This window comes from Brevundimonas sp. UBA7507, from assembly GCF_002478355.1.
GTDB lineage: Bacteria > Pseudomonadota > Alphaproteobacteria > Caulobacterales > Caulobacteraceae > Brevundimonas > Brevundimonas diminuta_D.
The window spans coordinates 1-56,831 of the sequence record NZ_DLNP01000023.1; the positions used below are offsets into that span (position 1 = coordinate 1).

The following is a 56,831-nucleotide window of genomic DNA, read 5'->3' on the forward strand; positions in this document are numbered from 1 at the left end:
GCGGTGCCGTGCTGGTCGTCGTGGAAGACGGGGATGTCCAGCAGATCCTGCAGCTGGGCCTCGATCTCGAAGCATTCGGGGGACTTGATGTCCTCCAGGTTGATGCCGCCCCAGGTGTCGCCGATGTTCTTGACCACGGTGACGAACTCATCCGGGTCGGTGGTCTTCACCTCGACGTCGAAGCTGTCGACGTCGGCGAAGCGTTTGAACAGGACCGACTTGCCTTCCATCACCGGCTTGGACGCCATGTGGCCCAGGTTGCCCAGGCCCAGGATGGCGGTGCCGTTCGAGATGACGGCGACCATGTTCCCCTTGGCGGTGTAGTCATAGGCCTTGTCCGCATCGGCGGCGATGGCCAGGACCGGCACGGCCACGCCCGGCGAATAGGCCAGCGACAGGTCGCGCTGGGTCGCCATCGGCTTAGTCGGGGCCATGGAGATCTTGCCCGGCGTCGGATCGCTGTGGAACTCCAGAGCGTCGTCGTCGGAGAAGGTCTGTTTATCGGTCAATTCGGGCATTTCGATCTCGGGAAGGGGCAGGCGCATTTCGTTCCTAGATCGTGGGATGGACGGGGACAACCGCTGACGCTGGGTCAAGGCCGATTGCGTGGTTTCTCCGTCACGCGGCGGGTAGGAAGCCCGTCCCTTCGATCTCGACCGGGCCGGTCATGAAAACGTGGCCGGACGCCTCGTCCCAGTCGATGGTCAGTTCGCCGCCGTCGACCGTCACGGCGGCCTTTCGGTCGGTCAGACCGCGCCGCGCCGAGGCGACCAGGGCCGCGCAGGCGCCGGTGCCGCAGGCCAAAGTCAGGCCCGCTCCGCGCTCCCACACCCGCAACCGAATGTGATCGCGGGCCCGCACGTCAGCGAAGCCGACGTTGACCCCCTCGGGGAACAGGGGGTGGTGCTCGACCAGGGAGCCGGAGCCGCGCACGAAGGCGTCGTCCAGCCGGTCGGTGAAGAAGACGACGTGGGGATTGCCCATCGACACCGCGCCCGGCGTGTGCAGCACGGGGGCGTCGATCGGTCCGATCTGAAGCTCGATGCCGCGCGTGTCCATGTCTTCCGACAGCGGCACCTGGGACCAGTCGAGGCGCGGCGCGCCCATGTCCACGGTGACTTGATGGGTCGCGGCCGTCGATCCTTCGGGGTCGCCCGATCCGACGCGGCCCGCCGCCCGGCGCGCCGTGGTCGGTCCGCCCAGGGTGTCGATGACCACCTCTTCCTTGTCGGTCGCCTGCAGCAGCAGCCAGCCGACGCAGCGCAGGGCGTTGCCGCAGGTCTCGACCATGGAGCCGTCGGCGTTCCAGACCCGCATGAAGGCGTCGGCCGTCTCGGACGGCTCGACGCCGATCAACTGGTCGAAACCGCCCAGACCCGCCGCCGGATCGGCCAGGGCGCGCACCTGATCCGCGGTCGGGTGGAAGGGTTCTTCGAAGGCCTGGACGACGATGAAGGCGTTTCCGGCACCGTTCATGCGGATGTAGGGTCGGGCGGGCTGGCTCATGATCGCCTTCATATAGGATTTTTCGCCGGTTCATGTATCGGTGGCGGCGATGACGTCTGACCAGAGCCAAACCGCCAAATCCGACGGGCTGCGGCTGAGGGCGCGCCTGCGCTACCTCTACCACGGCTCCCAGCCGGCGGCGGTGAAGTTCCGCCTGATGGTCATCGTCATCGACCTGGCCATCATCGGCTTCTTCCTGGCCACGCCGATCCTGAAGGAGGCGGGCTGGGCCTTCTATGTCTTGGACTATCTGATCGCCGCCGTTCTTGGGCTGGACCTGGCGGCGCGGGCCTACGCCTATTCCGACATCCGGTCCTGGCTGAAGCGGCCGATCGTCTGGGTCGATCTGTTCGTCCTGGCGACCCTGTTGTTCCCGGCCTGGCTGGCCAATCTGGGCTTCCTGCGGTTGCTGCGGTTCTGGAGCCTGCTGAACAGCGACCTGTTCTGGCGCACCATCGGCCGCCGCTTCGACGACACGCGGGTCGAGGAGGTCACACGGGCCCTGACCGCCCTGGTCACCTTCGTCTTCGTCGTGACCGGCTTCGTCTACGCCTATTTCAGGGGCAAGGCCGAGCACATCAACGGCTATCTGGACGCCCTCTATTTCACCGTCGCCACCCTGACGACGACGGGCTTTGGGGACATCACCCTGCCGGGCAACTGGGGGCGGGTCATCTCCATCGTCGTCATGCTGGTGGGCATCACCCTGTTCATCCGCCTGGCCCAGACCCTGATCCGGCCGCACAAGGTCAAATTCCCCTGCCCCACCTGCGGGCTTCAGAAGCACGATCCCGACGCCGTTCACTGCAAGGCCTGCGGCCAGATCCTGTGCATCCCCGACGACGGCGATTGAGTCTCGCCCTGCGGCGAAAGATTACAAGCCCGTAAGATTACAGACGCTTGCCCCTCGCCCTCGCCCTCGCCAAGGTGCCGCGCGAAAACACTCGTCCGTTGGGGGACACATAATGACCATCCGCTCGCTGGCGTCCGTCGCCGCCCTTCTTCTCGCCGCCGGAGCCGCACCCGTCGCCATGGCCCAAGCCACCGTTTCCGCAAGCGCCGCCTCGACGGCTCCGGGCTTCGCCGCCAGCGACGCGACCGACCCCTACATCTGGCTGGAGGAGGTCGAGGGCGACCGCGCCATGGCGTGGGTCAAGGCGCACAACGAGACCTCTCTGGGCGTGCTGCAGGGCGATCCGCGCTATGAGGGCCTGCACCAGCAAGCGCTGGACCTGGTGCAGTCGCGCGACCGCATCCCCTCGCCCGGCTTCACCCACGACGGCCACGTCGACAACTTCTGGCAGGACGCCGAGCATGTGCGCGGCATCTGGCGCCGCACGACGCTGGACTCCTATCGCACCGACGCGCCGCAGTGGGAGACCATCCTAGACATCGACGCCCTGTCGGCGGCCGAGGGCGCCAACTGGGTCTATAAAGGCGCGTCCTGCCTGCCGCCCGAGGAACGCTATTGCCTGATCTCCCTGTCGAACGGCGGCAAGGACGCTGTGACGGTCCGCGAGTTCGACAGCGTCACGAAAACCTTCGTGGAGGGCGGCGTCAGCCTGCCGGAATCCAAGGGCGGCGCCAGCTGGATCGACAGGGACACCCTGCTGATCTCGCGCGACTTCGGCGAGGGCTCGCTGACGGACTCGGGCTATCCGCGCACCGTGCGTCTGATGAAGCGCGGCCAGAGCGTCGATCAGGCGGTCGAAGTCTTCGCCGGTCAGCAGACCGACGTCTCGGTTTCGGGCTACACCCTGCGCGACGCCGACGGCGTAGTGCAGGCGGTGCTGCTGAACCGGGGGATCAACTTCTATGAGAGCGAGACCTGGCGCCTGAACGTCGACGGCTCGACGACCAAGCTGGAGCTGCCGCTCAAGTCCAACATCAACGCCCTCGTCGCCGGCCAGCTGGTGGTGACGACGGACCAGGACTGGACCGCGCCTTCGGGCCAGGAATTCAAGACCGGCGACGTCATCGCCTGGAACCTGCAGGCCTGGCTGGCCGATCCCAAGACCCCGGCGCAACTGGTGATCCGTCCCGGCGAGCGCGAGGCGATCGAGGGCGTCAACGCCACCCGCAACAAGCTGGTCGTCGCCCTGTACGAGAACGTGCGCGGCTCGGTCTACGTCTATGATCCGGCTGATTGGAGCCGCACGCGCCTGGACCTGCCGCAGAACGTCTCGGTCGGCGTCGGTTCGGCGTCGGAGCGCGACGACAAGATCTTCGTCAGCGTCACCGGCTATCTGAATCCGTCCAGCCTGTATCTGGCCGATGCGGCGACCGGCGCGGTCGCCCTGACCAAGGCCCTGCCGGACAAGTTCGACGCCAGCGGCATGCGCGTCGATCAGTTCGAGGCGCGCAGCGCTGACGGGACGATGATCCCCTATTTCGTCGTCCACAAGGACGCCATGGCGTTGGACGGCTCGAATCCGACGCTGCTCTACGGCTACGGCGGTTTCCAGTCGTCGCTGCTGCCCGGCTATTCGCCGACGGTCGGCAAGCTGTGGCTGGAGCGCGGCGGCGTCTATGTCATCGCCAACACCCGCGGCGGCGGCGAGTTCGGCCCGAAATGGCACCAGGCGGCACAGCAGGAGAACCGCCAGCGCGCGCATGAGGACTTCCAGGCTGTGGCCCAGGATCTGATCACGCGCGGCGTCACCTCTCAGCCGCACCTGGGGATCATGGGCGGCTCGCAGGGCGGCCTCTTCATGGGCGCCATGCTGACCCAGCGCCCGGACCTGATCAACGCGGCGGTCATCCAGGTGCCCCTGTTCGATATGCTGCGCTTCCACAAGCTGCTGGCCGGCGCCTCGTGGATCGGTGAATACGGCAATCCGGACATCCCCGAACAGCGGGCCTGGATCGAGCAGTATTCGCCCTACCAGAAGCTGGCGGCGGGTCAGCCCTACCCCGAGGTCTTCATCCACACCTCGACCAAGGACGACCGCGTCCACCCCGGCCACGCCCGCAAGGCGGCGGCGCGGATGGAAGAGCTGGGCTACCCGGTCCTCTTCTATGAAAACGTCGACGGCGGTCACGCGGCCGGCGCCAACCTGCGCGAAACGGCCCGCCGCATCGCGCTGGAATACACCTATCTGACCCGTCGGCTGATGGATCAGCCGGCGCAGCGGTAATCGACGGAGCCCGAGATCATGATGAAGTCCCTGTTTCTGTCCGTCGCCCTGCCCGCCCTGATGCTGGCCGCCGCGCCCGCTCTAGCTGAGAGCGTCGCGTCCGATCCCGCCGCCGCCTCGGCGACGACCCTGCCGCCGCACTTCCCGCGCGACCTGTCGCCCGAGGGGGTCAGGGCCGCCGACGATCATCTGGCGCTGGAAGAGGTGGACGGCGCCGAGGCCCGCGCCTTCGTCGCCGCCTCGAATGAAAAGGCCCTGGCGGCCCTGACCGGCGACCGCCGCTATGAGCCCTTCCGCCAGCAGGCCGAGGCCATCCTGACCGCCACCGACCGCATCCCCGGCGTCAGCTTCCTGGGCGAAGGCCTGGGGAATTTCTGGCAGGACGCGGCCAATCCGAAGGGCGTCTGGCGCCGCACGACGCTGGACTCCTATCGCACGGCCCAGCCCCAGTGGGAGACGCTGCTGGACATCGACGCCCTGGCCAAGGCCGAGGGCAAGGACTGGGTGTTCAAGGGCGCCAACTGCCTGGCGCCGGACGAGACCCGCTGCCTGATCAACCTGTCGGACGGCGGCAAGGACGCCGTGACGGTGCGCGAATTCGACCTGACGACCAAGCGGTTCGTGGACGGCGGCTTCGTCATCCCCGAGGGCAAGCACCGCATCAGCTGGCTGGACCGCGACACCCTGCTGATCGCCACCGACTTCGGCCAGCAAGGCGGTCGGGGCAGCCTGACGGAGTCGGGCTATCCCTTCATCGTCAAATCCTTGACGCGCGGCCATCCGCTGGCGCACGCGACAGAGGTCTATCGCGGCCAGCAAGGCGACGGCGGCTACGGCGTCTCTCCCATGGTCTTCCGCGACAAGGCGGGCGCGGTCGAGGCCGTGCTGTTCAGCCGTCCGCTGGACACCTTCCGCTCGGAACTCTGGGCGCTGGGGGCCAATGGAAAGCCGCACAAGCTGAACCTGCCGGAACGTGTTGCGGTTGAAGGCGTCATGGAGGGCAGCCTCATCTTCTCGCCAGACCAAGCGTGGAGCTTCGACGGTCAAGACTACGCCGCCGGTTCGCTTTTGGCCCTGCCGATGGGTGTGCTCGGCGACGTGCGCCAGAGCATCCGCATCGACGCGAAGTCCGCGACCATCTTCACGCCCGGCCCGCGCCAGTCGCTGCAGAACGTCAGCGTGTTCGAAGACAACATCGTCGCCGTCATCGCCGACAACGTCGTCGGCACGCTGAAGCGTTTCACGCCGGGCGCCGACGGCTGGACCGCGACCGACATCGCGGTCCCCGCCAACAGCGCCGTGGGTCTGGGCGACAGCTCCAAGGCCAAGGGCCAGGTCTTCGTCTCGACGCAAGGCTTCCTGACGCCGCCGACGCTCAGCCTGGCCGACGTCTCGACCGGCGCCCTGACCGAACTGAAATCGGCGCCGGCCAAGTTCGACGCCTCGACCCATGTGGTTGAGCAGTTCGAGGCGACCTCGACCGACGGGACGAAAATCCCCTACTTCGTCACCCGGCCCAAGAATCTGGCGATGGACGGGACCGGCCCGACCATTCTGTTCGGCTATGGCGGCTTCCAGGCCAGCTTCCCGCCCGCCTACAAGCCCGAGATGGGCAAGCTGTGGCTCGAGAACGGCGGGGTCTTCGTCCAGGCCAACATCCGCGGCGGCGGCGAGTTCGGCCCCGGCTGGCACCAGGCGGCCCTGCGCGAGAACCGCCAGCGCGCCTTCGACGACTTCGCCGCCGTGGCCCGCGATCTGGAGCAGCGCCGCATCACCAGCCCGCGCCATCTGGGCATCTACGGTCGCTCGAACGGCGGCGTGCTGACCTCGGTGTCCATCACCCAGCATCCGGAGCTGTTCAATGCGGCGGTCATCGAAAGCCCGCTGATCGACATGCTGCGCTATCAGGAGCTGCCGGCGGGCGCCTCGTGGATGGGCGAGTACGGCGATCCGCGCATTCCGGGCGACGCCGAATTCATCGCCCGCTACTCGGCCTATCAGCAGCTGCGGCCCGAGGTGAAGTATCCGCGCGTCTACATCACCACCAACACGCGCGATGATCGGGTCCACCCCGGCCACGCCCGCAAGTTCGCGGCGCGCCTGGGCGACCAGGGCCACGACCACCTCTATTTCGAGGACACGGCGGGCGGTCACTCCAACGACGCCGATCCGGTGGCCAACGCCCGCCGCTGGGCGCGTCACTACGTCTATCTGGCCCAGCAGCTGATGGACTGATTGTAGCGCTCGTCGCGTCCGACGCGCCGCTCACGCATTTATGAGCGGCGTTCTCGGGCCGAAGGGATAGGATCGCCGCCATGATGGCACGGGGCCTGTTCAGGTACGGGATGACGGCGGCGGTCGCGGGGGCGGGCCTGCTGGCCGTCGCCGCCGCGCCGTCGCGCGAGCGCGACGCCCCGGTCCAGCCGGTGGTGGTCGAGCTGTTCACCGCCCAGGGCTGCTCGGGCTGTCCCGACGCCAACCGCATGGTCGAGACGGTGGCCCAGAATCCGGGCGTGATCGTCCTGACCTACGGCGTCGACTACTGGGACTATCTGGGCTGGTCCGACACCTTCGCCCGGCCCGAGTTCGCCGAGCGCCAGCGCGCCTATCGCCAGGCCTTGAAGTTGCGGAACGTCTCGACGCCGCAGGTGGTGATCGACGGACGTCGTCATGTCTCGGGCGCGCGCTCGCCGGAGCTGAAGGCGGCGGTCGAGGCCGAGGCGCAGGGCCGGGGCTGGCCGCCCGAGATCGAGTTCCGCGAGACGGGCGACCGGGTCGGCATCGGCTCGGGCCGCCCGCCGCGCGGCGGGGCTGAAGTCGTCGCCGTTGTCTATCGACCGGGGCAGCAGACGGTCGAGGTCAAGGGCGGCGACAACCGCGGCCGGGCGGTGACCCACGTCAATGTGGTGCGCGAGGTGCGCCGTCTGGGCGATTGGAACGGCCGGCCCGTGCTGTTCCCCCTGCCTCAGGACGCAGGGGTCGATGAAGGGGTGGTGGTGCTGTTGCAGGCCAAGGACGATCGTCGCATCCTGTCGTCCGCTGCGCGTCCGGAACCGGGGCGCGATTGAACCGCTGACGGAAAAGGTCTAAAGGCCCGCCGCTCTTGATGGGCGCGCGCCTCCTCGCGCGACCCGGAGAACATTGCATGGTCGGGGATACGCCCCGCGGCGACGCCGCGCCAACCGCCAACGCCTCCTCTTCTGCGAACGCCCAGACTCCGCCTTCCGGCGGGGCGCACGGCCATGGCGGAGGCAAGGCCAGTCATCGCGCTCTGATCCTGGGCGCCATCGGCGTGGTCTTCGGCGACATCGGCACCAGCCCGATCTACGCCCTGCGCGAGGCGACGGCCCACGCTCAGAAGGGCGTCGGCGGCGATCTGGCGATCATCGGCGTGGTGTCGCTGGCCTTCTGGGCCCTGATGGTCGTCGTGACGTTCAAATACGTCATGTTCCTGATGCGGGCCGACAACAAGGGCGAGGGCGGCACCCTGTCGCTGATGGCCCTGGCCCAGCACGCCATCGGTCGACGCAGCGCCTGGCTGTTCGTGCTGGGCGTCTGCGGCGCGGCCCTGTTCTACTCCGACGGCGTCATCACGCCCGCCATCTCGGTCCTGTCGGCGGTCGAAGGCCTGCAGGAGGCGCCCGGTCTGAACGGCCGTCTGGACCCCTTCATCCTGCCGCTGGCGGCGGGCATCCTGATCGCCCTCTTCCTGGTGCAGTCGCGCGGCACGGCGGGGCTGGCCAAATTCTTCGGCCCGATCACCCTGATCTGGTTCCTGTCGCTGGGCCTGCTGGGTGTGGTCCATATCTTCGACGACCTGTCGATCCTGAAGGCCCTGTCGCCCTACTATGGGATCAAGCTGCTGATCGCCGACGGCTTCCTGGGTTTCGTCATCCTGGGCAGCGTCTTCCTGGCCGTCACCGGGGCCGAGGCGCTGTATGCGGACATGGGCCATTTCGGCAAGGCGCCGATCCGCCAGAGCTGGCTGTTCATTGTCCTGCCGTGCCTGACGCTTTGCTATCTGGGTCAGGGCGCCTTCCTGCTGTCGCACCCCGGCGCGGCGGACAATCCCTTCTGGAACATGGTGCCGCAGCTGGCCTATTGGCCGATGCTGATCCTGGCCACGGCGGCCACGGTGATCGCCAGCCAGGCGATGATCACGGGCGCCTTCTCGGTCACGCAGCAGGCGGTCCAGCTGGGCCTGTTGCCGCGCATCGACATCCGCAACACCTCCGAGACCCAGGCCGGTCAGATCTATGTCCCGGCGATCAACAGCCTGTTGCTGGTCGGGGTGCTGTTCGTCTTGGTCAGCTTCCAGTCGTCCCACAACCTGACGGCGGCCTATGGCGTGGCGGTGACGGGGACCATGATGGTCAACACCCTGATGGCCTTCACCGTCGTGCGTCACAAGTGGAAGTGGTCGTGGTGGGCCATCCTGCTGACTCTGGTGCCGTTCGGCTTCATCGACGCGGTCTTCCTGACCTCGAACCTGCTGAAGATCCCGGCCGGCGCGTGGATGCCTCTGGTGCTGGGCGGGGGCTTGGTCATGCTGATGTGGACCTGGGTGCGCGGCTCCCAGATCCTGGCTGACAAGACGCGTAAGGACAGCCTGCCGCTGAACGACCTGATCGAGATGCTGCGCGCCCGTCCGCCGCACCGGGCGCCGGGCACGGCCATCTTCCTGACCTCCGATCCGGACGTCGCGCCCGTGGCTCTGATGCACAACCTCAAGCACAATAAGGTGCTGCACGAGAAGAACATCATCCTGACGGTTCACACCTCGGACCGGCCGCGCGTGCCGGACCTGCAAAGGGTGGCGGTCGAGCCGATCAGCGATGATTTCAAGCGTCTGACCCTGACCTTCGGCTATATGGAGACGCCGAACGTGCCGCGCGCCCTGGGTCTGTGTCGCAAGCAGGGGCTGAAGTTCGACATCATGTCGACCAGCTTCTTCCTGGGCCGTCGCTCGGTCGTTCCTTCCGCCCGCCAGGGCATGCCTCTGTGGCAAGACAAGCTGTTTATCTTCCTGATGCGTAACGCCGCCAATCCGACCGACTTCTTCCGCATTCCGCCCGGCCGCGTGGTCGAGCTCGGCACCCAGGTGTCGGTGTGAGCGGGGGCGCGCCCAAGGGCACAAGCTCCGCCGCGCGCGGCCGCCGCATCGCCGAAAAGGCGCGCGGCCCGCGTCGTGAAGCGCCCCGGCAGCCCGTCGCGGACGATCCGCACGCCGACATCGGCGTCGAGGCGCGGCTGGTGGCGGGCGTCCTTCTGAACGCGGCGCTGGAGAAGCGCACGGGGCTGGACGAGGCCCTGTCGCAATCGCCCGCGCGCGACCTGCCGCCTCAGGATCGGGCCTTCGCCCGCGCCGTCGCCATGGCGGCTTTGCGTCGTCTGGGCGAGATCGACCAGATCCTCGAGCGTCGTCTGCAGAAGGCGCCGCCGCTGGCCGTCATGACCATCTTGCGCGTCGCCCTGGCCCAGACCCTGGTGCTGGAGACGCCCGCCTTCGCGGCAGTGTCTACGGCGGTGAAGCTGGCCGAGCGCGACGCCAAGACGCGGCCGTACAAGAATCTGGTCAACGCCGTGCTGCGCGGCGTCGGCCGCGACGGCCCCGGCCTGACGACCGCCGAATCCAACCTGCCCGACTGGCTGGCGGCGCGGTGGAAGGCGACTTACGGCGAGGCGGCCCTGATCGGCCTGGCCCTGGCCACGCGCGAAGAACCGGCGACCGACCTGACGGCCAAGCCCGGCGTGGATCCGGCTGAGCTGGCGGCGTCGGTCGAGGGCGAAGCCCTGCCCGGCGGCACGGTCCGCACCGGCAAGCGCGGCGATGTCGCTTCCTGGCCCGGTTTCGAAGCCGGCGACTGGTGGGTCCAGGACGCGGCCGCGGCCGTCCCCGCCCGCCTGCTGGCGGTCAAGGCGGGCGAGACGGCGCTGGACCTGTGCGCCGCGCCGGGCGGCAAGACGCTGCAACTGGCCGCCGCCGGGGCCGAGGTCGTCGCCCTGGACCGCTCCGAAACGCGTCTGAAACGTCTGCGCCAGAATTTCGAGCGCATGAAGCTCAAGGCCGAGGTCGTCGCCGTCCCGGCTGAAGACTGGGAAGACGACCGCATGTTCGACGCGGTTCTGTTGGACGCGCCCTGCACGGCCACCGGCACCTATCGCCGCAACCCCGAGGTTCTGCGCGCCACCCGCCCCGCCGACGTGGCCAAGCTGGCCGACGTGCAGCATCGCCTGCTGGACGCGGCCGCCGAGAAGGTGAAGCCGGGCGGCCGTCTGGTCTATTGCGTCTGCTCGCTGGAACGCGAAGAGGGCGAGACGCAGGTCATCGCCTTCCTGCGCCGCAACCCGGCTTTCCGCACCGTCGCGGCGGTCCCAGCTGAGGTCGGCGCCCCGGACGAGGCGCTGACGCCCGAGGGCTGGCTGCGCATCCTGCCCTCGCAGTGGGCCGAGAAGGGCGGCCTGGACGGCTTCTTCGCCGCCAAGCTGGAGCGGATCGCGGACTAGGCCGATGAGCGCGAATCTTTGCAATCGCTACGCCGGTCTGGCGGCGCGGGTCTATGATCTGGACAAGCCGATCGGCCGATCCTTCGGCGACGTGGAATTCTATACGCGCCGGTTGGAAATCTGCGACGGACCCGTGCTGGAGCCGGCGGTCGGTTCTGGTCGCGTGCTGGTCCCTCTGCTTGAGGCCGGCTTCGACGTCACGGGTTTCGACGCCTCTGCGGCCATGTTGGACCTCTGTCGGGCGGCGTGCGAGGCGCGAGGTCTGAGGGCGGAGCTGTCTGTGGCCCGCTTCGACGACTTCTCCTATGCGACGCCTTTTGGCGCGGTCGTTCTTCCCGCCGGCTCATTCCAGCTGATCGCCACGGCCCAGGAAGGTCTGGCCGCGCTCAAGCGCTTCCATGACCATCTGCAGCCGGGCGGCCGTCTGATCCTCGACCTTGATCCCGTCTCCGCTGTCTTGGCGCCGCCGGGACCAACGCGGCGCTGGACCGATGCGAACGGCGACCTGCTGACCCTGGCCGAGGAGCGTATCGATTCCGATCTGCTGAACCAGACGGTCGTTTCGCATCTTCGCTATGATCTTTGGACGGACGGTCGTCTGAGCGCATCGGAGCTGGAGCTGTTCACCCTACGCTGGTGGAGCGTCGAGGAGATGCGGCTGGCGTTGGGGGCGGCGGGTTTCGTCGACGTCATCGTCTCCGGGGGCTACGAGCACGGGCGGCTCCCGCGACGCGAGGATGACGTCATCACCTTCGAGGCGCGGCGCCCTTCGTAACATCGCAAATCGGACCGACGTCGTCCTCAGTCCTCGTCGTCCTCGATGGCGTGGATCTGGTCGTCGTCCAGGCCCAGGTGGTGGCCGATTTCGTGGATCAGGACGTGGGCTATGATCTCGGCCAGGCCGACGTCGCCGCGCTCGCACCATTCGTCGAGGATGGGCCGGCGGTAGAGGAAGACGCGCGACGGCTCCGGCGCCGGACCCATGGCGTCGCGTTCGCCGATGTGGACGCCGGAATAGAGGCCGGTCAGCTCGAACGGGTCTTCGATCTCCAGATCACGCAGGATGTCCTCGTCGGCGAAGTCGTCGACGCGGATGACGACGTCGCCCGCCGCCTGGCGAAACAGGTCGGGCAGGCCGGCGAAGGCCTCTTCGGCCAGGCGGGCGAAATCGTCGAGCGAGGGGGCGAGCTGGTCGGTCCAGGGCGTTGTCATGTCGGGGATATCGCCCGCGTCGGGCCGGGCCGCAATCGCAGAGGCGGCCGCGCGTGCATGGGCCGCATCGCAATTCGCCCAATCAGAGTATGGTAAACGGCGAATCGGCCTGTCCTGAAGGGCGGCTGGACATGGATCGGATTTTCTGGGGAAGGCATGGCCGAGGCGGATCTCGCGGCCGACATCGCCTTTGCGGCCACGGCGGGGGCGGCGGGGCTGGCGCTGGCGGTCAGCGTCTGGGCCTGGCGCCTGCGCGCCCGGCTGGTCGCGCGCGCGGGCGAGGTCGAGGACGATCTTGCGGGCGCCCGGATGCAGGCGGAGGCGGGAGCGACCGCCCTTATGGCGTTCGACGACGTGCGTCTGGGGCTGGGACCGAACGGCGAGATCGAGAGCGTGTTCGGCGCGTCGGACGTGCTGGCGGCCTTGGCGCCGGGCCTGGACGCGGCAGGCGCCGCCGAGGCCATTCTGTCGGCGCTGAGACAATCGCACACCGGCCGCATGGAGGCCCTGATTGACGCCGGAGAGGCGTTCGAGACCCTGCTGGAGACCTCTGACGGAACCTGGGCCGTCGAAGGGCGGCCGCACGGTGGCGGGGCCTGGCTGCGGCTGTCGCGCCTGGGCGGTCCCGATACGGGCGGCGAAGCCGGGCCGGGCGCCCTGGCCGAGCAATCACCTGCGCCGACCTGGGTGGTCGATGGGGCGGGCCATCTGATCTGGGCCAACAGCGCCTGGCTGCTGGAGACGGGCGCCGAGACGCTGGATGAGGCGCGCAGCCGGACCTTGAGCTTCGACCGAGGGGCAGACGCCGTGGTGGCCGAGGCCCTGCGCCTGAACGCGCGTCAGGAGGGCTTTCGCTGGACCACGGCGGGCGGGCGGCGCAGGGCGTGGAAGATCCTGGCCGAGCCGCTGGCGGGCGGGCGGGGCGCCGTCATCGCCTTCGCCATTGAGATGACCGAGGCCGAGGAGACGCGCGACACCCTGCGCCGCCACGTCGAGGCCCATGACGAGACGCTGAACCATCTGGCCGACGCGGTCGCCATCTTCGGCCCGTCCAAGCGGCTGGCTTTCCACAATACCGCCTTCCAGTCGTTGTTCGGGGTCGACCCGGCGTGGCTGGACGAGCGTCCGACCCACGCCGAACTGCTGGACCGGCTGCGCCAGAAGCGTCTGCTGCCCGAGGTCGTCGACTACGCCGCCTGGAAGGCCGAGGAGCTGGACTTCTACGGCGCCGCCCAGGCCTCGCCGGACGACAGCTGGTCCCTGCCCGACGGGCGGACGCTGCGGGTGGTGCGACAGCCGCACCCGCTGGGCGGCATTCTGCTGATCTTTTCGGACATCACCGGCGAGCTGCAGCTGCGCAGCCGCTACAACGCCCAGATTCAGGTCCAGCGCGCGACCCTGGACAAGCTGAACGACGCCGTGGCCGTGTTCGGCTCGGATGGACGGCTGCGGCTGCACAACGAAGCCTTCGAGACCTTCTGGGGCGTCCCCGGCGAGCGGCTGATGGAGGCGGGCGATTTCGACGCCGTGGCCGCCCTGTGCCGTCCGGTCCTGCCCGACGCCGCCCTGTGGCTGGGGCTGAAGGCGCGGGTGGCCGATCCTGACCCGGAAAGCCGCGTGGCCATTTCCGGCGAGGGCCGCACCGAGGACGGCCGCATCGCCGCCTGGCAGACCCGCCCCCTGCCCGACGGCGCCACCCTGGTCGCCTTCTTCGACGTGACCGCCCGGCGCGAACTGGAGCAGGCCCTGGCCGCCAAGGAGGCCGCCCTGGCCGAAAGCCAGGCCCTGAAGCGCGAGTTCGTCGGCAGCGTCTCCTATGAACTACGCACGCCGCTGACGACCATCGTCGGCTATTCCGAACTGCTGGAGGCGATGGGCGACCTGCCCGAGCGCAGCCGCCAGCACGCGGGCGCCATCCGCGTGGCGGCCAGCCATCTGGCCCGCTCCATCGACGACGTGCTGGACATGGCCCAGATCGACGCGGGCGAGATGGAGCTGACCCTGGGCGACGTGCGGGTCTGCGACCTGCTGGACGAGGCGGCGGAAAAGATCCGCGCCAAGGTCGAGGGCCGCGGCGCCGCGCTGAACCTGGCCTGCCCGACAGGGCTGAAGCCGATCCGCGCCGACGTCCGCCGCATCGCCCAGGCGGTCGATCACCTGCTGGAGAACGCCTGCCGCGCGGTGTCCGAAGGCGGCGCGGTCAGCCTGACCGCCGAGGCGGGGCCGGGCGAGGTCCGCATCCGCGTCGAGGACACCGGCCGGGGCATCCCCTATCACCTGCAGGCCCACGTCTTCGACCGCTTCGTGCGGCGCGAGCGCGGCGGGCCGGGCGTGGCCCTGGCCCTGGTCAAGGCGCTGGTCGAACTGCATGGCGGCTGGGCCGAGGTTCAGTCGGAACCGGGCAAGGGCGCGGCCTTCATCCTGCACCTGCCGGTCGAGGCCACGGCGCCGACCGCTGCGCCGGAATTGCTGCTGGGCTGATCTGAGCCGCCCAGTCGTGCTAGAGGGCGTGTCCAGCCTTCCAGGACGTCCTCATGGCCGATACGACCCGCCCCCTGCTCAAGACCGCCGTCATCTATGATTTCGACGGCACCCTGGCGCGAGGAAACATGCAGGAGGTCAGCTTCATCCCCTCGATCGGGATGACGCCGGCCCAGTTCTGGAACGAAACCGTCCGCCCCCGGACCATCGCCTCGGACGGCGACGGCATCCTGATGTACATGCAGATGATGCTGCTGGCCGCGCGCGAGCAGGGCGCGCCCGTGACGCGCCAGACGCTGCGGGACCACGGCCGCGATGTGGCCCTGTTCGAGGGCCTGCGCGATCGCTCCTGGTTCGACCGGATGAACGCCTTCGGCGCCCAGTTCGGGCTGGAGATCGAGCACTACATCATCTCGGCGGGCCTGACCGAGATGATCGAGGGCTGCCCCATCGCCGAGGCCTTCACCCACGTCTTCGCCTCGAAATACGCCTATGACGATGAGGATGTGGCGGTCTGGCCCGCCGTGGGGGTCAACTACACGACCAAGACCCAGTATCTGTTCCGCATCAACAAGGGGGTGCACAACCACTGGGAGGATGAGCGCATCAACCGCTTCATTCCGGACGAGGAGCGCCCCATTCCCTTCGACCGGATGATCTTCCTGGGCGACGGCGACACCGATGTGCCGACCATGAAGATGATGCACACCAAGGGCGGCTTCTCCATCGCCGTCTACGACCCTGACAGCACCCCGCGCGACCACGACAAGATCCATCGCCTGATCTCGGAGGACCGGGTCAACTTCGTCGCGGCGGGCGACTATCGCGAAGGCTCGCCGGTCGATCTGATCGTCAAGGGCTTGATCGGCCGTATCGCCGTCAACTACGGTCGGATGCCGGCGGACTGAGGCGCCGGTCGGCGTCTAGCTGAAACACGAGCTCGGCGCGAACCCCGCCCGCCAGCATATGGCGGGTGATCCGCTCGAAATGCTGGATGAAGACGGCCAGTTCGGCGCGCCTGGCGGGCGACAGATCGGCGGGCGGCAGGCCCATCAGCCCCGCCTCCTGTTCACAGCGCCAGTCCAGCACGGCGTCGAAGGACGGGGCCTTTAAGAACAGCACCGCGTCGAAGCGGGCGAAAGCTTCAGCATAAGGGCCGGCCAGGGCGGCGTTGGCGGCGCGTCGCCAGATCCCCTGCCCGTCCCGTTCGGCTTCCAAGGCGTTGATAGGCGCGGCGAGGTCAGCCTCGGCCTGCGGCGTCGCGCCCAGGCACCAGCCGTCGACCAGCACCGCCGACGGGCGGCCCGCAAACACAGGCCAGTCCGTTCTGGGCGCGCGGTCATCGGCCAGTTTGTCGAAGGCGGGAAGCGGCGTGCGGCTGTCGGCTCCGGCGGCGCGCAGGGCGGCCAGGGCGCGCTCCAACAGCGTCAGGTCGTGCGTCCTCGGCGGGCCGCGCACGGCGAACAGGGGGTGGACCTCGCGGGCCAGGGTCTGGCGTTCGGCCTTGGTCAGATAGACGTCGTCCAGCGACAGATGCGCGGCCCCCAGCCGTTCGGCCGCGATGCGGGCCAGGGTGGTCTTGCCCGAGCCCTGCGCCCCGGCGATCCCGATCAGGGGAATGTGGTCCGGCCGGGCGTGGCGCGCGACCAGAAACCCGACCGCGTCGAGCAGCCGGGTATCGATCATCTCAGTGCTGGCTTTCCGGCAGGCGCACGATCAGGCCGTCCAGGTCGTCGGTGACGCGGATCTGGCAGGACAGGCGGCTGTTCGGTTCGACGTTCTCGGCGAAGTCCAGCATGGACTCCTCCATGGCCGAGGGGCGGCCCGTCTCGGCGGCGAAATTCTCGTCGACATAGACGTGACAGGTGGCGCAGGCGCAGGCGCCGCCGCAATCGGCGTCGATGCCCGGCACATTGTTGCGGATCGCGCCTTCCATGACGGACAGGCCCTTTTTGACCTCGACCGTGTGCTCGGTTCCGTCGTGTTCAATGTAGGTGATCTTGGGCATGGAAGCGGTCTTAACTCTGGATGCAGGGTTGGCAAGCCTTGCTACGCGCCGGCCAAGGAAAACCCCCGGAACCAGGCGGCGCCGGGGGCTTTTCTTTTCGGTCCGACCGGCTGGATCAGGCGGCCGTCTTCTTGCGGGACGGCGAAACCATCAGCTTCTTGGTCTCGGCGATCGCCTTGGCCGGGTTCAGCCCCTTGGGGCAGACCTGGGCGCAGTTCATGATCGTGTGGCAGCGATACAGCTTGAACGGGTCTTCCAGGTCGTCGAGACGCTTCTGGGTGGCGTCGTCGCGGCTGTCCGAAATCCAGCGGTAGGACTGCAGCAGGGCCGCCGGGCCGAGGTATTCCTCCTGGTTCCACCAGTAGCTCGGGCACGAGGTCGAGCAGCAGGCGCACAGGATGCACTCGTACAGGCCGTCCAGCTTCTCGCGGTCGGCGGGCGACTGCAGGCGCTCCTTTTCCGGGTCCGGCAGGTCGGACTGGAGGTAGGGCTGGATCGAGTCGTACTGGGCGTAGAACAGCGACAGGTCCGTCACCAGATCCTTGACTACCGGCTGGTGCGGCAGGGGGGCGATGGTGATGTTGTGCGACGAACACTCGTCCCAGCCCTTGGTGCAGGCCAGGGTGTTGCGGCCGTCGATGTTCATCGAGCACGAGCCGCAGATGCCTTCACGGCACGAGCGACGGAACGACAGGGTCGGGTCGATCTCGTTCTTGATGTGGATCAGGGCGTCCAGAAGCATGGGGCCGTGATCGTCGGTCGAGACCTCGTACGAGTCCCAGCGCGGATCGGCGTCCGTCTCCGGGTCGTAGCGATAGACCTTGTAGGTCTTGACGTTCTTGGCGCCGGCTGGGGCCTTGTGGACCTTGCCGGCCGTGGGCTTGGAGCCGCGCGGGAGGTTGAGCTGAACCATCTGCGATCCCCCTTAGTAAACCCGAGCCTTGGGCTCGATGTACGAGACCTCGTCGGTCATCGTGTATTTGTGCACCGGACGGTAGTCGATCTGGACGCCTTCGCCCGGACGCTTCCACGCCAGGGTGTGCTTCATCCAGTTGACGTCGTCGCGGTCCGGATAGTCCTCGCGGGCGTGGGCGCCGCGCGATTCCGTGCGGTTGGCCGCGCCTTCGATGGTGACCAGGGCCTGGGCGATCAGGTTGTCGTACTCCAGCGTCTCCACCAGGTCCGTGTTCCAGATCAGGCCGCGGTCCGTGGTCTTGATGTCCGAGCCGGCGGCGTCGATCGAGCGCAGCTTATGGACGCCTTCGTCCAGGGTCTTGCCGGTGCGGAACACGGCGGCGTCGGCCTGCATGGCGCGCTGCATCTCCAGACGCAGGTGCGCCGTGGGGGTCGAGCCCGAGGCGTTGCGGAAGCGATCCAGGCGCGCCAGGTGCGCGTCCGTCTGGGCCTTGGAGGCCGACGGCACGGCCGAGGCCTTGTCGACGACTTCGCCGCAGCGCAGGCCGACGGCGCGGCCGAACACCACCAGGTCGGTCAGGGAGTTGGAGCCCAGGCGGTTGGCGCCGTGCACCGAGACGCAGGCGGCCTCGCCCACGGCCATCAGGCCCGGCACCACGCTGTCGGGGTTGCCGTCGCGCAGGGTCAGGACTTCGCCGTGATAGTTCGTCGGGATGCCGCCCATGTTGTAGTGGACCGTCGGCAGGACCGGGATCGGCTCCTTGGTCACATCGACGCCGGCGAAGATCTTGGCCGATTCCGAGATGCCCGGCAGGCGCGCGTGCAGGATCTTGGGATCCAGGTGATCCAGGTGCAGGAAGATGTGGTCCTTGTTCGGACCCACGCCGCGGCCTTCGCGGATTTCGATGGTCATGGAGCGGCTGACCATGTCGCGCGGGGCCAGATCCTTCACGGTCGGCGCATAGCGCTCCATGAAGCGCTCGCCCTCGGAGTTGGTCAGATAGCCGCCTTCACCGCGGGCGCCCTCGGTGATGAGGCAGCCGGCGCCGTAGATGCCGGTCGGGTGGAACTGCACGAACTCCATGTCCTGCAGCGGCAGGCCGGCGCGCAGCACCATGGCGTTGCCGTCGCCGGTGCAGGTGTGGGCCGAGGTGGCCGAGAAGTATGCGCGGCCGTAACCGCCGGTCGCCAGCACCACCATCTTGGCGCGGAACTGGTGCAGCTGGCCGGTGTCGAGCTGAAGCGCGGTGACGCCGGTGCAGGCGCCGTCCTGCATGATCAGGTCCAGCGCGAAATACTCGATGAAGAACTTCACCTCGCGACGGACCGACTGGCCGTACAGGGTGTGCAGGATGGCGTGGCCGGTGCGGTCGGCGGCGGCGCAGGTGCGCTGCACCGGGCCTTCGCCGAAGTTGCGGGTCATGCCGCCGAAGGCGCGCTGATAGATCTTGCCTTCGTCCGTGCGGCTGAAAGGCACGCCCCAGTGCTCCAGCTCATAGACGGCCTGGGGCGCGTTGCGGACCAGGTATTCGATGGCGTCCTGGTCGCCCAGCCAGTCCGACCCTTTGACGGTGTCGTACATGTGCCACTGCCAGCTGTCCTCGCCCATGTTGCCCAGCGAGGCGGAGATGCCGCCTTGGGCCGCCACGGTGTGGCTACGTGTGGGGAAAACCTTGGTGACGCAGGCGACCTTCAGGCCCTGCTGGGCGGCGCCGAGGGCGGCGCGCAGGCCGGAGCCCCCGGCGCCGACGACGACGACGTCGTATTCGTGATCGATAAGCTCGTATGCAGCCATGGCGGGATCAGACTCCGGCCGGCAGCGGGGCCGAGCCCAGCGCCAGACGCACGATGAAGAAGACGCTGGCGCCGGCCAGCACGAGGAAGATCAGGTTGGAGACCATGATCAGGGCCGGGCGGGAGGAGCCGGGGACGTAGTCCTCGAGGATCACCTTCCAGGCCAGGCTGGCGAACAGGCAGAAGACCACCGCCGTCACGGCCAGCAGGCCGGCGTTCAGCGTGCTGCCGAACCAGGCGAGAACCGCGCCGTAGTCGGCGCCGGCCAGGGTGAAGCCGGTCGACAGAGCCCAGAGGCCCAGCGGCATCAGGGCCAGCAGAGCCAGCTTTTCGAGCTTCCATTCCCCGGCGCCGTGGCGCTCGGAGATTTTCACATTGTTCTTGAATTTGGGCGCGGCGCTCACAGCGAAACCTTTCCAGCAGCGAACAGCACGACCCAGAACAGGACGGCCAGGACGATCGGACCCCAGACGGCGATCTGGGCCATCAGGTTGGCGGACTTCAGGTCCAGCCCCTTGCCTGCGTCGTTGATCAGGTGGCGCGCGCCGTTCAGCAGGAAGGAGAACAGCACCAGCGTCAGGCCGAACCAGATGAACAGGCCGAACGGCGAGCCCGAGAAGGCGGCGACCGAGGCGAAGGCGTCCGGCCCGGAGGCCACGGCGGCGACCCAGCCCAGCAGCAGGACGGCGCCCACGCTGGCCGCGCCGATGGTGACGCGGAACAGGATCGACGCGACCATGGTCATGTGCCAGCGCCAGATATCGGTGAAGGGCGACATCGGTGCGACGTGCCCGTTGGGGTGACGGACGTAGCGGCCCGTCCGGTCGCCAGTTTCGCCCGCAGCCGGGGGAGTGTTCGACATGCGAATGATTCTCAAAAAACCCGAGGAAATTCAGGGCCGGATTGCAGTGCAACAGGCTTTAGTGACGCAGACGGGCCGGTGTCAACGAAGGGGGGCGATTCCGAACGAAAGTCGGCCCCCAAGCGTCGGATCAGAAGGAAGCGACGTGCGTCAGGGCCGCATCGCGCGTTTCGGTCGTGCAAGGAACCGCCCCAGGGCGCCCCCAGACCGGATCGGGCCACAGGGGGTCGTCGCGGCGACGGCCGACGACATGGACGTGAAGCTGGGCCGTGACATTGCCCAGTGCGGCGACGTTCAGCTTGTCGACGGGCGCATCGCGCAGGGCGCCCAGTTCGCGCACCAGGGCGCCGGCGCGGACGATCTCCTCGCTCAGAAGGGCGCGCTGATCGGGCGCCAGGTCTTCCAGCTCGACCGCGCCGGGGACGCGCGGCAGCAGGATCAGCCAGGGAAAGCGGCCGTCGTCCTGAAGCCGCACCTGGCACAGGGGCCAGTCGGCGGCGAAGACGGAGGCGGCCTCGAAGGCGGGGTCGGCGGTGAAGCTCATGCGGCGTCCTGATCGGCGAGAAGGCGCAGGCGATAGGCGTTCATCGCCGTTTCGGCCAGACGCTGGGTCAGGCGCCAGTTGACCACGGCCCCGATCGGCGCGCCGACCAGCGGCAGCAGCTGGGCCAGCTTGGCCACGTCGATGTAATCGCGGTATTCCAGCTGGAACTTGCGCCAGTCGAAGGTCTTCAGGGCGTCCGGATCATGCGGGGCGCGCATGGCGGCCTCCAGCGCGGCCAGGGCTTCGGGTCGATGCCGGGCGCTGGAGAAGGCCAGCTGGAAGATGCGCAGGACGATCATTCGCTCCTTCAGGTCGCGGCTGGAGTAGCCGTACAGGGCGGCGATCTCGAACAGCATCTTGACCTTGATGGCCATCAAGGCCGGAAAGTCCGCCGCCGCCATCAGGAAGCCCCCGGCTCCCGCCACCCCGCCCTCGACGCTGGCGGTGGTGCGATACAGCTCGACGCGCGTGCGGACCCTGGCTTCGCGCTCCTGCAGGGCGCCTTCGGCCAGGGGGCGGGCGGTGGTCCACTCCGACCCGGCCAGCAGGCCGCGCGTCATCTGCTGCACGGCGGCGGTCACGATCTCGTGCACGCGCTCGGGAATGACGCGGTTGATGCGGTCCTGGGTCGCGCGGGTGGTCTTGTCCCACAGGCCGGGCCGTTTCAGCTGGCGGTCGCGCCAGGCCAGGGCCTCGGCCAGGGCGCGCGCCTCATAGGCGGCGTCCGTCATCGGGGGAGCATCCGTGGGTTTCGCCATGGCCGCAGCCTCGCAGGCCCCGACGAAAGGCGCAACGCGGAACGCTTGCCGCGACCCGCCGACAGGTCTAGACCGCCGTCCCATCGAGTACCGTTTCGCACACGCAACATCGACTGGAGAGACCTGAATGGCTCGCGCGAAGATCGCCCTCATCGGCGCCGGAATGATCGGCGGAACCCTGGCCCACGTGGCCGCGCGCGAAGCGCTGGGCGACGTCATCCTGTTCGACATCGCCGAAGGCACCCCCCAGGGCAAGGCTCTGGACATCGCCGAAGCCTCGGCCGTCTTCGGTCAGGACGTGGCCCTGAAGGGCGCCAACGACTACGCCGACATCGCAGGCGCCGACGTCTGCATCGTCACCGCCGGCGTGCCGCGCAAGCCGGGCATGAGCCGCGACGATCTGATCGGCATCAACCTCAAAGTCATGAAGGCCGTCGGCGAGGGCATCAAGCAGCACGCCCCCAACGCCTTCGTCATCTGCATCACCAACCCGCTCGACGCCATGGTCTGGGCCCTGCAGAAGTTCTCAGGCCTGCCCAAGGAGAAGGTCATCGGCATGGCCGGCGTGCTGGACTCGGCGCGCTTCGCCTACTTCCTGGCTGAAAAGACCGGCGTGTCGGTGCAGGACATCCACGCCTGGACCCTGGGCGGCCACGGCGACGACATGGTGCCGATGGTGCGCCACTCGACCGTCGGCGGCCTGCCGCTGCCGGATGCGGTCGCCGCGGGCTTCCTGTCGCAGGCCGATCTGGACGCCATCGTCGAGCGCACCCGCAAGGGCGGCGGCGAGATCGTGGCCCTGCTGAAGACCGGCTCGGCCTTCTACGCCCCGGCCGAGAGCGCGATTGCGATGGCCAAGTCCTACCTGCTGGACCAGAAGCGCGTCCTGCCGTGCGCTGTGTGGCTGTCGGGCGAATATGGCCTGTCGGACCTCTACGTCGGCGTTCCGGCCATGATCGGCGCGAACGGTGTCGAGAAGATCGTCGAGTTCACCACCAACGACGACGAAAAGGCTATGTTCGCCAAGTCGGTCGCCTCGGTCCAGGGCCTGATCCAGGCCTGTAAGGATATTGAACCCTCGCTGGCCTAAGGCCAGCGGGCGCTACCGCGCGGCTCGCGGAGCCGCGCTGCTTGAGCGCTTAGGCGTCTAAATTGGAAAGGGCCGCATCATCGGGTGCGGCCCTTTTTCGTGTGACGTCCCTGGAAACCGCTCATCCCGGCGGACGCCGGGATGAGCGGAAAGATGGCTACGCCGCTTCGGCTTCCTCGCGCTGCTCCAGCCAGGCCTCGCTCTGCATCTCGTTGAAGCGCGACACCGTTCGCTCGAACTCGAAGGCGCCGACGCCCTCGGTGTAGAGCGCCTCGGGCGCCGCCTCGGCCAAGACGACCAGACGGGTCTTGGCCTCGTAGAGGGCGTCGACCAACGTCACTAGGCGACGCGCCTCGTGGTGGTTGGCCGGGCTGAGCAGGGGGACGTCGGCCAGGAACAGGGTGTGGAAGCGCCGGGCGACGGCCAGATAGTCCTGTGGTCCCAGCGGGCGGCCGCACAGTTCGTTGAAGGTCGCGCGCGCCATGCCGCCGACCGTGCGCTCCAGCTTCACCTCGCGGCCCAGCACCGGCAGGGCGATGGGTTCTTCCGGTTCGCCGCCCTTGAGGTCGGACCACAGGGTCTCGAAGCCTTGCCGCGCCTCGGCGTCCAGCGGCGAGAACCAGACCTTGGCCCCGGCCATGCGGTCCAGGCGGAAGTCGCGGGCGCCCGCCGTCTCGACCACGTCGCAGTGCTGGCGGATGATGTCGATGAAGGGCAGGAAGAGCTGGCGGTTGATGCCGTTCTTGTAGAGGTCTTCGGGCGCGCGGTTCGAGGTGACGGACAGCACCACCTTCTTCTCGAACAGGGCCTCGAACAGCCGGCCCAGGATCATGGCGTCGGCGATGTCCGTCACCTGAAGCTCATCGAAGCATAGCAGGCGCGCCTCGGAGGCGATCAAGGCGGCGATCGGCGGAATGGGGTCGTCGCCCTTGCTGGTTCCGAACACGTCCTTGCGGCTGCGCGGCGTGCCGTCGCGCCACTGCTTCACCAGGTCGTGGATACGCGCCATGAAGGCGTGGAAATGGGCGCGGACCTTCTTCTGCTCGGGCGTCGAGGAATAGAACAGGTCCATCAGCATGGACTTGCCGCGTCCCGGCGGGCCCCAGATGTAGATGCCCTTGACCTCGGGCAGGGCGCCGAACAGCCCCTTCTTCGACAGGTCGGTCTCCAGCCGTTCCAGCGCGCCGATCAGGGCGGCCTGGGCCGGTTCGGGCGTGATCACGCCCTCTTCCACGCGGATGTCGTAGGCGTTGCGGATACGGGAGGTCATGGCCAGCAGATAGCCGTCGGATGGGGCCGGGGGAAGGCGGTCGCGGATTCGGGCGACGAATTGGAGGATTCTGGTTGCTTCGCGACTGCGAAAGACCCAAATGCAGAAGCGTTTCTCCCAAACGCCCCCGAACAAAGGATGATTTCATCATGGGCTATCGCGTCGCCGTCGTAGGCGCCACAGGCAATGTCGGCCGGGAAATCCTGACCATCCTCGAGGAAGTGAACTTCCCCGTCGAGAAAATGCACGCGATCGCCTCCCGAAAATCCAAAGGCGTCGAGGTCTCCTTCGGCGACAGCACCATCAAGTGCGAGGACATCGAGCAGTTCGACTTCTCGAGCGTCGACCTGGTGCTGATGAGCGCCGGCGGCGGGGTGTCGCGCGAATGGTCCGAGAAGATCGGCAAGGCCGGCCCCATCGTCATCGACAACTCCTCGGCCTTCCGCCAGGACCCGGACGTGCCGCTGATCGTGCCAGAGGTGAACCCGGACGACGCCAAGCTGGCGACCAAGAAGAATATCGTCGCCAACCCCAACTGCTCGACCGCCCAGCTGGTGGTGGCGCTGAAGCCGCTGCATGACGCGGCCAAGATCAAGCGCGTCGTCGTCTCGACCTATCAGTCTGTTTCGGGCGCCGGGAAGGAAGGCATGGACGAGCTGTGGAACCAGACCAAGGCCATCTACGGCCTGGGCGACGCCACGCCGAAGAAGTTCCCCAAGCAGATCGCCTTCAACGTCATCCCCTACATCGGTTCGTTCCGCGACGACGGCTACACCGACGAGGAAGCCAAGATGTGGGACGAGACGCACAAGATGCTCGACCCGTCGATCAAGCTGACCGTCACCTGCGTCCGCGTGCCGGTCTTCGTCGGCCATTCGGAGGCCGTGACGGTCGAGTTCGACCGCCCGATCGAGCCGGACGAGGCGCGCGAGATCCTGCGCGAGGCGCCGGGGATCCTGGTCGTCGATAAGCAGGAGCACGACGGCTACATCACCCCGGTCGACGCTGCGGGCGATCACGCCGTCTATGTGTCGCGCATCCGCAAGGACCCGACCGTCGAGAACGGCCTGTCGTTCTGGGTGGTGTCGGACAACCTGCGCAAGGGCGCGGCCCTGAACGCCGTGCAGATCGCCCAGCTGCTCGACGAGACCGGCGTCATCTCGCCCAAGAGCGGCTACCGCACTTTGACTGTCTAAGAAGAGGCCCCTAACGCCTCGCACGCGGTGCGAGGCTGCTTGAGGGGCGTCCGTCGTGTTGAACCCCCGCCGCGTCGGCGATGCGGCGGGGATCGAAAGGTTCCAGTGTGAGCGCCTCCCCTGCTGCTCCTGCGTCCGAAGCCCGCGCCGCCCTGGCGGCGGGTGTGCTCTGCTACCTGCTGTGGGGCTTCATTCCCCTGGTGTTCCAGCAGATGGCGCACCAGGGCGCGGACGCCTGGGAGATCATGGGCCACCGCGCCGTCTGGGGCGTGGTTTGGGCGCTGATCCTGGTCATGCTGTCGCGCCAGTGGGCCCAGGTGGTCGCCGTCTTCCGACAGCCCAGGGTTTTGGGCTGGCTGGCCCTGTCGGCGGTGCTGATCGCGACCAACTGGACGACCTACGTCATGGCGGTGAACAACGGCCGGACGCTGGACGCTTCGCTCGGCTATTATCTCAATCCGCTGCTGAACATGGCCGCCGGCGCCTGGTTGTTCCGCGAGCGGATCGATCGTTTCGGCGTCATCGCTATCGGCCTGGCGGCGGTGGGCGTGGTGCTTCAGGCGGTCGCCCTGGGCCATATGCCCTGGGTGTCGCTGCTGCTGGCCTTCAGCTTCGCCGGCTACGGCATCATCCGCAAACGGGTCTCGGTCGACGCCCAGACCGGCCTGTTCATGGAATGCCTGCTGCTGGCCCTGCCCGGCCTGGCCTGGGTCATCTTCATCGAGGCGACGGGCCAGGGCCATTTCACCGCCTCCCCCGCCGCGACCGCATGGTTGCTGTTCGCGGGACCGGCGACGGTCGTCCCGCTGGCCCTGTTCGCCTGGGCGGCGCGGCGGATGCCCTTGTCCAGCATGGGCTTTCTGCAGTTCCTGGCGCCAACCATTGTCTTCGTTATCGGCGCCTTGCAGGGCGAGGCCCTGGGAAGCCTGCGCATCGCCTCCTTCGCCTTCATCTGGGTCGGAGCCGCCGTCTTCGCCCTGGGCGCGGTGCTCAAGGTGCGTCGTGCGTCGGACACCGCCGAGACCATCGTGGCGCCCGAACCGGGCCTGCTGGACGATCCGGCCGAGGACCGTATGGACGCCCTCGGCGAGAATCCGCCGCCTGTGCGTTGAGGTCGGGCGCCGTCCCGTCCTAAAGAAGAAGGCGATGATGATCTGTTCTCGCCTGTTCTCCGCCCTCGCCGCGTCCATCCTGCTCGCCGGGGGGACTTCGGCCTGCGCCCAAGGCGCGGTTCAGACCGGCGGCGATGAAGTGATCCGCACCGCTCGCGTCGGGGTGAGCCGCGAGGCCGCGCCGACCGCCGCACCGGGCGCGCCTGTCGCCGTCGCCGCCCCGCCGACCACGGCCGAGACCTTTGACGCGGTCAGCGACGCCCTGGACGCCGCCGCCGCCGCCTGGACCTCGGGTCAGGTGGACGCGGTCATGGCCACCTATGTCCACGACGAGCCGCTGCTGGTCTTCCTGGGCGACACTCCGCTGAAGGGGCCCGACAGCGTGCGCGCCGCCCTGGACGCCCGTGCGGCGGCGCCGGGCGGCCTGGGGACGCTGTCCTATGAGTGGTTCGAGACCATGCAGTTCGACGTCAATACGGCGGTGGTCTCGGGCCGGGCGGTGATGACGCGCGACGGCAAGACCCATCGCGGCCTGTTCACCCGGATTCTGCGCCGCACGGTCGACGGCTGGCTGATCGTCCACGATCAATTGGCCTGGGGGCCGGAAGCCTAAAGGCGCCGCCCTACAAGGCCGTGTAGAGCGCCTCCACCAACCGAAGGGCGCGCGGATCGCCGAGCAGGTGGGGCGACTGGCGCGTCATGACATAGGCGGCCGAGACGCCCGCCGCCTGATCGGCGAACGCCATAGACCCGCCCCAGCCGCAGTGGCCGACCGCCTTGGGGTTGGGGCCGAAGATGTTCAGGCCTTGGTTGCGGGTGAACCCCGCGGCCCAGCTCATGTCGAAGGGCAGCACCCGGTCCTGTCCGTGGATGCGTTCGCGCGTGGCCTGGGCCAGGGTTTCCTCCGACAGCACAGGCAGATGATCCAGCGCGCCGCCCGTGGCGACGAGGGACATCATCCGCGCCAGATCCTTGGCCGTGCCATGCAGGTTGGCCGAGGGAATCTCCGCCATGCGCCACTCGGTCGAGCCGCGTCCGCCGGGCGCCGAGCCGCGATCCAGGAAGGCCGCCTTCTTGATCGCGTCGATGGCGCCGAGGTCCGGCGCGGCGGCGGGTTTGCGCAGTTGGGCCACGCGGCCGTGTTCGCTTTCCGGCAGGCCGATCCACAGGTCCAGATCGAACGGCTGGGCGAAGTCTTCGCGCAGGGCCGTTCCCATCGTCCGCCCGTCGACGATGCGGAACAGCTCGCCCGCCAGATAGCCGATGGTGATCGGGTGATAGCCGGACGCCGTCCCCGGCGCCCACAGCGGCGTCTGGGCCGCCAGCTTGTCCAGTACCGCCTGACGGTCGAACCAGATGGCCGGTTCGGCCCCGCCGTCGAAGCCGGGCAGGCCGGACTGGTGGCTCATCAACTGGCCGACGGTCAGCTGGTCCTTGCCCGCCGCGCCGAAGGCGGGCCAGTGGTCGGCGACCCGGTCCTCATAGGACAGCAGCCCCTTGTCCACGCAGCGCGCGATCATCAGGGCCATCACCGCCTTGCCGGTCGAGAAGACCGGGACCAGGGTGTCCTCGGCGAAGGGCTTGGTCCCCGCCAGATCCGCCGACCCGGCCCACAGGTCCACCGCCACCTCGCCGTCGATGGTCACGCTGAAGCGTGCGGCCAGTTCGTTCAGCCCTTCGGGCGCGTCGGTGAAGTTGGCGGCGAAGGCGTCCTTCACCGCATTGAAACGCGGCGGGCAGACGCCGTGGAGGTCGGGGAGGCTGGTCATGGATGCGGTCTAGCGCCTCGACGGCTTCACGTCACTTGCGGCCGATTACTGGCGCGCCGACGCCGAGGCGTTGCGCGCGCCTTCGAACTCGTCGCCCGGCTTCCATGCGGGCCAGTCGCGCGAATTGGCCAGGTCGCGCCCGACTTCATACAGCAGCTGCACATCGGCGGCGGCGGCGTCCATCTTCCACTGCGGCGTCCATTCGTCCGTCGGCTGATGATAGCGGTTGGCGACATAGTCCCGGCTGGCTTCGTTGTGGCCGGTGAAGCCTGCGGCGGCGAACAGGGCGGGCACGCCCTTCCTCGCCAGCGGGAAGTGGTCCGAGCGATAGAAGGCCCCCGCGTGCGGCGCCGGGTCGGGGATCAGGCGACGTCCCTCGCGCGCGGCCAGCACCGCCAGCCGGTCGTCCAGATCGTTCTTGCCCGCGCCGATGACCACGATGTTCGGATCGATCTCGGTTCCCGGCAGCAGGCTGTCCATATTGATGTTGGCGACGGTCGTCTCCAGCGGCCAGACCGGGTTGGCGGCATAGTATTCGGCGCCCAGCAGGCCTGTTTCTTCGGCCGCCCAGCTGATGAAGACGGTCGAGCGTTCGGGCCGCGGCCCTTCGGCGAACAGGCGGGCGATCTCCATGACGCCGGCGACGCCCGTCGCATTGTCCACGGCGCCGTTATAGATGTCGTCGCCGTTCTTGGGCGTGGCGCGGCCATAGGCGTCCCAGTGGGCGCCGAACATCACCGTCTCGTTCGGGTATTTGGTTCCGGGCAGGCGGCCGATGACGTTGCGCGTCTCGACCCGGTCGGCCTTCTGGCCGAAGTCGATGGACATGGTCACGCCGTCCAGCGCCACTGGGCGGAAGTCGGGCGTGCGCGCCTGGTCCTTCAGGGCGGCGAAGTCGAGGCCTGCGTCCCGGAACAGCTGTTCGGCGATCGCGCCCTGAATCCAGCCCTGCGCCGCCACCCGTTCCTTGTCTGGGTCGGCGCGGACGATGTCGAACTTGGGCGCGGTCGAGGAATTCTCCAGCGTCGACCAAGGATAGCCCGCGCCGGGCGTGTCGTGGATGACCAGGACGCCCGCCGCGCCATGCGCCGCCGCCACCTGGAACTTATAGGTCCAGCGGCCATAGAAGGTCATGGCCTGACCGTCGAACTTGCCGTTGACCGGATGGCCTTCGGGGGCGCCGAAGTCGGGGTCGTTGACCAGCACCAGCATGATCTTGCCGGTCAGATCGACGCCCTTGTAGTCGTCCCAGCCGCGCTCGGGCGCGTCCACGCCATAGCCGACGAAGACCAGCGGCGCATCGGTCAGGGTGATGCGCTCCACCGGCCGGTCGGAGGAGACGATGACGTCCTTGGCGCGCTGAAGCTCGGTCGTGCGGCCGTTGGAAGAGACGCTGATGGCGGCGGGGCCGTCCTGACTGGTGCGGCTGACCTGGGCGACCTGCACCCAGGAGCCGTTCGGACCGCCGGGTTCGAGGCCGAGCGCCTGAAACTGCTGCGACAGCCATTCGACGGTGCGGTCTTCGCCGGGCGTGACCGGGGCGCGGCCCTCGAACTCATCAGACGCCAGGACGCGCGTGGCCTCGTTCAGCCGGGCCGGGTCGACGCGGCCGGTCTGGACGCCGCTCTGGGCGAGCGCGGAGGTCGAACACATCAGGACGGCGATCAGGCCGACGGCGGCGGAACGGGCGAGGGTCATGGGCGGGCTCGGCTCTTGAACGATTTGCGCCACGCTGCCCCCTGAGGGCGCCGCTGTCGACCCCGAAAGGCTTCAGCGCCCGTCCAGCCAGACGCGCACGCCGTCCGCAGCCACGACGCCTGAGGCGAAGGAGGCCTGGAGCAGATAGCCGCCGGTCGGCGCCTCCCAGTCCAGCATTTCGCCTGCGGCAAAGACGCCGGGCCGCGCCTTCAGCATCAGCCCTTCGTCCACAGAGTTCAGCGTCACGCCCCCGGCTGAGGAGATGGCGCGGCTGAGCCCCTGCACCCCGGTCAGGGTCAGGGCGACGCCCTTGATCCGGGCGGCCAGTTCGGCCGGGTCTGCGGGCAGCGGACCGCCTTCACGCAGCAGGGCGACAGAAGCAGCGTCCAGCCGGGCGGCCTTGCGCAGCCCGTTCGACAGGCTGTCCTTTCCGCGCGGTTTCGACAGGCGTTGCGTCAGCGCCTCGACGCTCAGATCGGGCCGCAGGTCGAGCGTCAGCACGGTCGATCCGTCGCGCTCCACCGCTTCGCGCAATGCAGCCGACAGGGCGTAAATTCCGCCGCCTTCGATCCCATAGGCGGCGATCATGGCCTCGCCACGCACGGTGCGGTCGCCGTGCGTCAGGGCGACGCCTTTTAGCGGGGTTCCGGCGAAACGGTCGCGGAAGATCGGCGACCACGCGACATCAAAGCCGACATTGGCGGGCCGGAAGGCGGCCACTTCGGCGCCCGCGTCCTCCAGCGTCGGAACCCAGGCTGCATCGGACCCCAGCTTCGCCCAACTGGCTCCGCCGAGGGCGAGGATCACGGCGTGGGGGTTCTCGATCCGCTCGCCCTCAGGCGTGTCAAAGGTCAGGGCCTCGCCCTGCCAGCCGGTCCAGCGCGAGCGGGTGCGGAGCTCGACGCCCAGACCCTCCAGCCGCGCCAGCCAGGCGCGCAACAGAGGCGAGGCCTTCATCGCTTTTGGAAAGACCCGGCCGGACGAACCGACGAAGGTCGGCTGGCCCAGCCCCTCGACCCATTCGATCAGATCGGCGGGCGAAAAGGCGTCCAGCCAGCCCTCGATGCGCGCCTGCGCGGCGGCGTTATAGCGGTTCAGGAACGGCTCCAGCGGCTCCGAATGGGTCAGGTTCAGCCCGCCGCGCCCGGCCATCAGCAGCTTGCGCGCGACCGAGGGCATCTGCTCATGGACGACCACGCGCAGGCCCGCCTGAGCCAGACGTTCGGCGGCCATCAGTCCGGCGGGACCGGCGCCGATCACGGCGACTGTTGCGGGGGCGGAGGTCATCGACGCCTTCCTAGCGGGAATGTCCGCCGCGGCCTATGCTGGCGGACATGAGCGTCGCCTTTACACGGGAAGAAGATCTGGAAGCCACGGCGGCGGACCTGCCGGACCGGCCGATCTCGCCCCATCCCAACCTCGTCACGCCGCAGGGGCTGGCCCAGATCGAGGCCGAGCTGGCGGCTGCGCGCGCGGCCTATACGGCGGCTCAGGCGGCGGGGTCCATCGAGGCCGACCGCACCGCCATGGCGCGGGCGACGCGCGACCTGCGCTACTGGTCGGCGCGCCGGAGCACTGCCCAGCTGGTCGAGGCGCCGCCGGACGGCAAGGTCCGCTTCGGCGACACGGTGACGATCGAGCGCGAGGACGGCCGCACCCAGGCCTGGCGCATCGTCGGCGAGGACGAGGCCGACCCGACTCAGGGTAGCGTCAGCCACGTCTCGCCCCTGGCCCGCGCCCTGCTGGGCAGGCGCGAGGGGGATGAGGCGACGGTCGCGGGCCAGTCGGTCGAGATCGTCGCCATCAAGGAAGGTTGAGAAGGGGCGGCCTCAGTAGCCGCCCGTTCCCTTCTCCTTAGCCACCGGCTGGAAGTCGCGCACGAAGCGCTCCAGCAGACGCACGCTATAGCCCGCCGACCCGGCCGGTTTCACGTCGTTGGCTGCGCCGAAGGCCATGTTGGCGATGTCCAGATGCGCCCAGGGCGTCTCCGGGCGAGCGAAATAGCCGATGAAGTGAGCGCCGGTGCCTGCGCCCGCCCCGCCGTCGCCCGAGTTCTTGATGTCGGCGATGGTCGAAGAGGTGGCCCGCACATAGGAGGGGTGCAGCGGCAGGCGCCACAGCGTCTCGCCGGTGGCGTCGCCCGCCGTCTTTAACTGGTCGGCCAGGGCGTCGTGGCGGCTGAACAGGCCCGCATAGTCATTGCCCAGGGCGCCGCCGACCGAGCCGGTCAGGGTGGCCACGTCGACGATGGCGGCGGGGTTCAACGTGGTGTCGGCCCAGACCACGGCGTCGGCCAGGACCAGGCGGCCTTCGGCGTCGGTCGAGATGATCTCGATGGTCTTGCCGTTCATGGCGGTCAGCACGTCGGCGGGGCGGATGGCGCCGCCGTCGGGCATGTTCTCGGCCAGGGCGGCGACGGCGACCACGTCCACCGGCGCCCCGCCCTTGGCCAGGGCCAGGACCGCGCCGACCACGCTGGCGGCGCCGGACATGTCCATCTTCATATTGCCCATATTGGCGCCCGGCTTGATGGAGATGCCGCCGGAATCGAAGGTGATGCCCTTGCCCAGCAGGGCGATCGGGCCGTCGCCGGACGCGCCCTGGCCGCGATAGCGCACGGCCAGCAGGCGCGGCGGGCGGCTGGAGCCCTGGCCGACGCCCAGCAGGGCGCCCATGCCCAGGCGCTGCATGGCGGGCACGTCCAGTTCCGTGATCTCGACCCCCGGCACGCCGGCGAAGGCGGCGCGGGCGCGTTCGACGAAGCTTTCCGGATAGATGACGTTGGCCGGTTCGTTGGACACGTCGCGGGTCCAGGCCATGGCCTCGATCAGGGCGGCGCCGCGACGGTGATGCGCCTGGGCGCCCGATGCGTCATCGGCGACGACGGTCAGGGCGCCGGGCGCCGGACGGTCGCGGCCGGTGGTGACATAGAGGTCCGAGCGATAGTGGCCGATGCCCAGGCCGGTCGCCAGCTCTGACGCCAGATCAGCCGACAGGCCGGATGTCAGGGCCGTCAGGGCGCCGGGCTGGCTGTTCAGGGCGCGGCCCGCGACGATCCCGGCGGTTTGAATGTCTGCGGCCTTGGGCGCGTCGCCCAGACCGACGACCAGGATGCGGTCCCAGCCGCCGACGCCGTGCAGGCTCAGCGTCTGGCGCGCCTTGTAGTCGAAGCGGGCGGCGGTCAGGGCCGAGGCGATCGCCTGACGCGTCGCGACGTCCAGGGCGGCGCCGCGCGTGGCCAGCTCGGCCTCCGACGACAGCGGCAGAACCAGGGCGCCCGACGGGGCGGCCGATGCGGCGAAGGTCACGGCGCGCGTCTGGGCCGGAGCGGCGCGGGCGGGCCAGTCGGAACGCTCGGCGGCGGGCGCGGCGCGGCGGCCTTGCGCCTCGGCCGGAACGGCGACGCTTAGACCGGCGGCGGCGATCAGCGCGGCTGCGGCGAAGGACGGAATACGGGTGGTGCGGCGCATCGATCAGGGCCCCTCTGTGACGATGAAGGCGCCTTTATGGGCGGGTGCGCTGCGCCGGGGCAACCGCTCCGCTGACGGAAGGACGCCGGGCGCGACGCCTTGTCGCGCTTGTCGCGCGCTTGGGATCGCGCCCGGCGCAGCGGCGGCCGTCAGCAGGCCGCCCGACGCGGAGGCGTCGGGCAGGGTCGGGCCCTGAGACGGGCATCGCCGGTTTCGCGGCGTGAAAGGCGGCGGGCGTCAAGCAAGGCGCCGATCCAGCCCCACGCAGGTTCCTTATGAGTGCGGTGAATGTCTTCCATTGTTCGTCCTCCTTTCTGAGATCAGCAGAATGGCGCATGGTGGCGGCTGTCACAAACGAGACGACGGCGTTCATCCATAAGGACGGCTTATGTCTGATCCTCTTTCCCGCATCCCGGTCGACGCCCTTCGCGTGTTCGAGGCGGCGGCGCGTCTGCTCAGCTTCACCCGCGCGGCCGAGGTTCTGGGCATGAGCCAGGCGGCGGTCAGCTGGCGCATCCGCGACCTGGAGCAACGGTTGGAGCGGCCCCTGTTCACGCGCGGCACGCGGCAGGTGGCCTTGACGCTAGAGGGCGAGCGTCTGGCCACGGCGGCGACCGAGGCCATGACCCTGCTGCGCCGCGCCGTGGCCGAGGTGATCGAGACCGACCAGGGCGTGCTGGCCGTTACTACGCTTCAGACTCTGGCGACCCAGTGGCTGGCGACGCGGCTGGGGTCTTTCCAACTGGCCAACCCGGACCTGGCGGTGCGGGTGGACACCAGCCCGGTCCTGTCCAGCCTGGGCGCGGACGGGTTGGACGTGGCGCTGCGCTTCGGTTCGGGCCGCTGGGCCGGATTGGAGAGCCGTTTCCTGATGCCGGCCGTCTTCACGCCCGTCTGCACCCCCGCCATGCGCGACCGGCTGGATCTGAAGACGCCTGCGGACTTGAAGCGCGCACATCTGGTCGGAGAGCCGCAGGAATGGGCGGCCTGGTTCGCCGCCGCCGGGGTGGCGCCCGCAGACGCCGCCCCGCCGCCGCGTCTGACGGCCGACAACCAGGCGATGGAGGTTGCGGCGGCGCTGGGCGATCAGGGCGTGGCTTTGGGTTCGCCCATCCTCTATGGCCGCGAGATCGAACGGGGGCTTCTGGTCCGGCCGTTCAAGGAGACCGTCGCCCTGGCCGAGGGCTATTGGCTCTGCTACCCGTCCGGCCGCCGCCTGACCCCCAAGATCGCCCGCTTCCGCGACTGGGTGCTGGACACGGCGCGCACCGACCCGGCGGTGGTCGAGGGCGCGCGGCTGGCGGGGCGCGAAGTCGGAGAAGCAGGACGTTAGTCCCTATAGGCTGATAGGCCCTGAGCCGCCTTGAGCGTGGACAAATCCGAAGAGAAGCAGAGCCGTAGCATCACCCCATTTCCCTTGGGGAAGAAGGACGCGGTTGGAGAAGGGATCACATCGTGACACCCCCGGCCGAATACGGCACAACGGCCGCCATGTTGGACTTCCCCCCGCCCGCTGACTTCTCGCCCACCCTGGACGAGGCGCGGACCCTGCTGGAGCGCGTGTGGGGCCACGCCGATTTTCGCGGGCTTCAGGCGTCGGTCATTCAGGAGGTGCTGGCCGGGCGCGACGTGCTGGCCGTGCTGCCGACCGGCGGGGGCAAGAGCGTCTGCTATCAGGTGCCCGCCATCCTGCGCGAGGGCGTGGGCCTGGTCGTCTCGCCGCTGATCGCCCTGATGACCGATCAGGTCGAGGCGCTGAAACAACAGGGCGTGGCCGCCGCTCGACTGGATTCGGGCCTGACCAGGGACGAGCGCTTGGCCGTCTGGCGCGCGGCGCGCTCGGGCGAGCTGGACCTGCTCTACGTCTCGCCGGAAGGCCTGGCGTCGGGGTCCATGCTGGAGCGGCTGGCTGAACTGCCCATCAGCCTGATCGCCATCGACGAGGCGCACTGCGTCAGTCAGTGGGGCCACGACTTCCGCCCGGATTATCGCACCCTGGGACGCCTCGCCGAAATCTTCCCGCGCACGCCCCGCATCGCCGTCACCGCTACCGCCGACGCCCGCACGCGAGACGACATCCTGGCCTCGCTGAAGCTGGGCGAGGCCCGCGTCTTCGTCGACAGCTTCGCCCGCCCGAACCTTCAGCTGACCGCCGAGCGCAAGGTCAATGGCTCCCGCGCCCGCACCGACGCGCGCGTGGTCGAACTGGTGCGCGAGCGACGCGGCCGCTCGGGCGTGGTCTATTGCGGCAGCCGCGACGGCTGCGAGCGGGTGGCCGACGCGCTGCGCGACGCGGGAACCAACGCCATCGCCTATCACGCGGGGTTCGACGCCCGCGAACGCGACCGGCGGCTGGAGCGTTTCCTGGCCGAGGACGGCGCCGTCATGGTCGCCACCATCGCCTTCGGCATGGGGGTGGACAAGCCGGACGTGCGCTTCGTCATCCACGCCGATCCGCCCGGTTCGTTGGAAGCCTATTGGCAGGAAATCGGCCGCGCCGGGCGCGACGGCGAACCGGCCGAGGGCGTCACCCTGTACGGCCCCTCGGACATCGCCTGGTCCCTGCGTCGCCTCGACAGCCGGCCGATGGCCGAGGAGGTCAAGCAGGTCCAGACCCGCAAGGTGCGCCAGCTGTTCGCCATGCTGGACGGCGCGACCTGCCGCCCCCAGGCCGTGCGTCGCTACTTCGGCGAGCAGGACGCCGAGCCGTGCGGCGTCTGCGACGTCTGCGGCGACCCGCCCGCCACCTTCGACGCCCTGGTCCCGGCGCAGAAGGCCCTGGCGGCGGTGCAGCGCCTGGGCGAGCGCTTCGGCCGCACGCGCGTCATCGACCACCTGACCGGCCGGACCAAGGACGTCCAGCCGTGGGAGGCGGGACTGTCCACCTGGGGCGTCGGGACCGATCTGTCGCTGGTCGGCTGGCGCGACGTCATCGACCATCTGATGTTCGAGGGCCTGCTGGTCGAGGATCCCAACGACGGCAAGCCCCTGATCCGCCTGGGCGACCCGCAGGCGGTGCGCGCCGTCTATCGCGGCGAGCGCGAGGTGCGGGTCAAGGAGCCGCCGACGCGCGCCGTGGCCGAGGACCGGCCGCGCCGCAACGCCGGACGCAACCTGGCGGTCGAGGGGCTGGACGCAGACGTGCGCGCCCGCTTCGAGGCCCTGCGCGCCTGGCGCCGCGAGCGCGCCATCGAGCAGCGCGTGCCGCCCTACGTCATCTTCCAGGACAAGACCCTTGTCGAGATCGCCCTGCAGGAGCCGCGCGGCCTGGATCAGCTGGCCGTCATTCCCGGCGTCGGCGCAGGCAAGCTGGACCGCTACGGCCCGGCCGTATTGGAGGCGTTGGAAGCCGTCGCCTGACGGTTTCCATGACCAAAGCGTAACTGGCGCATCGCCGTCCCGCCTGTCACCCCTTTCGCCGAGAGCGAGGAGAGGGGATGCTCATGAAACGGATGTTGGCGGCGGGCGTCGCCTGCCTGGCGATGGCGGGTGCGGTTGAGGCGCAGGAAGCCCCGAACGCGGCGCCCGGACCGATGGACCAGCCGCGCGACTGGTCCGCGACCCTGGTTCAGGACGCCACCGGCCTGCACGCTGTCATGATCGACAGCCATCCGGGCGTGCATGATCCGCTCAATCCCGGCTTCCGCGCCCGCCTGGATCAGGGCCTGGCGACCGCGCTGGAGCGGGCGAAGACTACCACGGATCGGGGCGGCTGGTGGTGGGCGATGCGCGCCTATGTCGCCAGCTTCGAGGACGGCCACGTCCAGATCGGCCTGACCCAGAGGGACTTCGGCTTCCCGACCCGCTGGCCCGGCTTCCTGACCGTCTATCGCGGGGCCGATCAGGTGGTGGCCGACCGCGATGAGAGCGACGCCGCCGTCCCGCCGCTGGGCGCTCGGCTGATCGACTGCGACGGGGTGGACGCCGCGTCCCTGGCCGAACAGCGCATCGGCCAGTTCCGCGGCCGCTGGTTCCTGGAGGCGATCAAGACCCGCTTCGGCGACTGGATGTTCCTGAGCGCCGAGAACCCGTGGCAGACCGAGATGAAGACCTGCCGGTTCGAAACGGACGGCGCGCCCCGAACCTACGCCCTCGACTGGCGCGCGACGCCCGATGATCTGAGCGATCGCCGCGCCCGCTTGACGTCCGGCGCCCGGCCCGACTTCGCCCTGAAGCATTTCGACGACGGCGGCTTCTGGATCTCGACCCCGACCTTCAACGGCGACCCCGCCAGCGAGGCCCACGCCGAACTGACCGCCCTGGTCGCCGACATGAAGGCCAAGCAGGACGCCCTGCGCGCCGCCCCCTATGTGGTGCTGGACCTGCGCGGCAACGGCGGCGGCTCCTCGCACTGGAGCCAGCTGATGGCCCAGGTTCTGTGGGGCGACGACTGGATGGCCGCCCATCCCGAACCCGCGATCGAGGGCGTCGACTGGCGCGCTTCGGACGGCAACATCGCCGAAATCTCCGCCTTCCTCGACAAGCTGCGCGCCACGAACGGCCAGGCCGAGCTGATCGCCTGGGCCGAGGACGCCATCACCGGCATGACGGCGGCGAAGGCCGCCGGCCAGGTCTATTGGCGCAGCGCTGACGACGACGCGCCGAAGGACGCCGCCCCGCCGCCGCCCGCGCCGCAACTGATGGCGGGCCGCGTCTATGTCCTGACCGATTCCAGCTGCGGTTCCGCCTGCCTGGACGCCGTCGATCTGTGGAAGACCGTTGGGGCCCTTCAGGTCGGGCGCGAGACCTCGGCCGACACCGTCTACATGGAGATTCGCGAGCCGACCCTGCCCAGCGGCCTGGCCGAGATCGCCGTGCCGATGAAGGTCTATCGCGGCCGCGCGCGCGGCAACAACGAGCCGCAGCGCCCCCAGTACGTCATCGAGGGCGATATGGGCGACGACGCAGCCCTGCTGACGGCGATCCGTCGGCTCCAGCCGGACTGACGCCTCAGCGCAGGAAGCGTTCGACCGCCTGCTGGAACTGACGGGGGCGGTCGATCATGACCATGTGCTCGGCCCCCTCGATCCGCTCGAAGGCGGCGGGGCGCGGCAGGGAGCGGTAGCCGGCGCGGAACAGGCCGTCGACATGGCTGCGCGGGCTGCGGTCGTCGGGGCTCCAGCCATAGACGACGGTGACCGGCGCCTCGATCAGCGGCAGGCGCGCGCGCAGGTCGGTGGTCATCACCTCATACAGGCCCTGGGCCAGAACCCGGCGGTCCCCGCCCTGCCAGCCCAGGCCGCCCAGAACATTGTCGGCCGCGCCGCCCAGCTCCAGCCCCATGGAAGACGCCTGTGTCCGCAGGGCCTCATCCCCCAGCAGCATCAGCCCCTGATAGGCGATGCGGGCCAGCGGCTCGACGTCGGCGGCGGTCGAGCCGGGGCTGATCAGCGACGGAAAGAAGGGCGAGGCGTCCACCACCATGACCTTGCCGATGCGGTCGCCCGCGTCGGCCGCGACCCGCAGCGCCACCTGGCCGCCCATGGAGTGGCCGATCAGAGCCGGTCGTCGCAGCCCCTGTTCCTCGATGTAGCGGCGGATCTCGGCGGACGTGGGCGCGCCGACCAGCCCCTCGGCGTTGCCGCCGGGCGCCGTCTCGCCGAAGCCGCGCACGGTCACCAGATGCACGCGGTAACGCCCTTCCAGCGCCGCCGCCGTGCGCGCCCAGACCGCCGAGGTCGAGGCCAGGCCGGGGATCAGCACCACGTCCGGCCCGTGCCCCTTCGTCTCGACCAGGATGCGCGACGACTGGAACGGCGCCGCGGCGGGCGCAGCCGCCGGGCTCGCGGCCTGTACGGGGGCGGCCCCGACCGAGACGCTCATCAGGGCGCTGGCCGCAACAGCGGGAACAAGGGCGAAACGGAGCGAATGGCGCATCACGCCAGCCTGCCCCGCGATAACGGCGAAACCTCGACCAGGGCGGGCGCACGGCTGGGCCATTGTGTTTTTTCTCCAACAGGAGTGAACTCGGTTCCTTCCTGGGGAGGATGCTATGAAACCAATCGTCATCGCCATAGCCGCCGTCGCCGCTCTGGCCGCTTCACCCGCCCTGGCCGAAAGCTGGCACGTCGTCTCGCGCAGTTCGGCCACGGTCTTCATGCTGGACGTGGATTCCATCACCGAGGGGGACGGCGCACGCACGGCCCTGCTGGCGCGCGTGCCGGCGTCGGGCGCGACCGACGACCTGTCCTATTCCGCCGGCCAGATCAGCATCCGCTGCAGCGCCAACCAGTCCAAGCCGGGCGTGGAGGTTCTCTACGGCCCGGACGGCGCGGAGCAGGAGCGCATCGACGACGGCTACGACTTCGACGCCATCGCCAAGAACTCGCTGGATTCCTACATCAAGGACATGCTCTGCGACGGCCAGCGCAGCACGACCATCTACCCGTCCATCCGCGCCTTCATCGAGGCGGGACGCCCGCGCTAAAGCGGCGGCGCAAGGCGCCCCGCCCCTTGCCGGAGTGGGGTACGGCGTCTATCGGCTCGCCTAGGGGCGCACGCCCCTGGTTCGGGCGGCTCTTGTTCACCCTCAGCGCCTGAGGCGACGCCCAGGCGGCCGAACCTGTAGTGTAAACAGTCAGAGTCGCCGCCTTGCCCAACCCGACGTCCGCCGTGGCCACCCCGTCCTGCGTTCCTGAACCTTTGCTCGATCCGCAAAGCCTGGAGCGTCTGCGCGCGCTGTTGAACGCCAACGCCGACGCCATGGTGGCCGCCTTCTATCAGGTGCTGCTCAACGACCCGGACGCCCAGACCTTCCTGCATCACTCCATCGTCCAGGAGCGTCTCAGCCCGTCCCTGCGTCGATGGCTGATCGACCTGTTCGCCCCGGATCTGGACACGCGCGACGCCGCCTTCATCGCCCGCCAGACCAAGATCGGCGAGGTCCACGCCCGCATCAAGATTCCCATGCATCTGGTCATGGCAGGCGCCGCGGTGCTGAAGGCCCGGCTGGCGGACGACCTGGCCGGCGACGCGGCTGCCTTCGACCTGCTGCGGTTGGCCGGCCAGCGTATCGACCACGCCCTGCGCCTGATGAGCCAGTCCTATGAGAAGGGCGCCAGCAACCGCGCGCGTCTGGACGAAGCTTACCGTCTCTTCTCCCTGGATCAGGACATCCATTTCGAGCGCGAAAGTCAGCGCGCGAGCCTGATGGAGTGGAGCCAGAAGACCCTGTTCCGCATCCTGGCTTCGGGCGGCGTCGACGGGGCGGGCGCCCTGGGCGCCTCGCCGTTCGGCCTGTGGATTCGGCACCGGGCCGACTTCCTGTTCGACGGCTCGCCCCATCTGACGCGGCTGAACGCGACCATGGAGCGGATCGACACGGAGCTGTTGCCGCGCTTCACCCCCGACGCGATCCCGGCCGACCTGGCCGCGCCGCTGAAGGCGCTGGAGGCCGCCGTCGAGGAAGTCGCCTTCCTGCTGAACGAGATGTTCCAGGGGCTGGCGGGCATGGAGGGCGGCCGCGACCCGCTGACCCGCGCCCTGAACCGGCGCTTCCTGTCGTCGATCCTGAGCCGCGAGATCGGCTTCGCCAACGCCAACCACACCCCCCTGTCGGTGCTGCTGCTGGACGTGGACCACTTCAAGCGGATCAACGACACGCACGGCCATCCGGTCGGCGACGAGGTGCTGCGCCAGGTGGCCGAGGCCGTGACCGAGAACGTGCGGCCCAGCGACTTCGTCTTCCGCTACGGCGGCGAGGAGTTCCTGGTGGTCCTGGTCGAAACCAGCCTGCACCAGGCCGCGACCATCGCCGAACGGATGCGCCTGGCCCTGTCCGCCAAGCCGATCGCGGCGGCGGGCCTGCCCCCCTTCAGCATCACGGCCTCGATCGGCGTCGCCGCCCATCAGGGCCACCCGGACGAGAACTATCTGATCAAGGCGGCCGACGACGCCCTCTACCGCGCCAAGCAGAACGGCCGAAACAGGGTCGAGCAGGACCGCCGCGGCGCCTGACGGCGCCGCGCGCAGTCCCCACGATCAGGCGTCGACGGCGGCGTCCAGGGCGTTGTCCTGGATGAACTCGCGGCGCGGCTCGACCACGTCGCCCATCAGCTTGGCGAACAGGTCGTCGGCGTCGTCGCCATGCTCGACCTTCACCTGCAGCAGGGTGCGGGCGTTGGCGTCCAGCGTCGTCTCCCACAGCTGTTCCGGGTTCATCTCGCCCAGGCCCTTGTAGCGCTGGATGGCGATGCCCTTCTTGCCTGCGTCCAGCACCGCCGCCAGCAGGTCCAGCGGGCCGCGGATGGTCGTGGTCTTATCCTTGCGGCGATAGACGGCCGGAGCCGAGAACAGGCCGTCGAAGGCGGCGGCGCGTTCGGCCAGACGGCGGGCGTCCAGCGAGCGGCCCAGCACCTCGTCCAGCACGATGGTCTCGCTGACGGCGCGGCGTACGCGGTTGAAGGCCACCCCGCCCTGGGCGGCCAGTTCGCCGCTCCACGGACCGTCGCCTTCCTCGGCGTAGAGGTTCAGCCGTTCGGCCGCACGCGCGGCGCGGTCGGCCAGCTCGCCGGCGTTCTCGCTGAACAGGCCGGCCAGGGCGCCCTGTTCAATTGCGAAGGCCGGAGCCCGCGTCGCCAGCCGGTCGACCAGCGCCTTGAAGCCCTTGGCCTCGCGCACCAGTTCCTGCAGGTCTCGTCCGGCGCGCACCTCGCCCGAGGCCAGCTCCAGCGCGGCCTCGGCGCTGCCTTCCTCGATCAGATAGGCGTCCATCTCCGCCTGGTCCTTGACGTAGCGGTGCTGCTTGCCCTTGGAGACCTTATAGAGCGGCGGCTGGGCGATGTAGACGTGGCCGCGTTCGATCAGCTCCGGCATCTGACGATAGAAGAAGGTCAGCAGCAGGGTGCGGATGTGGGCGCCGTCGACGTCGGCGTCGGCCATCAGGATGATCTTGTGATAGCGCAGCTTGTCGGCGTTGAAGTCGTCGCGGCCGATGCCGGTGCCCAGCGCCAGGATCAGGGTGCCGATCAGGTCCGACGACAGCATCCGGTCGAAGCGCGCGCGCTCGACGTTCAGGATTTTACCGCGCAGGGGCAGGACGGCCTGGTTCTCGCGGTTGCGCGCCTGCTTGGCCGAGCCGCCGGCGGAGTCGCCCTCGACGATGAAGAGTTCGGACTTGGCCGGATCACGTTCCTGGCAGTCGGCCAGCTTGCCGGGCAGGCTGCTGATTTCCAGCGCCGACTTGCGGCGGGTCAGGTCGCGCGCCTTGCGGGCGGCTTCGCGAGCGGACGCCGCCTCAATGATCTTGGAAACGATCATCTTGGCTTCGACCGGGTGTTCCTCGAACCAGGTCGCCAGACCTTCCGAGCACAGGCTTTCGACCGCCGGCCGCACCTCGGACGAGACCAGCTTGTCCTTGGTCTGCGAGCTGAACTTAGGGTCCGGCACCTTGACCGACAGGACGCAGGTAAGGCCTTCGCGGGCGTCCTCGCCGGTCGGCGCAACCTTCTCCTTCTTGGCCAGGCCCGAGCTCTCGATATAGCTGCCCATGACGCGGGTCAGCGAGGCGCGGAAGGCCGACAGGTGGGTGCCCCCATCCCGCTGCGGGATGTTGTTGGTGAAGCACAGCATGGTCTCGTGGTAGCTGTCGTTCCACCACAGGGCCAGGTCCAGCTCGATGCCGTCCTTCTGGCCGCGAATGACGATGACGTCCTTCAGGATCGGGGTCTTAGACTTATCGAGGTGGCGCACGAAGGCTTCGACGCCGCCCTCATAGTGCAGCATGATCTCGATCGGCTCAGGCCCGCGATGATCCGACAGCTTGATGACCACGCCCGAGTTCAGGAAGGCCAGCTCGCGCAGGCGGTGCTCCAGCGTCTTCAGGTCGAAATCGATGTGGCTGAAGGTCGTGACGGAGGGGAAGAAGGTGACCTCGGTGCCGGTCAGCAGACGGCCCTTGTCCTCGCGCATCGGCGCGTCGCCGACGACGGCCAGCGAGCGCACGGTCTCGCCGCGCTCGAAGCGGACGCTGTGCTTCTTGCCGTCGCGATAGATGACCAGCTCCAGCCAGTCGGACAGGGCGTTGACCACGGACACGCCGACGCCGTGCAGGCCGCCGGACACCTTGTAGGAGTTCTGGTCGAACTTACCGCCGGCGTGCAGCTGGGTCATGATGACCTCGGCGGCGGAAATGCCTTCCTCGGCGTGGATGGCGGTCGGGATGCCCCGCCCGTTGTCGGTCACGGTGACCGAGCCGTCCTCGTTCAGGGTGACCGTCACCAGGTCGGCGTGGCCGGCCAGAGCCTCGTCGATGGCGTTGTCCACCACCTCATAGACCATGTGGTGCAGGCCCGAGCCGTCGTCCGTGTCGCCGATATACATGCCGGGGCGCTTGCGCACCGCGTCCAGGCCTTTGAGAACCTTGATGGAATCGGCGCCGTACTCAGGCGAGGGAGCAGTCTGTTCGGTCATGAAAACGTCGGCTCAGGGTCCGTGGACGGACAGGGAAGAGGCGGCCCTACGGCCGCCCGTCTCGGGGGCGCAAATCAGCGCGTCCCGAAGTCCTCGATATATAGGAAATTTGACGGGAAAAGCGAGCCTTTAAGCCCTAGGCGGACAGGCCGCCGCCTTCCACCGCCACGAACTGCGCGCGTCCCTCCAGCGCCGCGAACAGCGGGCGCTCGGTGCCCGTCATGAAGGCCTGCAGCTTCAGGGCCTCGATCTCGTCGAACAGGGCGGCGCGGCGGGCTTCGTCCAGGTGGGCGGGCGCCTCGTCCAGCAGCAAAACGGGCTGTGCGGGCTGATCCGCCAGACGCGCCACCTGGGCCAGGATCAGGTTCAGCACCAGGGCCTTCTGCTCGCCGGACGAGCCCTCGGCGGCGGGCCGGTTCTTCTCGCGGTGCAGCGCCGTCAGGTCCGAGCGGTGCGGCCCGAACAGGCTGCGCCCCGCCGCCGCGTCGCGGGCGCGGGCGCGCATCAAGCCCTCGCCCAGCGCCTCGACGATGTCGGCCTCGTCTGCCCCGGCCGCCGCCATCTCCTCGGCCGGACCGGCCAGCCCCAGATCGGCCTGCGGGAAGGGGCGGTCGGCGCGAGCGTCGATCCCGGCCTGAAGCGCCTTCAGCGCCCCAGCGCGCGCCATAGCCGCCCGCGCCCCGCTCTCGGCCAACCGGGCCTCCAGCGCGTCCAGCCACAGAGGATCGGCCGGGCGCGTCTCGTCAGTCAGCAGCCGCAACCGCTCGCGCAGGGCCTTTTCATAGGTGGAGACGACAGCCGCATGATCGGGATGGGCGGCGAAAACCAGCCGGTCGAAGAACCGCAGCCGCTCGGCCCGCGCGTCCGAGAACAGCCGATCCTGCTCGGGCGTGGCCCAGACCGGGCGCAGATGATCCAGCAGCCGTCCCGGCGGCGCCGTCTCGCCGTCGATGCGCACGATGCGCCGCGCCGACGGCCCCATGGTCTGGACGCCGGTGCCCAGGCGGAGCTCGTCGCCGTCCGCGCCCCGCAGCGTCGCCGCCACGGCCCACGGCCGTCCGACCGCCTCGCCCGGCTCGCGCCGTCCCATCTCGGCCGCCGTCGCCCCACGCAGCCCCTTGCCGGGGGTCAGCAGGCTGACGGCTTCCAGAAGGTTGGTCTTGCCCGCCCCATTCGGTCCATGTAGCACGACGGTTCCGCCGGAAACCGGCAGGGTCGCGCCCGCATAGGAGCGGAAGTCGGTGAGGGCGAGGGAGATGATCATGCGTTGATCAGCAGATACACCGATTTGGCGTAGAGGCGCTGAAGAAGAAACCGCTCACCCCGGCGGACGCCGGGGCCCAGTGCGAAGCACGCTCTGCGCGTTTGAAGCCAAAGGACTGGATCCCGGCGTCCGCCCGGATGAGCGGGGTATAGGTTCAGCACAGATCAAAGCAGCGTCGGCAGCAGATCATCCCAAGCCGGATTCATCCGCTCGATCAGGTCCAGCTTCCATTCACGGCGCCATTCCTTGATCTGGCGCTCACGGCGAAAGGCCTCGTCGCGCGTGCCGTGGTGCTCATACCAGACGAGGCGGGAGACATCATATCTCGCCGTGAAACCGCCGCGCAGCTTCTCGCGATGCTCGACGACCCGCTTCAGCAGATCGTCGGTGGAGCCGGTGTAAAGCGTGCCGTTGCGGCGCCCCGCCAGGATGTAGGTGTAGAAATACATCCAACCTCCCGGCGCGGCCCTCACTGGACCCCGGCGTCCGCCGGGGTGAGCGGCGTGGTTACACCCGCAGCGGCATCAGCACGTACTGCACGCCCACGTCGGCCGGGTCGAGCACCAGGGTCGGGCTGGCCGGGTCGGCGAACTTGAAGTGGGCCGTCTCGCCGGTGATCTGGCCGGCGACGTCCAGCAGGTAGCGGGCGTTGAAGCCGATTTCGAACGGTTCGTCGGAATAGCCGATCTCGACCTCTTCCTCGGCCTGGCCGGCTTCCATGTTGCGGACGGTCAGCTTCACCCGGTCGTTGTCGAAGGCCAGCTTCACCGAGCGGCTCTTTTCGGCCGAGATGGTGGCCACCCGGTCGACCGCCTTGGCGAACAGGCTGTTGTCGATGTCGGCCTGCTTGTCGTTGCCCTTGGGAATGACGCGCAGATAGTCGGGGAAGGCGCCGTCGATGACCTTGGAGGTCAGGCTGGCCTCGCCGAACTCGAAGCGGATCTTCTGGGCCGAGACCTGGACCTCGACAGGGCCGGCGCCGTCGTCCAGCAGGCGGCGGACCTGATCCACTGTCTTGCGCGGCACGATGACGCCGGGGCCGCCCGCCGCGCCTTCCGGCGCCGGCGTCTCGGCCAGGGCCAGGCGGTGGCCGTCGGTGGCCACGGCGCGCAGCAGCGGAATGCCGCCGTCGGCCACGGTGTGCAGATAAAGGCCGTTCAGATAGTAGCGCGTCTCTTCGGTCGAGACGGCGAAGCGCGTCTTGTCGATCAGGCGGGCCAGGTCTTCCTTGGGCAGGGTGTAGCGCGCGCCCGAAGCCTCGGTCGACATGACCGGGAAATCGCCCGCCGGCAGCACCGGCAGGTTGAAGCGCGAGCGGCCCGCCGCCACCACCAGACGCGGATCGTCGCCCGAATAGGTCAGCGACACCTCGGCGCCGTCCGGCAGCTTGCGCACGATCTCATACAGGGTGTGGGCCGGGGCGGTGATCTGGCCCTCGACGTTCACCTGGGCCTCGGCCTCGTCGACCATCTCCATGTCCAGGTCGGTGGCGGCGAACGACAGGCGGTCGCGCCCGGCGCTCAGCAACACGTTGGACAGGATCGGAATGGTGTTGCGACGCTCGACCACGCTCTGGACGTGCCCCAGGGCCCGAAGAAGCGCGGATCGTTCGATGGTCAGCTGCATTTGGTCTCGCCCGGTCGCGACCCCGCCGAAGCAGCGTCGCCGTAAATATGGGCAGGAACACTAGCGCATTGAGCGCGGGGGGCAACGGGCAGAGGCGCCTACAAGCCGTCTGCCCCCGATTTCCACAGGCTGGATCCTCTTTCCGTCATTCTCCGGCAAGCCGCGGAGCGGCGCAGACCGGGGAACCCAGCGGCGCGCGTCAGCGCGAAAGACGCGCGCACGACGCTTGCGGCGAAGATCGCCGTCGGCGCCGCTGGATCCTCCGGTCAAGCCGGAGGATGACGAAAGAAAGAGGCTGCGATGCTGCTGGGTTTACCCGCGCAGCTTGCGCGTGAGGGCTTCCACGTCGCGGGCGATCTGGTCGTCCTTGGGCATCAGCTCCTCGATCTTGCGGACTCCGTGCAGGACGGTGGTGTGGTCGCGCCCGCCGAAGCGGCGGCCGATGTCGGGATAGGAGCGGGTCGTGTGCTGCTTGCACAGATACATGGCGACCTGACGCGGGCGGGCGATGGCGCGGGTGCGGCGCTCGCTCAGCAGGTCGGCCTGCTTGAGGTTGAAGTGCTCGGCCACCGTCTTCTGGATCTCGTCCACGGTGATGCGGCGCTCGGGGCCCGTGCGCAGGGCGGCGCCCAGCAGGGACTGGACCTCGTCCACCGTCAGGGCCGACAGACGGCTTCCGGCGACGGCGGCCAGGGTGTTCACGGCGCCTTCCAGCTCACGCATGGAGCCGGGGGTGCGGTCGATCAGATGCTCCAGCACGTCGGCGCGGGCCTCGCCCGAGACGACGCCCAGCTGGGCCAGGGCGTTCAGACGCGACTGGGCCACGGCGACCTTCAGGTCGCGGTCGGCCGCCTCGACCGGGCAGGTCAGGCCCGCGGCCAGGTGGCTGCGCAGGCGCGGCTCAACGTCGGTCAGGGCCATGGGCGCGCGGTCGGCCGACAGGACGATGCGCTTGCCGTCCTCGATCAGGGCCGTGAGGGTGTTCAGCAGCTCTTCCTGGGTGCTCGTCTTGCCGCCGACGAACTGGACGTCGTCCAGCAGCAGCATGTCGGCGGAGCGTAGGCTTTCCTTGAAGGCGGCGGTCGAGCGGTCCTGCATGGCGCGCACGAAGGTCGACAGGAAGCGTTCGGCGGTCAGATAGACCACCTTGGCGTCCGGCCGCAGGCGCTGGGCCTCCCAGGCGATGGCGTTCAGCAGGTGCGTCTTGCCGTAGCCATAGGGGCCGCAGAAGAAGACGGGGTTGAAGTGGCCGTCAGCCCAGGTCGCCACCTGCTTGGCGATAGCCAGGGCGAAGGCGTTGCCGTGGCCCTCGACGAAGCTGTCGAAGGTTAGGCGCTCCTGCAGGCCGGCGGCGCGCACGGCGCGGGCGCCGTCGGTCGCCGCCGCGAAGGCGGGCGCGGCAGCGGCCGGAGCGGCCGGGGCGGGGCTGATCGAGGCCAGGCGCGGGGCGTCGCGCAGGCCCGACGGCGGCGCCGACCCCATCTCGGCGCGGCAGCGCACCTCCAGACGACGCGACAGGCCGTCCAGGCCCAGCCACAGCTCGTTCATGCGACGCAGGGCGTTCTTGCGCACCCAGTCGCGCGCATAAGCGGTCGGCGTCACCAGGATCAGATTGCCCTGGGAGTCCACGCGCACCGCAGAGGGCGCGATATAGCTGCTGAAGGGTCCGTCCCCGATCTCAGCCTTCAGGCGGTCCGCCGCCTCGGTCCAGATACGGTTGGGATCCGTCATTCCCGCCATCACCGCGCCCCCGATCATTCAGAACACCCGCCACAAGAGTTATCACCGACGAACGCCCTTCGAGACGCCACGTCCGGGGACGACTTCTCTCGCCTCGCGAAGCGGGGCTTCGCAAGCGGGGTCGTACTCACAGACAGACATCTCGCGCCAAGGGAAACCATTGATTTCCCTCGTCTTCATCCCAACAGGACGGAAGCGCGTTACCCCTTCAACTTACCCCCGGCGCGGCGGAGATCAACGCTGATTCGAGTCGAGATTCGCACTTAAATTGATTGACTCCGGCAAACCTCGGCAGGGCTTGGGAAAATGGCGATTTCGCCTCAATCGAGAACCCGAATCCGTAAGCGCGACTTAGGAGCAGACAGCAAGACGGCGAGGGAGCTTGCGCTTCCTCGCCGTTGAAATTCTTACATTCTTTTACGAAATGCCTGTTACAGGCCCTCCGTAGCCGTCACATTGCGCCGTTTGACGAAGCCGTGAAGACCTGTCCGAGCGCCCTGTGAAATCAGGCGGCCGACAGCTTCTTCAGCTGGGCGGCCAGACGGCTGACCTTGCGCGAGCCGGTGTTCTTGTGAACCACGCCCTTCGACACGGCGCGCATCAGTTCCGACTGGGCGGTGATGAAGGCGGCCTTGGCGGCTTCGACGTCGCCGCCCGTCAGGGCTTCCTGGAACTTGCGCAGGTAGGTGCGCACGCGGGTGCGGCGGGCCTTGTTCACTTCGGTCCGCGCTTCGATCTTGCGGATCGCCTTGCGGGCGCCTGCATTGTTGGCCATCGGGTAAAAACCTTCGAACGAAAACGCCGCAAACCACACGTCCACGGCGAGAAAATCTCAAGAGCGGGCGGCTATAGCGGAAAGCCCCCGAACGGTCAACGCGATCGGCGGGAATTGAGTCGGGGCCGGGGTTTGCGCCCCGCAGCGTCCGGCCCCGATGCGGATTCAGCGACCCGTGAAAGCCGGTTTGCGCTTCTCGACGAAGGCGGCCATGCCTTCCTTCTGATCGTCGAAGGCGAACAGGGAGTGGAACAGGCGGCGCTCGAACACCACCCCTTGCGCCAGGGTCGTCTCGAAGGCGGCGTTGACCAGCTCCTTATTGGCCATGACGGCCAGGATCGACTGGCCGGCGATCTTGGCGGCGGCGGCGCGCGCCTCGTCCAGCAGGGCGTCCGACGCCACCACGCGCGAGACCAGACCGGCGCGCTCGGCCTCGGCGGCGTCCATCATCCGCCCGGTCAGGCACATGTCCATCGCCTTGGCCTTGCCCACGGCGCGGGTCAGGCGCTGCGAGCCGCCGATGCCGGGAGCTACGCCCAGGTTGATCTCGGGCTGGCCGAACTTGGCCGTGTCCGAGGCGATGATGAAGTCGCACAGCATGGCCAGCTCGCAGCCGCCGCCCAGGGCATAGCCCGACACCGCCGCGATGATCGGCTTGCGGAAACTGGCCACCCGGTCGTGGGCGCGGGCGAAGAAGTTGCCGCGATACATGTCGGCATAGGCCTGATCCGCCATCTCCTTGATGTCGGCGCCCGCCGCGAAAGCCTTAGCCGAGCCGGTCAGGACCACGCAGCGCACGCTGTCGTCGTCCGCCACGCTCTCCAGGAAGTCGCCCAGTTCGCCGGTCAGGGTGGTGTTCAGCGCGTTCAGCGCCTCAGGCCGGTTCAGGGTGACGACCGCATAGCCGTCCGCGTGGCGTTCGATCAGCAGGGTGGAATAGGCGTCGGCCATCAGGCGCTCCTCTCAACTCGTTCGGGGCAGGTCTAGCGCCTCGGGCGGCTCACAGGAACACCCCTCATCCCTTCTGACAGAGCGGGCAGAAGAAGGTCGAGCGGCCGCCCTGCACGATGCGCTTCACCACGCCGCGACAGCCCTCGGTGCGGCACGGCTCATGCTCGCGGCCGTAGACGTCGAAGCGGTGCTGGAAATAGCCCTGGCCGCCCTCGACGTTGGCGAAGTCCTTCAGGGTCGAACCGCCCGCCGCGATGGCGTCGCCCAGCACATTGCGGACCTCCGCCGCCAGACGCTCCAGCCGGGGACGGCTGATCTCGCCCGCCGCCGCCAGGGGCGAGATGCGCGCCCGGTACAGGGCCTCGCACACATAGATATTGCCCAGACCGGCCACGATGCTCTGGTCCAGCAGACTGACCTTGATGTTCTGCGCCTTGCCCGCGAAAGCCTCGGCCAGATGCGCGCCCGAGAAGGCGTTGCCCAGAGGCTCCGGCCCCAGCTTGGCGAACCAGGCGTGCCCCTCGACCGCCTCGGTCGGGATCAGGCCCATGAAGCCGAAGCGCCGCGCATCGGCATAGCCCAGCCGCGTCAGCGCCCCGCCCCGGTCGGCCGTCAGGCTCATATGTTCATGCTTGCCGACGACGGGGGCGTCCGTCTCGAACACGCCGGGGGCGACGCCCTCCAGGGTGAATCGGCCGGTCATGCCCAGGTGCGTCACCCAGGTCTCGCCGGTCGACAAGGGGAACAGCAGATACTTCGCGCGCCGCTCCAGCCGCAGCACCGTCGCCCCTTCCAGCCGCTCGATGAAGCGCTCGGGGAAAGGAAAGCGCAGGTCCGGCCGGTTCTGGCGCAGCGCGGTCAGGCGCGCGCCCTCCAGCACGGGCTCCAGGCCGCGACGGACGGTTTCGACTTCAGGCAATTCGGGCATGGAGAGAAGCTAGTCCTTCTCCCGCAAGGGGAGAAGGATAAGAACGCGGCCCGTTGTCATGGCCGCGCTTTCAGGGTTACCTCCCGCGCGACAACGGAAAGAACCCCGCATGACGGACAAACCCGCCGGAACCGGCAAACGCATCGAACTGACGATCCGCGCCCTGATCCTGGGCTGCTTGCTGGCGGCGGTCTTCACGGCGGCCAACACCTATCTGGGGCTGAAGGTCGGCCTGACCTTCGCCTCGGCCATTCCGGCGGCGGTCATCTCCATGGCCCTGCTGCGGGCGTTCCGCGGCTCGACCATCTGGGAGAATATGACCGTCCAGACCGTCGCCTCGGTCGGCGGCGCCATGAGTTCGATCATCTTCGTCCTGCCCGGTCTGGTCATGATCGGCTGGTGGATGAACTTCCCCTTCTGGGAGTCGGTGATGATCTGCATCCTGGGCGGCGTCCTGGGCGTGACCTTCTCCATTCCCCTGCGCCGCACCCTGGTCGTCCAGGGCGGCCTGCCCTACCCCGAGGGCGTCGCCGCCGCCGAGGTGCTGAAGGTCGGTTCGCCCGGCGCGGACCAGACCGAAGAGGCCGTGCGCGAGAACAAGTCCGGCCTGTTCGTGGTCATCGGCGGCGCCATCGCCTCGGCCTTCTTCGGCTTCCTGGCCTCGGCCCGCGTCTTCGCCCATGAGACCACCGCCTTCCTGCGCCTTCCGGCAGCCATGGGCGGCGGAGCGACCGGCGTCGGTTTCTCCATGCAGTTCGCCCTTCTGGGCGCCGGCCACCTGATCGGTCTGGCGGTCGGCCTGACCCAGCTGTTCGGCCTAGTCCTGGCCTGGCTGATTTTCGTGCCCATCCTGACCTCGCCGGAGTTCGTCGCCTGGGCGACCGCAAACGGCGTGCCGTCCATCGCCGCGACCGTGCCGGCCGACGGCGGGGCCGAGGGCCTGGCCATGACCGTGTGGGCGCGCGAAGTCCGCTTCATCGGCGCCGGCGTCATTGGCGTGGCCGCCCTGTGGACCCTGGCCAAGCTGGCCAAACCGCTGATCGCCGGCCTGGCCTCGGCCGTCTCGGCCCAGTCGCGCCGCGCCCACGGCGAGGCGCTGGAGCTGACTGAACAGGACATCCCCATCAAGATCGTCGGCCTGCTGTCGGTCGCCGCCCTGGTCGGCATCGCCGTGCTTCTGGCTGTCGTCGCCCAGGGCACCGCCCTGGCAGGTTCGGCCCCGCTGCTGGTGATCGGCGGCCTGGTCTATGTGGTGGTCATCGGCTTCGCGGTGGCGGCCATCTGCGGCTATATGGCGGGTCTGATCGGCTCGTCGAACAGCCCGGTGTCAGGCGTCGGCATCCTGGCCATCATCATCGCCTCCCTGCTGATGCTGGGCGTGCTGGCCATCGCCGGGGTTCCGGCCGATCCGTCGGTGATCGCCTTCGCCCTGATCGTCACCGCCATCGTCTTCGCCGTGGCCGTCATCTCGAACGACAACCTGCAGGATCTGAAGACTGGCCAGCTGGTCGAGGCCACGCCCTGGCGTCAGCAGACGGCCCTGCTGGTCGGCGTGGTCGCCGGGGCCCTGGTCATCCCCTTCGTGCTGGACATGATGAACCAGGCCTTCGGCTTCGAAGGCGGCCCGCCCGCCATCGTCCAGGGCTCCCAGACCCTGGCCGCGCCCCAGGCGACCCTAATCTCGGCCCTGGCCAAGGGAGTCATCAGCGGCGACCTGCGCTGGGATCTGATCGGCATCGGCGCGGTGGTCGGCGTTCTGGTCATCATCCTGGACGTCATCCTGCGCCGCGCCACCAAGGACCGGATCAAGCTGCCGCCGCTGGCTGCGGGCATCGGCGTCTATCTGCCCGCCGCCGTCACCACCATGCTGGTCATCGGCGCGGTCTGCGGCTGGCTGTACGACCGGGCGGTCAAGTCGACCCGCTACGCCGATGTGGCCCGCCGCATGGGCGTACTGCTGGCGTCCGGCCTGATCGTGGGCGAGAGCCTGTTCGGCGTCTTCACCGCCGCCGTTATCGTCGGCACCAAGAAGGAGGCGCCCTTCGCCCTGCTGCCCGCCGACAGCGGCTGGCCCGCCATGTGGGCCGGGCTGATCGCCTTCGCCGTCCTGACCTACGCCCTCTACGCCTGGGTGCGCCGCCGTTCGGCTCAGGTCTAAGTCCGGCTAGAGGGCGGCGGCGAAGGCCTCCGCCGCCCGGCTGGCGCTGCGCTCGCGGTGGCGCAGCCGATAGAAGGGCCGCTCGGGCAGTTCGAGCGGCAGACGAACCAGCCGCCCCGCCTCGATCAGGGGCCGGGCGGCCAGTTCCGAGATCGCCGTGACCAGGCCGCCCCCTGCGCTGGCCGCCACCGCCGTCAGGATGGCCTCATTGGACGGCAGCACCAGCGCCGTCTTCAGGTCAGAAGCGTCCATGCCGCGCGGCAGCGCCGCCTCGAACTCGCTGCGGGTGCCCGAGCCCGCCTCACGCAGGGCCCAGTCCAGCGCCTTCAGCTCCGTCGCTCCCAACATTCGCTCCCGATCCGCCAGCGGATGTCCCGGCGCCGCCACCACGATCAGCCGGTCGGCGGCGATCCGCGTCCGCTCCAGCCGAGGGGCGTCCTCGGCGCCCTCGATCAGACCCAGCTCCGCCTCCCCCGCCAGGACTGCCTCGACCACCTGATGGGTGTTGCCGATCGACAGGCGCAGCTCGATGCCCGGATGGCTCTGGGCGAAGGCCGCCATGCGCGGCGGCAGCCAGTAGGCGGCGATGGTCTGACTGGCGAACAGCCGCACCGAGCCGCGCTTCAGCCCCGCCAGTTCATCCAGCAGCCGTTCGGCCGCCTCGGCCCGCGCCAGCACCGCCCTGGCCTCCGGCAGAAAGGCTGTTCCCGCCGCGTTCAGGGCCAGGCCGCGCCCGACCCGGTCGAACAGCCGCGCCCCGTGCCGCGTCTCCAGCGCATTGACCGCCGCGCTGACCGCCGACTGGGTCAGATGCAGCGCCTCGGCCGCCCGCGTCATGTGCAGGCGCTCGGCCACGGCGACGAAGATGCGCAGCTGTTCCAGCGTCATACGCCATTGATCGATCATGTTGATCGTTAAGTCCATAACTACGCGTTGGATCGATCGGAGAGCGGAGCGGATAAGAGCCGCATGACCGTCGTCCTCGATCCTGCCGCTCCTTCTCGTCGCCTGACGGGCCTGGCGCGCTTGTTGCCCGGGGTGGCGCTGTCGGCTGCCATCGGCGCCGTCGCCTATGGATTGCAGATCGTCGAAACCCGACTGTTCGAGCATCCGTGGATCGAGGGGCTGGTTCTGGCCATCCTGATCGGAGCGGGCCTGCGTCTGGCGTGGACGCCCTCGTCGTTGTGGACGCCGGGGATCAGCTTCAGCGCCAAGACCCTGCTGGAGGTCGCCGTGGCCCTGCTGGGCGCGACCGTTTCGGGCGCGGCGGTGGCGGCGCTGGGGCCGTGGCTGCTTCTGGCCATCGTCGGCGTGGTCGCCGCGGCCATTGTCGGCGGCTATGCGCTGGGGCGGGCGTTCGGCCTGCCGCACGCCATGGCCCTGCTGGTCGCCTGCGGCAACGCCATCTGCGGCAACTCGGCCATCGCCGCCGTAGCCCCCGTCATCGAAGCGGAGGGAGAAGACGTGGCCGCCGCCATCGGCTTCACCGCCGTTCTGGGCGTCGCCGTGGTGCTGCTGGTTCCCGTGGTCGGGGCCATGATGGGCTATGACGCCACGCGCGTCGGAGTGCTGGCCGGCCTGACCGTCTACGCCGTGCCTCAGGTGCTGGCCGCCGCCGCCCCCGCCGGCCTGGCCGCTGTCCAGACGGGCGCCGTGGTCAAGCTGGTGCGCGTGTTGATGCTGGGGCCGGTCTGTCTGGTCCTGGGCCTGATGCGCTCGAAACAGAGCGAAGCCGGGCGCGGACCCAGGCTGCACCAGATGGCCCCCTGGTTCATCCTGGTCTTCCTGGCCCTGATGACCGTCCGTTCGCTGGGCTGGCTGCCCGAGGCGGTCCTGCCGCCGCTGCAGGTATCGGTCTCGGCGCTGACGCTGATCGCGATGGCGGCGCTGGGGCTGATGGTCGATCCGCGCGCCGTGGTTCGCGCCGGGCCGCGCGTCGCCGCCGTCGCCGCCCTGTCGGCCCTGCTGATCGGCCTGCTGGCGCTGGCGGTGATAGCCTTCCTGCCGCTGGGCTGAAACCTGACGACGCCCGCCTGCTGAACGCGATCACGCACTGGACTGGCGTTTTGGCCCGCATCCCTGTAAGAGGCGCGCCGAACCCTTCCCTTCTCTGCAATCTTCTTGCAGCGGCGCGGCCCTTCCGTGACCGAACACAGTCCGCCCGAGCCCGAAATGAACCTGCGCAACATCGCTATCATCGCCCACGTTGACCACGGCAAGACGACCATGGTTGACGCCCTGCTCGCCCAGTCGGGCCTGTTCCGCGCCAATGAGGCGACCACGGAACGCGCCATGGACTCCAACGATCAGGAGCGCGAACGCGGCATCACCATCCTGGCCAAGTGCACCTCGATCCTGTGGAACGGCAAGGCCGGCGAGACCCGCATCAACATCATCGACACGCCGGGCCACGCCGACTTCGGCGGCGAGGTCGAGCGCATCCTGGGCATGGTGGACGGCTGCGTCCTGCTGGTCGACGCCGAAGAAGGCGTCATGCCCCAGACCAAGTTCGTGCTGACCAAGGCGCTGAAGATGGGCCTGCGTCCCATCCTGTGCATCAACAAGGTCGACCGCGCCCACGCCGACCCGGACCGCGTGCTGAACGAGACCTTCGACCTGTTCGCCGCCCTGGGCGCCACGGACGAACAACTGGACTTCCCGGTCATCTACGCCTCGGGCCGTTCGGGCTGGGCGACGCTGGACCTGGCCCAGCCGAACGACAACCTGCACCCGCTGTACGATCTGATCGTCGAGCACGTCCCGGCGCCGGCCGCACAGGATCGCGTCAACGAGCCGTTCCAGATCCTGAACGTGCTGATCGAAAGCGATCCCTTCCTGGGCCGCCTGCTGACCGGCCGCATCCACTCGGGCAAGGCGGTTCCGGGCATGGCCATCAAGGCCATGTCGCGCGACGGCAAGACCATCGAGCAGGGCCGCATCACCAAGGTTCTGGCCTTCCGCGGCCTGAAGCGCCAGCCGGTCGACGAGGGCGCCGAGGCGGGCGACATCGTCGCCATCGCCGGCATGTCCAAGGCCACCGTGGCGGACACCCTGTGCGCCCTGGAAGTGACCGACGCCCTGGACGCCCTGCCGATCGACCCGCCGACCATCTCGATGACCGTGGGCGTGAACGACAGCCCCCTGGCTGGTCGCGAAGGCGACAAGGTGCAGTCGCGCGTCATCCGCGACCGCCTGCTGAAGGAAGCCGAGGCCAACGTCGCCATCCGCATCACCGAGACGCCGGGCTCGGACGCCTATGAAGTCGCCGGTCGCGGCGAACTGCAACTGGGCGTGCTGATCGAAAACATGCGCCGCGAGGGCTTCGAACTGTCGATCAGCCGTCCGCGCGTGGTCTATCAGACCGGCGAGAACGGCGAACGCATGGAGCCGATCGAAGACGTGGTCATCGACGTCGACGACGAATTCTCGGGCGTGGTCATCGAGAAGCTGTCGGCCCGCAAGGCCGAGCTGACCGACATGGGCCCCTCGGGCGCCGGCAAGACCCGCATCCAGCTGAAGTGCCCGTCGCGCTCGCTGATCGGCTATCAGGGCGAGTTCCTGACCGACACGCGCGGCTCGGGCGTGCTGAACCGCGTCTTCAGCCACTATGAAGGCCACAAGGGCGCCATCGAAGGCCGCCTGAAGGGCGT

General features: G+C 68.9%; 47 protein-coding genes and 1 pseudogene (1 of these 48 running past the window's edge). 22 read left to right on the forward strand and 26 right to left on the reverse strand.

Annotation, left to right across the window (positions count from 1 at the left end; genetic code table 11):
- Together B3D50_RS15435 and dapF are read right to left on the reverse strand one after the other, a co-directional pair.
- A pseudogene (locus tag B3D50_RS15435) lies at positions 1–518 on the reverse strand (NADP-dependent malic enzyme); the annotation flags it as partial.
- Between the two features lie 100 nt (positions 519–618).
- Entirely contained in the window at positions 619–1,506 is an 888-nt protein-coding gene (gene dapF / locus B3D50_RS15440; RefSeq protein WP_286952551.1) for a diaminopimelate epimerase, read from the reverse strand.
- A 49-nt stretch (positions 1,507–1,555) separates the two neighbouring features.
- On the opposite strand from dapF, the gene B3D50_RS15445 reads away from it, so the two are divergent.
- The 7 genes from B3D50_RS15445 to B3D50_RS15475 all read left to right on the forward strand — a co-directional run bounded on the left by B3D50_RS15445 (position 1,556) and on the right by B3D50_RS15475 (position 11,925).
- Positions 1,556–2,359, forward strand: a complete 804-nt coding sequence (locus B3D50_RS15445; protein WP_040346413.1) for a potassium channel family protein — start codon at positions 1,556–1,558, stop codon at positions 2,357–2,359.
- 112 nt (positions 2,360–2,471) lie between these two features.
- Positions 2,472–4,643 (forward strand): prolyl oligopeptidase family serine peptidase, encoded by a 2,172-nt coding sequence (locus B3D50_RS15450; RefSeq protein WP_286952553.1) that lies wholly within the window; start codon positions 2,472–2,474, stop codon positions 4,641–4,643.
- Between the two features lie 18 nt (positions 4,644–4,661).
- A complete protein-coding gene (locus tag B3D50_RS15455) occupies positions 4,662–6,878 on the forward strand; it encodes a prolyl oligopeptidase family serine peptidase (RefSeq protein WP_286952555.1) in 2,217 nt (738 codons plus the stop codon).
- A gap of 80 nt (positions 6,879–6,958) precedes the next feature.
- Positions 6,959–7,711 (forward strand): DUF1223 domain-containing protein, encoded by a 753-nt coding sequence (locus B3D50_RS15460; RefSeq protein ID WP_286952557.1) that lies wholly within the window; start codon positions 6,959–6,961, stop codon positions 7,709–7,711.
- A gap of 77 nt (positions 7,712–7,788) precedes the next feature.
- On the forward strand, positions 7,789–9,756 hold the full coding sequence (locus B3D50_RS15465) for a potassium transporter Kup (RefSeq protein WP_003166508.1): 1,968 nt from the start codon (positions 7,789–7,791) through the stop codon (positions 9,754–9,756).
- Positions 9,753–11,150: an RsmB/NOP family class I SAM-dependent RNA methyltransferase gene (locus B3D50_RS15470; RefSeq protein ID WP_286952559.1), complete on the forward strand. Its 1,398-nt coding sequence runs from the start codon at positions 9,753–9,755 to the stop codon at positions 11,148–11,150. Before B3D50_RS15465 ends, B3D50_RS15470 begins: the two co-directional genes overlap by 4 nt.
- Before the next feature lie 4 nt (positions 11,151–11,154).
- Positions 11,155–11,925, forward strand: coding sequence for a class I SAM-dependent methyltransferase (locus B3D50_RS15475; RefSeq protein ID WP_286952560.1), 771 nt, complete (start codon positions 11,155–11,157; stop codon positions 11,923–11,925).
- Positions 11,926–11,951: 26 nt separating this feature from the next.
- Here the strand turns inward: B3D50_RS15475 and B3D50_RS15480 are convergent, their stop codons facing one another.
- Entirely contained in the window at positions 11,952–12,362 is a 411-nt protein-coding gene (locus B3D50_RS15480) for a metallopeptidase family protein (RefSeq protein WP_138142263.1), read from the reverse strand.
- Between the two features lie 156 nt (positions 12,363–12,518).
- Here B3D50_RS15480 and B3D50_RS15485 point away from each other — a divergent pair, with 156 nt between their 5' ends.
- Together B3D50_RS15485 and B3D50_RS15490 are read left to right on the forward strand one after the other, a co-directional pair.
- Positions 12,519–14,843 (forward strand): ATP-binding protein, encoded by a 2,325-nt coding sequence (locus B3D50_RS15485; protein WP_286952562.1) that lies wholly within the window; start codon positions 12,519–12,521, stop codon positions 14,841–14,843.
- 53 nt (positions 14,844–14,896) lie between these two features.
- Entirely contained in the window at positions 14,897–15,751 is an 855-nt protein-coding gene (locus B3D50_RS15490) for an HAD family hydrolase (RefSeq protein WP_087141411.1), read from the forward strand.
- On the opposite strand, the gene B3D50_RS15495 is transcribed toward B3D50_RS15490, so the two are convergent.
- The 8 genes from B3D50_RS15495 to B3D50_RS15530 form a co-directional block, all read right to left on the reverse strand.
- The gene (locus B3D50_RS15495) at positions 15,723–16,529 is read right to left on the reverse strand and encodes a kinase (RefSeq protein WP_286952564.1); all 807 of its coding nucleotides are present in this window, start codon (positions 16,527–16,529) and stop codon (positions 15,723–15,725) included. The two genes, B3D50_RS15490 and B3D50_RS15495, sit on opposite strands and share 29 nt — an antisense overlap.
- 1 nt (position 16,530) lies before the next feature.
- Entirely contained in the window at positions 16,531–16,851 is a 321-nt protein-coding gene (locus B3D50_RS15500; RefSeq protein ID WP_003166502.1) for a 2Fe-2S iron-sulfur cluster-binding protein, read from the reverse strand.
- Positions 16,852–16,966: 115 nt separating this feature from the next.
- On the reverse strand, positions 16,967–17,764 hold the full coding sequence (locus tag B3D50_RS15505) for a succinate dehydrogenase iron-sulfur subunit (protein WP_128114754.1): 798 nt from the start codon (positions 17,762–17,764) through the stop codon (positions 16,967–16,969).
- Between the two features lie 12 nt (positions 17,765–17,776).
- The gene (gene sdhA, locus B3D50_RS15510) at positions 17,777–19,561 is read right to left on the reverse strand and encodes a succinate dehydrogenase flavoprotein subunit (protein ID WP_286952568.1); all 1,785 of its coding nucleotides are present in this window, start codon (positions 19,559–19,561) and stop codon (positions 17,777–17,779) included.
- 7 nt (positions 19,562–19,568) lie between these two features.
- Complete coding sequence (locus B3D50_RS15515; RefSeq protein WP_286952570.1) at positions 19,569–19,964, reverse strand: succinate dehydrogenase, hydrophobic membrane anchor protein; 396 nt, start codon at positions 19,962–19,964, stop codon at positions 19,569–19,571.
- Positions 19,961–20,422: a succinate dehydrogenase, cytochrome b556 subunit gene (gene sdhC, locus B3D50_RS15520; RefSeq protein WP_376784212.1), complete on the reverse strand. Its 462-nt coding sequence runs from the start codon at positions 20,420–20,422 to the stop codon at positions 19,961–19,963. Before sdhC ends, B3D50_RS15515 begins: the two co-directional genes overlap by 4 nt.
- 130 nt (positions 20,423–20,552) lie before the next feature.
- The gene (locus B3D50_RS15525; protein ID WP_286952572.1) at positions 20,553–20,966 is read right to left on the reverse strand and encodes an HIT domain-containing protein; all 414 of its coding nucleotides are present in this window, start codon (positions 20,964–20,966) and stop codon (positions 20,553–20,555) included.
- Complete coding sequence (locus B3D50_RS15530) at positions 20,963–21,724, reverse strand: EcsC family protein (protein ID WP_286952573.1); 762 nt, start codon at positions 21,722–21,724, stop codon at positions 20,963–20,965. The genes B3D50_RS15525 and B3D50_RS15530 overlap by 4 nt, the downstream gene beginning before the upstream one ends.
- A 127-nt stretch (positions 21,725–21,851) precedes the next feature.
- Here B3D50_RS15530 and mdh point away from each other — a divergent pair, with 127 nt between their 5' ends.
- The gene (gene mdh / locus B3D50_RS15535; RefSeq protein ID WP_025976503.1) at positions 21,852–22,814 is read left to right on the forward strand and encodes a malate dehydrogenase; all 963 of its coding nucleotides are present in this window, start codon (positions 21,852–21,854) and stop codon (positions 22,812–22,814) included.
- A gap of 157 nt (positions 22,815–22,971) precedes the next feature.
- Here mdh and zapE read toward each other — a convergent pair whose 3' ends face one another.
- Positions 22,972–24,084 (reverse strand): cell division protein ZapE, encoded by a 1,113-nt coding sequence (zapE, locus tag B3D50_RS15540; RefSeq protein WP_286952575.1) that lies wholly within the window; start codon positions 24,082–24,084, stop codon positions 22,972–22,974.
- A 149-nt stretch (positions 24,085–24,233) separates the two neighbouring features.
- On the opposite strand from zapE, the gene B3D50_RS15545 reads away from it, so the two are divergent.
- From B3D50_RS15545 to B3D50_RS15555, 3 genes are all read left to right on the forward strand, one after another.
- Positions 24,234–25,280 (forward strand): aspartate-semialdehyde dehydrogenase, encoded by a 1,047-nt coding sequence (locus tag B3D50_RS15545; protein WP_286952577.1) that lies wholly within the window; start codon positions 24,234–24,236, stop codon positions 25,278–25,280.
- A 107-nt stretch (positions 25,281–25,387) separates the two neighbouring features.
- Entirely contained in the window at positions 25,388–26,392 is a 1,005-nt protein-coding gene (gene rarD / locus B3D50_RS15550; protein ID WP_286952578.1) for an EamA family transporter RarD, read from the forward strand.
- Between the two features lie 34 nt (positions 26,393–26,426).
- Positions 26,427–27,005, forward strand: a complete 579-nt coding sequence (locus tag B3D50_RS15555) for a DUF4440 domain-containing protein (protein ID WP_286952580.1) — start codon at positions 26,427–26,429, stop codon at positions 27,003–27,005.
- A gap of 10 nt (positions 27,006–27,015) precedes the next feature.
- Here the strand turns inward: B3D50_RS15555 and B3D50_RS15560 are convergent, their stop codons facing one another.
- The 3 genes from B3D50_RS15560 to B3D50_RS15570 form a co-directional block, all read right to left on the reverse strand.
- On the reverse strand, positions 27,016–28,161 hold the full coding sequence (locus B3D50_RS15560) for a serine hydrolase domain-containing protein (RefSeq protein WP_286952581.1): 1,146 nt from the start codon (positions 28,159–28,161) through the stop codon (positions 27,016–27,018).
- A gap of 45 nt (positions 28,162–28,206) precedes the next feature.
- Entirely contained in the window at positions 28,207–29,859 is a 1,653-nt protein-coding gene (locus tag B3D50_RS15565) for a M28 family metallopeptidase (protein ID WP_286952583.1), read from the reverse strand.
- Positions 29,860–29,931: 72 nt separating this feature from the next.
- Positions 29,932–31,146, reverse strand: coding sequence for a TIGR03862 family flavoprotein (locus B3D50_RS15570; RefSeq protein WP_286952585.1), 1,215 nt, complete (start codon positions 31,144–31,146; stop codon positions 29,932–29,934).
- A 47-nt stretch (positions 31,147–31,193) separates the two neighbouring features.
- Here B3D50_RS15570 and greA point away from each other — a divergent pair, with 47 nt between their 5' ends.
- On the forward strand, positions 31,194–31,676 hold the full coding sequence (greA, locus tag B3D50_RS15575) for a transcription elongation factor GreA (RefSeq protein ID WP_286952586.1): 483 nt from the start codon (positions 31,194–31,196) through the stop codon (positions 31,674–31,676).
- Between the two features lie 12 nt (positions 31,677–31,688).
- Here greA and B3D50_RS15580 read toward each other — a convergent pair whose 3' ends face one another.
- Positions 31,689–33,329, reverse strand: a complete 1,641-nt coding sequence (locus B3D50_RS15580) for a leucyl aminopeptidase (RefSeq protein ID WP_286952587.1) — start codon at positions 33,327–33,329, stop codon at positions 31,689–31,691.
- A 388-nt stretch (positions 33,330–33,717) separates the two neighbouring features.
- Between B3D50_RS15580 and B3D50_RS15585 the strand changes: the two genes are divergently transcribed.
- From B3D50_RS15585 to B3D50_RS15595, 3 genes are all read left to right on the forward strand, one after another.
- Entirely contained in the window at positions 33,718–34,662 is a 945-nt protein-coding gene (locus B3D50_RS15585; RefSeq protein WP_286952589.1) for a LysR substrate-binding domain-containing protein, read from the forward strand.
- Positions 34,663–34,820: 158 nt separating this feature from the next.
- Positions 34,821–36,689: a DNA helicase RecQ gene (gene recQ / locus B3D50_RS15590; RefSeq protein WP_286952619.1), complete on the forward strand. Its 1,869-nt coding sequence runs from the start codon at positions 34,821–34,823 to the stop codon at positions 36,687–36,689.
- Positions 36,690–36,772: 83 nt separating this feature from the next.
- Complete coding sequence (locus B3D50_RS15595; RefSeq protein WP_286952591.1) at positions 36,773–38,275, forward strand: S41 family peptidase; 1,503 nt, start codon at positions 36,773–36,775, stop codon at positions 38,273–38,275.
- Positions 38,276–38,279: 4 nt separating this feature from the next.
- Here the strand turns inward: B3D50_RS15595 and B3D50_RS15600 are convergent, their stop codons facing one another.
- Positions 38,280–39,206 carry an alpha/beta fold hydrolase gene (locus B3D50_RS15600; RefSeq protein ID WP_286952593.1) on the reverse strand — a complete coding sequence of 309 codons (927 nt, stop codon included), beginning with the start codon at positions 39,204–39,206 and terminating at the stop codon, positions 38,280–38,282.
- Positions 39,207–39,321: 115 nt separating this feature from the next.
- Between B3D50_RS15600 and B3D50_RS15605 the strand changes: the two genes are divergently transcribed.
- Positions 39,322–39,756: a hypothetical protein gene (locus B3D50_RS15605; RefSeq protein ID WP_003166397.1), complete on the forward strand. Its 435-nt coding sequence runs from the start codon at positions 39,322–39,324 to the stop codon at positions 39,754–39,756.
- 164 nt (positions 39,757–39,920) lie between these two features.
- Positions 39,921–41,285 carry a GGDEF domain-containing protein gene (locus tag B3D50_RS15610; protein ID WP_286952594.1) on the forward strand — a complete coding sequence of 455 codons (1,365 nt, stop codon included), beginning with the start codon at positions 39,921–39,923 and terminating at the stop codon, positions 41,283–41,285.
- A gap of 24 nt (positions 41,286–41,309) precedes the next feature.
- Here the strand turns inward: B3D50_RS15610 and gyrB are convergent, their stop codons facing one another.
- From gyrB to mutM, 8 genes are all read right to left on the reverse strand, one after another.
- The gene (gene gyrB, locus B3D50_RS15615; protein ID WP_046652559.1) at positions 41,310–43,739 is read right to left on the reverse strand and encodes a DNA topoisomerase (ATP-hydrolyzing) subunit B; all 2,430 of its coding nucleotides are present in this window, start codon (positions 43,737–43,739) and stop codon (positions 41,310–41,312) included.
- 136 nt (positions 43,740–43,875) lie between these two features.
- Positions 43,876–45,003 carry a DNA replication/repair protein RecF gene (gene recF, locus B3D50_RS15620; protein ID WP_286952595.1) on the reverse strand — a complete coding sequence of 376 codons (1,128 nt, stop codon included), beginning with the start codon at positions 45,001–45,003 and terminating at the stop codon, positions 43,876–43,878.
- 164 nt (positions 45,004–45,167) lie between these two features.
- Complete coding sequence (locus tag B3D50_RS15625; RefSeq protein WP_286952596.1) at positions 45,168–45,452, reverse strand: GIY-YIG nuclease family protein; 285 nt, start codon at positions 45,450–45,452, stop codon at positions 45,168–45,170.
- 58 nt (positions 45,453–45,510) lie between these two features.
- Complete coding sequence (dnaN, locus tag B3D50_RS15630; RefSeq protein ID WP_003166402.1) at positions 45,511–46,629, reverse strand: DNA polymerase III subunit beta; 1,119 nt, start codon at positions 46,627–46,629, stop codon at positions 45,511–45,513.
- A gap of 312 nt (positions 46,630–46,941) precedes the next feature.
- On the reverse strand, positions 46,942–48,360 hold the full coding sequence (gene dnaA / locus B3D50_RS15635; protein ID WP_286952597.1) for a chromosomal replication initiator protein DnaA: 1,419 nt from the start codon (positions 48,358–48,360) through the stop codon (positions 46,942–46,944).
- 514 nt (positions 48,361–48,874) lie between these two features.
- Positions 48,875–49,144, reverse strand: a complete 270-nt coding sequence (gene rpsT / locus B3D50_RS15640; RefSeq protein ID WP_040346357.1) for a 30S ribosomal protein S20 — start codon at positions 49,142–49,144, stop codon at positions 48,875–48,877.
- Between the two features lie 165 nt (positions 49,145–49,309).
- Positions 49,310–50,095, reverse strand: a complete 786-nt coding sequence (locus B3D50_RS15645) for an enoyl-CoA hydratase (RefSeq protein WP_286952598.1) — start codon at positions 50,093–50,095, stop codon at positions 49,310–49,312.
- A gap of 64 nt (positions 50,096–50,159) precedes the next feature.
- Positions 50,160–51,023, reverse strand: a complete 864-nt coding sequence (mutM, locus tag B3D50_RS15650) for a bifunctional DNA-formamidopyrimidine glycosylase/DNA-(apurinic or apyrimidinic site) lyase (protein WP_286952600.1) — start codon at positions 51,021–51,023, stop codon at positions 50,160–50,162.
- 109 nt (positions 51,024–51,132) lie between these two features.
- Here mutM and B3D50_RS15655 point away from each other — a divergent pair, with 109 nt between their 5' ends.
- Positions 51,133–53,181, forward strand: a complete 2,049-nt coding sequence (locus B3D50_RS15655) for an OPT family oligopeptide transporter (protein ID WP_286952601.1) — start codon at positions 51,133–51,135, stop codon at positions 53,179–53,181.
- 6 nt (positions 53,182–53,187) lie between these two features.
- Here the strand turns inward: B3D50_RS15655 and B3D50_RS15660 are convergent, their stop codons facing one another.
- A complete protein-coding gene (locus tag B3D50_RS15660) occupies positions 53,188–54,087 on the reverse strand; it encodes a LysR substrate-binding domain-containing protein (protein ID WP_286952602.1) in 900 nt (299 codons plus the stop codon).
- Between the two features lie 63 nt (positions 54,088–54,150).
- Between B3D50_RS15660 and B3D50_RS15665 the strand changes: the two genes are divergently transcribed.
- Together B3D50_RS15665 and typA are read left to right on the forward strand one after the other, a co-directional pair.
- The gene (locus B3D50_RS15665; RefSeq protein WP_269296532.1) at positions 54,151–55,197 is read left to right on the forward strand and encodes a YeiH family protein; all 1,047 of its coding nucleotides are present in this window, start codon (positions 54,151–54,153) and stop codon (positions 55,195–55,197) included.
- Positions 55,198–55,353: 156 nt separating this feature from the next.
- Positions 55,354–56,831 carry the 5' portion of a translational GTPase TypA gene (typA, locus tag B3D50_RS15670; RefSeq protein ID WP_269297170.1) on the forward strand. The gene runs 355 nt beyond the window's last position, so 1,478 of the gene's 1,833 nt are visible here — the first part of the coding sequence; the start codon lies at positions 55,354–55,356; its stop codon lies off the right edge, out of view.

Coding starts and splice junctions, on each gene's coding strand:
- dapF (WP_286952551.1), bottom strand. CDS start 1,506: ATGAGCCAGCCCGCCCGACCCTACATCCGCATGAACGGTGCCGGAAAC.
- B3D50_RS15445 (WP_040346413.1), top strand. CDS start 1,556: ATGACGTCTGACCAGAGCCAAACCGCCAAATCCGACGGGCTGCGGCTG.
- B3D50_RS15450 (WP_286952553.1), top strand. CDS start 2,472: ATGACCATCCGCTCGCTGGCGTCCGTCGCCGCCCTTCTTCTCGCCGCC.
- B3D50_RS15455 (WP_286952555.1), top strand. CDS start 4,662: ATGATGAAGTCCCTGTTTCTGTCCGTCGCCCTGCCCGCCCTGATGCTG.
- B3D50_RS15460 (WP_286952557.1), top strand. CDS start 6,959: ATGATGGCACGGGGCCTGTTCAGGTACGGGATGACGGCGGCGGTCGCG.
- B3D50_RS15465 (WP_003166508.1), top strand. CDS start 7,789: ATGGTCGGGGATACGCCCCGCGGCGACGCCGCGCCAACCGCCAACGCC.
- B3D50_RS15475 (WP_286952560.1), top strand. CDS start 11,155: ATGAGCGCGAATCTTTGCAATCGCTACGCCGGTCTGGCGGCGCGGGTC.
- B3D50_RS15480 (WP_138142263.1), bottom strand. CDS start 12,362: ATGACAACGCCCTGGACCGACCAGCTCGCCCCCTCGCTCGACGATTTC.
- B3D50_RS15485 (WP_286952562.1), top strand. CDS start 12,519: ATGGCCGAGGCGGATCTCGCGGCCGACATCGCCTTTGCGGCCACGGCG.
- B3D50_RS15490 (WP_087141411.1), top strand. CDS start 14,897: ATGGCCGATACGACCCGCCCCCTGCTCAAGACCGCCGTCATCTATGAT.
- B3D50_RS15495 (WP_286952564.1), bottom strand. CDS start 16,529: ATGATCGATACCCGGCTGCTCGACGCGGTCGGGTTTCTGGTCGCGCGC.
- B3D50_RS15500 (WP_003166502.1), bottom strand. CDS start 16,851: ATGCCCAAGATCACCTACATTGAACACGACGGAACCGAGCACACGGTC.
- B3D50_RS15505 (WP_128114754.1), bottom strand. CDS start 17,764: ATGGTTCAGCTCAACCTCCCGCGCGGCTCCAAGCCCACGGCCGGCAAG.
- sdhA (WP_286952568.1), bottom strand. CDS start 19,561: ATGGCTGCATACGAGCTTATCGATCACGAATACGACGTCGTCGTCGTC.
- sdhC (WP_376784212.1), bottom strand. CDS start 20,422: ATGTCGAACACTCCCCCGGCTGCGGGCGAAACTGGCGACCGGACGGGC.
- B3D50_RS15525 (WP_286952572.1), bottom strand. CDS start 20,966: ATGAGCTTCACCGCCGACCCCGCCTTCGAGGCCGCCTCCGTCTTCGCC.
- B3D50_RS15530 (WP_286952573.1), bottom strand. CDS start 21,724: ATGGCGAAACCCACGGATGCTCCCCCGATGACGGACGCCGCCTATGAG.
- mdh (WP_025976503.1), top strand. CDS start 21,852: ATGGCTCGCGCGAAGATCGCCCTCATCGGCGCCGGAATGATCGGCGGA.
- zapE (WP_286952575.1), bottom strand. CDS start 24,084: ATGACCTCCCGTATCCGCAACGCCTACGACATCCGCGTGGAAGAGGGC.
- B3D50_RS15545 (WP_286952577.1), top strand. CDS start 24,234: ATGGGCTATCGCGTCGCCGTCGTAGGCGCCACAGGCAATGTCGGCCGG.
- B3D50_RS15555 (WP_286952580.1), top strand. CDS start 26,427: ATGATGATCTGTTCTCGCCTGTTCTCCGCCCTCGCCGCGTCCATCCTG.
- B3D50_RS15560 (WP_286952581.1), bottom strand. CDS start 28,161: ATGACCAGCCTCCCCGACCTCCACGGCGTCTGCCCGCCGCGTTTCAAT.
- B3D50_RS15565 (WP_286952583.1), bottom strand. CDS start 29,859: ATGACCCTCGCCCGTTCCGCCGCCGTCGGCCTGATCGCCGTCCTGATG.
- B3D50_RS15570 (WP_286952585.1), bottom strand. CDS start 31,146: ATGACCTCCGCCCCCGCAACAGTCGCCGTGATCGGCGCCGGTCCCGCC.
- greA (WP_286952586.1), top strand. CDS start 31,194: ATGAGCGTCGCCTTTACACGGGAAGAAGATCTGGAAGCCACGGCGGCG.
- B3D50_RS15580 (WP_286952587.1), bottom strand. CDS start 33,329: ATGCGCCGCACCACCCGTATTCCGTCCTTCGCCGCAGCCGCGCTGATC.
- B3D50_RS15585 (WP_286952589.1), top strand. CDS start 33,718: ATGTCTGATCCTCTTTCCCGCATCCCGGTCGACGCCCTTCGCGTGTTC.
- recQ (WP_286952619.1), top strand. CDS start 34,821: ATGTTGGACTTCCCCCCGCCCGCTGACTTCTCGCCCACCCTGGACGAG.
- B3D50_RS15595 (WP_286952591.1), top strand. CDS start 36,773: ATGAAACGGATGTTGGCGGCGGGCGTCGCCTGCCTGGCGATGGCGGGT.
- B3D50_RS15600 (WP_286952593.1), bottom strand. CDS start 39,206: ATGCGCCATTCGCTCCGTTTCGCCCTTGTTCCCGCTGTTGCGGCCAGC.
- B3D50_RS15605 (WP_003166397.1), top strand. CDS start 39,322: ATGAAACCAATCGTCATCGCCATAGCCGCCGTCGCCGCTCTGGCCGCT.
- gyrB (WP_046652559.1), bottom strand. CDS start 43,739: ATGACCGAACAGACTGCTCCCTCGCCTGAGTACGGCGCCGATTCCATC.
- recF (WP_286952595.1), bottom strand. CDS start 45,003: ATGATCATCTCCCTCGCCCTCACCGACTTCCGCTCCTATGCGGGCGCG.
- B3D50_RS15625 (WP_286952596.1), bottom strand. CDS start 45,452: ATGTATTTCTACACCTACATCCTGGCGGGGCGCCGCAACGGCACGCTT.
- dnaN (WP_003166402.1), bottom strand. CDS start 46,629: ATGCAGCTGACCATCGAACGATCCGCGCTTCTTCGGGCCCTGGGGCAC.
- dnaA (WP_286952597.1), bottom strand. CDS start 48,360: ATGACGGATCCCAACCGTATCTGGACCGAGGCGGCGGACCGCCTGAAG.
- rpsT (WP_040346357.1), bottom strand. CDS start 49,144: ATGGCCAACAATGCAGGCGCCCGCAAGGCGATCCGCAAGATCGAAGCG.
- B3D50_RS15645 (WP_286952598.1), bottom strand. CDS start 50,095: ATGGCCGACGCCTATTCCACCCTGCTGATCGAACGCCACGCGGACGGC.
- mutM (WP_286952600.1), bottom strand. CDS start 51,023: ATGCCCGAATTGCCTGAAGTCGAAACCGTCCGTCGCGGCCTGGAGCCC.
- B3D50_RS15655 (WP_286952601.1), top strand. CDS start 51,133: ATGACGGACAAACCCGCCGGAACCGGCAAACGCATCGAACTGACGATC.
- B3D50_RS15660 (WP_286952602.1), bottom strand. CDS start 54,087: ATGATCGATCAATGGCGTATGACGCTGGAACAGCTGCGCATCTTCGTC.
- B3D50_RS15665 (WP_269296532.1), top strand. CDS start 54,151: ATGACCGTCGTCCTCGATCCTGCCGCTCCTTCTCGTCGCCTGACGGGC.